At 65.5% G+C, this 56,073-nt stretch carries 50 protein-coding genes, 1 tRNA gene and 1 pseudogene (1 of these 52 only partly in view); 20 read left to right on the top strand and 32 right to left on the bottom strand.

The features are described from left to right. Nucleotides 1–1,284, bottom strand: the 5' portion of a protein-coding gene (locus tag DZC52_RS01030; RefSeq protein ID WP_116649275.1) for an MFS transporter. The gene continues 12 nt to the left of window position 1, outside the view; 1,284 of the gene's 1,296 nt are visible here — the first part of the coding sequence; its start codon is at nt 1,282–1,284; its stop codon lies beyond the left edge, outside the window. 127 nt (nt 1,285–1,411) lie between these two features. On the opposite strand from DZC52_RS01030, the gene DZC52_RS01025 reads away from it, so the two are divergent. Continuing rightward, entirely contained in the window at nt 1,412–1,750 is a 339-nt protein-coding gene (locus tag DZC52_RS01025; protein ID WP_116649261.1) for a TraR/DksA family transcriptional regulator, read from the top strand. A gap of 45 nt (nt 1,751–1,795) precedes the next feature. Next, complete coding sequence (locus tag DZC52_RS01020) at nt 1,796–2,596, top strand: SDR family NAD(P)-dependent oxidoreductase (RefSeq protein ID WP_116649260.1); 801 nt, start codon at nt 1,796–1,798, stop codon at nt 2,594–2,596. Between the two features lie 17 nt (nt 2,597–2,613). Here the strand turns inward: DZC52_RS01020 and DZC52_RS01015 are convergent, their stop codons facing one another. From DZC52_RS01015 to DZC52_RS01000, 4 genes are all read right to left on the bottom strand, one after another. Continuing rightward, the gene (locus tag DZC52_RS01015) at nt 2,614–3,096 is read right to left on the bottom strand and encodes a potassium channel family protein (protein ID WP_220338234.1); all 483 of its coding nucleotides are present in this window, start codon (nt 3,094–3,096) and stop codon (nt 2,614–2,616) included. A gap of 1 nt (nt 3,097) precedes the next feature. After that, entirely contained in the window at nt 3,098–4,291 is a 1,194-nt protein-coding gene (gene kbl, locus DZC52_RS01010; protein ID WP_116649259.1) for a glycine C-acetyltransferase, read from the bottom strand. A gap of 232 nt (nt 4,292–4,523) precedes the next feature. After that, nucleotides 4,524–5,570, bottom strand: coding sequence for an L-threonine 3-dehydrogenase (gene tdh / locus DZC52_RS01005; protein ID WP_181918704.1), 1,047 nt, complete (start codon nt 5,568–5,570; stop codon nt 4,524–4,526). 58 nt (nt 5,571–5,628) lie between these two features. Beyond that, nucleotides 5,629–6,411 carry an SIR2 family NAD-dependent protein deacylase gene (locus tag DZC52_RS01000; protein ID WP_116649258.1) on the bottom strand — a complete coding sequence of 261 codons (783 nt, stop codon included), beginning with the start codon at nt 6,409–6,411 and terminating at the stop codon, nt 5,629–5,631. A gap of 71 nt (nt 6,412–6,482) precedes the next feature. On the opposite strand from DZC52_RS01000, the gene DZC52_RS00995 reads away from it, so the two are divergent. Beyond that, nucleotides 6,483–7,667 carry a GGDEF domain-containing protein gene (locus DZC52_RS00995; RefSeq protein WP_116649257.1) on the top strand — a complete coding sequence of 395 codons (1,185 nt, stop codon included), beginning with the start codon at nt 6,483–6,485 and terminating at the stop codon, nt 7,665–7,667. Here the strand turns inward: DZC52_RS00995 and pspF are convergent. Further along, the gene (pspF, locus tag DZC52_RS00990) at nt 7,655–8,674 is read right to left on the bottom strand and encodes a phage shock protein operon transcriptional activator (RefSeq protein ID WP_116649256.1); all 1,020 of its coding nucleotides are present in this window, start codon (nt 8,672–8,674) and stop codon (nt 7,655–7,657) included. The genes DZC52_RS00995 and pspF overlap by 13 nt on opposite strands. A gap of 344 nt (nt 8,675–9,018) precedes the next feature. Between pspF and radA the strand changes: the two genes are divergently transcribed. The 8 genes from radA (at nt 9,019) to DZC52_RS00950 (ending at nt 17,156) form a co-directional block, all read left to right on the top strand. Then, nucleotides 9,019–10,386, top strand: coding sequence for a DNA repair protein RadA (gene radA / locus DZC52_RS00985; RefSeq protein WP_116649255.1), 1,368 nt, complete (start codon nt 9,019–9,021; stop codon nt 10,384–10,386). Nucleotides 10,387–10,475: 89 nt separating this feature from the next. After that, the gene (locus DZC52_RS00980) at nt 10,476–11,057 is read left to right on the top strand and encodes a YdbL family probable chaperone protein (protein ID WP_116649254.1); all 582 of its coding nucleotides are present in this window, start codon (nt 10,476–10,478) and stop codon (nt 11,055–11,057) included. Between the two features lie 122 nt (nt 11,058–11,179). Beyond that, a complete protein-coding gene (gene rlmD, locus DZC52_RS00975) occupies nt 11,180–12,505 on the top strand; it encodes a 23S rRNA (uracil(1939)-C(5))-methyltransferase RlmD (protein ID WP_116649253.1) in 1,326 nt (441 codons plus the stop codon). After that, on the top strand, nt 12,502–13,518 hold the full coding sequence (gene nagZ, locus DZC52_RS00970) for a beta-N-acetylhexosaminidase (protein ID WP_220338233.1): 1,017 nt from the start codon (nt 12,502–12,504) through the stop codon (nt 13,516–13,518). Before rlmD ends, nagZ begins: the two co-directional genes overlap by 4 nt. Before the next feature lie 13 nt (nt 13,519–13,531). Continuing rightward, nucleotides 13,532–14,827, top strand: a complete 1,296-nt coding sequence (locus DZC52_RS00965) for a mechanosensitive ion channel family protein (protein ID WP_116649252.1) — start codon at nt 13,532–13,534, stop codon at nt 14,825–14,827. Continuing rightward, nucleotides 14,820–15,374, top strand: a complete 555-nt coding sequence (locus tag DZC52_RS00960; protein ID WP_181918703.1) for a phosphoribosyltransferase family protein — start codon at nt 14,820–14,822, stop codon at nt 15,372–15,374. Before DZC52_RS00965 ends, DZC52_RS00960 begins: the two co-directional genes overlap by 8 nt. Beyond that, nucleotides 15,371–16,108 (top strand): S-methyl-5'-thioinosine phosphorylase, encoded by a 738-nt coding sequence (locus tag DZC52_RS00955; protein WP_116649250.1) that lies wholly within the window; start codon nt 15,371–15,373, stop codon nt 16,106–16,108. The genes DZC52_RS00960 and DZC52_RS00955 overlap by 4 nt, the downstream gene beginning before the upstream one ends. A 124-nt stretch (nt 16,109–16,232) precedes the next feature. Further along, nucleotides 16,233–17,156, top strand: coding sequence for a hypothetical protein (locus DZC52_RS00950; RefSeq protein ID WP_116649249.1), 924 nt, complete (start codon nt 16,233–16,235; stop codon nt 17,154–17,156). 61 nt (nt 17,157–17,217) lie between these two features. Here the strand turns inward: DZC52_RS00950 and dnaE are convergent, their stop codons facing one another. The 4 genes from dnaE to DZC52_RS00930 all read right to left on the bottom strand — a co-directional run bounded on the left by dnaE (nt 17,218) and on the right by DZC52_RS00930 (nt 26,519). Continuing rightward, on the bottom strand, nt 17,218–20,712 hold the full coding sequence (gene dnaE / locus DZC52_RS00945; protein ID WP_116649248.1) for a DNA polymerase III subunit alpha: 3,495 nt from the start codon (nt 20,710–20,712) through the stop codon (nt 17,218–17,220). A 200-nt stretch (nt 20,713–20,912) separates the two neighbouring features. After that, nucleotides 20,913–22,565 carry a Na+/H+ antiporter NhaC family protein gene (locus DZC52_RS00940; RefSeq protein ID WP_116649247.1) on the bottom strand — a complete coding sequence of 551 codons (1,653 nt, stop codon included), beginning with the start codon at nt 22,563–22,565 and terminating at the stop codon, nt 20,913–20,915. Next, a complete protein-coding gene (locus tag DZC52_RS00935; RefSeq protein ID WP_116649246.1) occupies nt 22,562–25,246 on the bottom strand; it encodes a DUF349 domain-containing protein in 2,685 nt (894 codons plus the stop codon). The genes DZC52_RS00940 and DZC52_RS00935 overlap by 4 nt, the downstream gene beginning before the upstream one ends. Before the next feature lie 67 nt (nt 25,247–25,313). Then, nucleotides 25,314–26,519: a TraB/GumN family protein gene (locus DZC52_RS00930; RefSeq protein WP_116649245.1), complete on the bottom strand. Its 1,206-nt coding sequence runs from the start codon at nt 26,517–26,519 to the stop codon at nt 25,314–25,316. A 131-nt stretch (nt 26,520–26,650) separates the two neighbouring features. Here DZC52_RS00930 and DZC52_RS00925 point away from each other — a divergent pair, with 131 nt between their 5' ends. The 4 genes from DZC52_RS00925 to DZC52_RS00910 are packed head-to-tail and all read left to right on the top strand — an operon-like array spanning nt 26,651 to nt 30,742. Continuing rightward, nucleotides 26,651–27,361, top strand: a complete 711-nt coding sequence (locus tag DZC52_RS00925) for a C39 family peptidase (RefSeq protein ID WP_116649244.1) — start codon at nt 26,651–26,653, stop codon at nt 27,359–27,361. Further along, the gene (locus tag DZC52_RS00920; RefSeq protein ID WP_116649243.1) at nt 27,349–28,821 is read left to right on the top strand and encodes a RimK family protein; all 1,473 of its coding nucleotides are present in this window, start codon (nt 27,349–27,351) and stop codon (nt 28,819–28,821) included. Before DZC52_RS00925 ends, DZC52_RS00920 begins: the two co-directional genes overlap by 13 nt. 5 nt (nt 28,822–28,826) lie before the next feature. Then, entirely contained in the window at nt 28,827–30,068 is a 1,242-nt protein-coding gene (locus DZC52_RS00915) for a carboxylate-amine ligase (RefSeq protein WP_116649242.1), read from the top strand. After that, nucleotides 30,035–30,742 (top strand): N-formylglutamate amidohydrolase, encoded by a 708-nt coding sequence (locus DZC52_RS00910; protein ID WP_116649241.1) that lies wholly within the window; start codon nt 30,035–30,037, stop codon nt 30,740–30,742. Before DZC52_RS00915 ends, DZC52_RS00910 begins: the two co-directional genes overlap by 34 nt. 12 nt (nt 30,743–30,754) lie before the next feature. Here the strand turns inward: DZC52_RS00910 and DZC52_RS00905 are convergent, their stop codons facing one another. Further along, nucleotides 30,755–31,978 carry a patatin-like phospholipase family protein gene (locus DZC52_RS00905; RefSeq protein ID WP_116649240.1) on the bottom strand — a complete coding sequence of 408 codons (1,224 nt, stop codon included), beginning with the start codon at nt 31,976–31,978 and terminating at the stop codon, nt 30,755–30,757. 21 nt (nt 31,979–31,999) lie between these two features. Here DZC52_RS00905 and DZC52_RS00900 point away from each other — a divergent pair, with 21 nt between their 5' ends. Together DZC52_RS00900 and DZC52_RS00895 are read left to right on the top strand one after the other, a co-directional pair. Beyond that, a complete protein-coding gene (locus DZC52_RS00900) occupies nt 32,000–32,449 on the top strand; it encodes a peroxiredoxin (protein WP_116649271.1) in 450 nt (149 codons plus the stop codon). Continuing rightward, entirely contained in the window at nt 32,446–33,180 is a 735-nt protein-coding gene (locus DZC52_RS00895; protein WP_116649239.1) for a DUF8198 family protein, read from the top strand. Before DZC52_RS00900 ends, DZC52_RS00895 begins: the two co-directional genes overlap by 4 nt. On the opposite strand, the gene DZC52_RS15425 is transcribed toward DZC52_RS00895, so the two are convergent. From DZC52_RS15425 to pilM, 21 genes and pseudogenes are all read right to left on the bottom strand, one after another. Beyond that, the gene (locus tag DZC52_RS15425) at nt 33,171–34,112 is read right to left on the bottom strand and encodes an FHA domain-containing protein (protein ID WP_181918702.1); all 942 of its coding nucleotides are present in this window, start codon (nt 34,110–34,112) and stop codon (nt 33,171–33,173) included. The genes DZC52_RS00895 and DZC52_RS15425 overlap by 10 nt on opposite strands. Before the next feature lie 30 nt (nt 34,113–34,142). Then, complete coding sequence (locus tag DZC52_RS00885; RefSeq protein WP_116649238.1) at nt 34,143–35,099, bottom strand: GGDEF domain-containing response regulator; 957 nt, start codon at nt 35,097–35,099, stop codon at nt 34,143–34,145. A gap of 88 nt (nt 35,100–35,187) precedes the next feature. Next, nucleotides 35,188–38,688 carry a DUF6701 domain-containing protein gene (locus tag DZC52_RS00880; protein ID WP_116649237.1) on the bottom strand — a complete coding sequence of 1,167 codons (3,501 nt, stop codon included), beginning with the start codon at nt 38,686–38,688 and terminating at the stop codon, nt 35,188–35,190. An 11-nt stretch (nt 38,689–38,699) separates the two neighbouring features. Continuing rightward, nucleotides 38,700–39,089 (bottom strand): hypothetical protein, encoded by a 390-nt coding sequence (locus tag DZC52_RS00875; protein ID WP_116649236.1) that lies wholly within the window; start codon nt 39,087–39,089, stop codon nt 38,700–38,702. Continuing rightward, nucleotides 39,086–40,039, bottom strand: coding sequence for a type II secretion system protein (locus tag DZC52_RS00870; protein WP_181918701.1), 954 nt, complete (start codon nt 40,037–40,039; stop codon nt 39,086–39,088). The genes DZC52_RS00875 and DZC52_RS00870 overlap by 4 nt, the downstream gene beginning before the upstream one ends. Before the next feature lie 37 nt (nt 40,040–40,076). Beyond that, a complete protein-coding gene (locus tag DZC52_RS00865) occupies nt 40,077–40,529 on the bottom strand; it encodes a pilus assembly FimT family protein (protein ID WP_181918700.1) in 453 nt (150 codons plus the stop codon). A 1-nt stretch (nt 40,530) separates the two neighbouring features. After that, on the bottom strand, nt 40,531–40,830 hold the full coding sequence (locus tag DZC52_RS00860; protein ID WP_245960729.1) for a hypothetical protein: 300 nt from the start codon (nt 40,828–40,830) through the stop codon (nt 40,531–40,533). A 45-nt stretch (nt 40,831–40,875) separates the two neighbouring features. Continuing rightward, nucleotides 40,876–41,004, bottom strand: a pseudogene (locus tag DZC52_RS15920) (type II secretion system protein); the annotation flags it as partial. A 123-nt stretch (nt 41,005–41,127) separates the two neighbouring features. Beyond that, entirely contained in the window at nt 41,128–41,502 is a 375-nt protein-coding gene (locus tag DZC52_RS15825) for a type II secretion system protein (protein ID WP_281268733.1), read from the bottom strand. Nucleotides 41,503–41,763: 261 nt separating this feature from the next. Next, nucleotides 41,764–42,306 carry a hypothetical protein gene (locus DZC52_RS00850; RefSeq protein WP_147307566.1) on the bottom strand — a complete coding sequence of 181 codons (543 nt, stop codon included), beginning with the start codon at nt 42,304–42,306 and terminating at the stop codon, nt 41,764–41,766. Next, the gene (locus tag DZC52_RS00845) at nt 42,303–43,445 is read right to left on the bottom strand and encodes a GGDEF domain-containing protein (RefSeq protein ID WP_181918698.1); all 1,143 of its coding nucleotides are present in this window, start codon (nt 43,443–43,445) and stop codon (nt 42,303–42,305) included. Before DZC52_RS00845 ends, DZC52_RS00850 begins: the two co-directional genes overlap by 4 nt. After that, a complete protein-coding gene (locus tag DZC52_RS00840; protein WP_181918697.1) occupies nt 43,442–44,032 on the bottom strand; it encodes a prepilin-type N-terminal cleavage/methylation domain-containing protein in 591 nt (196 codons plus the stop codon). Before DZC52_RS00840 ends, DZC52_RS00845 begins: the two co-directional genes overlap by 4 nt. Next, nucleotides 44,016–45,239 carry a type II secretion system F family protein gene (locus DZC52_RS00835; RefSeq protein WP_116649229.1) on the bottom strand — a complete coding sequence of 408 codons (1,224 nt, stop codon included), beginning with the start codon at nt 45,237–45,239 and terminating at the stop codon, nt 44,016–44,018. Before DZC52_RS00835 ends, DZC52_RS00840 begins: the two co-directional genes overlap by 17 nt. Next, the gene (locus tag DZC52_RS00830; RefSeq protein WP_116649228.1) at nt 45,239–47,002 is read right to left on the bottom strand and encodes a GspE/PulE family protein; all 1,764 of its coding nucleotides are present in this window, start codon (nt 47,000–47,002) and stop codon (nt 45,239–45,241) included. Before DZC52_RS00830 ends, DZC52_RS00835 begins: the two co-directional genes overlap by 1 nt. After that, on the bottom strand, nt 46,999–48,120 hold the full coding sequence (locus DZC52_RS00825; RefSeq protein ID WP_116649227.1) for a tetratricopeptide repeat protein: 1,122 nt from the start codon (nt 48,118–48,120) through the stop codon (nt 46,999–47,001). Before DZC52_RS00825 ends, DZC52_RS00830 begins: the two co-directional genes overlap by 4 nt. Continuing rightward, nucleotides 48,117–49,034 carry an ExeA family protein gene (locus tag DZC52_RS00820; protein WP_116649226.1) on the bottom strand — a complete coding sequence of 306 codons (918 nt, stop codon included), beginning with the start codon at nt 49,032–49,034 and terminating at the stop codon, nt 48,117–48,119. The genes DZC52_RS00825 and DZC52_RS00820 overlap by 4 nt, the downstream gene beginning before the upstream one ends. A 10-nt stretch (nt 49,035–49,044) precedes the next feature. Beyond that, a complete protein-coding gene (gene mshL, locus DZC52_RS00815; RefSeq protein ID WP_181918696.1) occupies nt 49,045–50,739 on the bottom strand; it encodes a pilus (MSHA type) biogenesis protein MshL in 1,695 nt (564 codons plus the stop codon). Nucleotides 50,740–50,753: 14 nt separating this feature from the next. Next, nucleotides 50,754–51,098 carry an MSHA biogenesis protein MshK gene (locus tag DZC52_RS00810; RefSeq protein ID WP_116649224.1) on the bottom strand — a complete coding sequence of 115 codons (345 nt, stop codon included), beginning with the start codon at nt 51,096–51,098 and terminating at the stop codon, nt 50,754–50,756. 1 nt (nt 51,099) lies between these two features. Beyond that, on the bottom strand, nt 51,100–51,753 hold the full coding sequence (locus DZC52_RS00805) for a coiled-coil domain-containing protein (RefSeq protein WP_147307565.1): 654 nt from the start codon (nt 51,751–51,753) through the stop codon (nt 51,100–51,102). Beyond that, nucleotides 51,750–52,355 (bottom strand): PilN domain-containing protein, encoded by a 606-nt coding sequence (locus DZC52_RS00800; RefSeq protein ID WP_116649222.1) that lies wholly within the window; start codon nt 52,353–52,355, stop codon nt 51,750–51,752. The genes DZC52_RS00805 and DZC52_RS00800 overlap by 4 nt, the downstream gene beginning before the upstream one ends. Then, the gene (gene pilM, locus DZC52_RS00795) at nt 52,352–53,275 is read right to left on the bottom strand and encodes a type IV pilus biogenesis protein PilM (RefSeq protein ID WP_116649221.1); all 924 of its coding nucleotides are present in this window, start codon (nt 53,273–53,275) and stop codon (nt 52,352–52,354) included. Before pilM ends, DZC52_RS00800 begins: the two co-directional genes overlap by 4 nt. Nucleotides 53,276–53,845: 570 nt before the next feature. Here pilM and DZC52_RS00790 point away from each other — a divergent pair. The 3 genes from DZC52_RS00790 to DZC52_RS00780 all read left to right on the top strand — a co-directional run bounded on the left by DZC52_RS00790 (nt 53,846) and on the right by DZC52_RS00780 (nt 55,750). Beyond that, nucleotides 53,846–54,697 carry a glycine/sarcosine N-methyltransferase gene (locus tag DZC52_RS00790; RefSeq protein WP_116649220.1) on the top strand — a complete coding sequence of 284 codons (852 nt, stop codon included), beginning with the start codon at nt 53,846–53,848 and terminating at the stop codon, nt 54,695–54,697. Next, nucleotides 54,698–55,543, top strand: a complete 846-nt coding sequence (locus DZC52_RS00785; protein ID WP_116649219.1) for an SAM-dependent methyltransferase — start codon at nt 54,698–54,700, stop codon at nt 55,541–55,543. A 116-nt stretch (nt 55,544–55,659) separates the two neighbouring features. Beyond that, a tRNA-Ser gene (locus DZC52_RS00780) sits at nt 55,660–55,750 on the top strand. Nucleotides 55,751–56,073 lie beyond the last annotated feature (323 nt).

Here is a 56,073-nt window from a genome sequence, read left to right as displayed (position 1 = left end):
TGGTGCCCGCTCCCGCCAGGTGTCCGCTGCACGGTGGCCTCGGGCCTCGTCGATGGGCCAGGCGCAGGCGATGGCGGCCGCGAACAGGATCAGGCAGAAGACGATGGCCGTGGCCAGGCCCAGCCACGCCTGGAGCAGGCCCAGACCGAGGATACCGAAGATGGCGGCGAGCTTGCCGGCCGTGCCCCAGAAACCGAAGAACTCCGCGGACTTTCCGCGCGGCGTGAGTGCGCCGACCAGGGCACGCCCGGCCGACTGCGACGATCCCAGGCTCAGGCCCGAAAGCAGGCCTGCGCCGAGGAAGACGTGCTGGGCTTCCCAGTTCACGCCCAGCCACTCTCTGGCCAGTTCCGCGACGGCCGGGGTCTGCCAGATGGCCGCGATGGCCAGCAACCAGAGCGTCAGGGTGGCGAGGTAGGTGCGCCGGGCGCCGATCCGTTCCTGTGCCAGGCCGAAAAACACCGCGCCGAGCGCGGCGGTGACCTGCACGGTCACGAACATGGCCACGCGGATCGACTCGTCCCAGCCGATGACCTGTGCACCGTAGATGAAGGCGAAGCTGATGACGATGTAGATACCGGCCATCTTGAAGAAGATCGAGGCGAGCAGCCAGCGCATGTCGTGAAAATGCCGGACGTGCTCGAAGGTGCTGAGCAGGCGTCGGAATCCCGCCCGGACGGGGGTGTCGCCCGGGGCCAGCGTCCGTCGCGCTCCCCGGTCCCTGACCCAGAGGAAGGTGGGCAGCGCCGTAACGAGGAAGAACACAGCGGCGAAGGGGCCGACCCAGCGCACGCTGTCGTAGTTGGCCAGGCTGACTTCGCCGAGAAACAGCAGTGCAAAGGCCGTCGAGACCAGTCCGCCGACGTAGCCCAGCGACCAGCCCAGGCCCGATATCCACCCAAGGTCCTTGCGTGGGCCCAGGCCGGGCAGGAAGCTGGCGATAAAGCCTTCGCCGATGGCATAGGCAAAGTTGGAAACGACGATCAGCGCCATCGCGGTAAAGATCCAGCCGGGCTCGACGAACCAGAGCAGGGCGGTGGCAACGACCGTCAGGAGATAACTCGCGAACAGGAAGGCCTTGCGCCGGCGGCCGTGATCCATGATCGCACCGCAGACGGGGTTGGCCACCACGACCAATGCGTAGGAGACCGCCAGGGCGATGCTCCACAGCAGGTTGCCAAGGCGGTAGTCGGGACCGTCGCCGACGATGACCCGGGTGAACAGGTCGCCGAAAACCACCGTGATGATCAACAGCGTGTAGGCCTGGTTGGCGAAGTCGAACATCGCCCAGCCGAAGATCTCCTTCGCCGGCGCGCGTTTTCGGGTGACCACGGGTGACGGGCTCCTGCTGGGTTGGGATGAGGGTAACCGAATGAAGCCTCGAAGGGTCACAACCCCTTACAATCGGGTCATGAGCGATTTTGAACACCTCATCCGTGAACGCATTGCCGAGCTCGAGGATCTGGCCGAAGCCAGCCGGGCGGCCACGGCAACGGTCGAGCTCGACCAGACGCGCCAGGGGCGACTCAGCCGTATGGATGCGTTGCAGGGGCAGGCGATGGCCAAGGATGCCGAGCGGAGGCGCGCGGTTCAGGTAAGCCGCCTCAAGGTCGCGCTGGCCCGGCTCGAACGCGGCGAATTCGGAGAGTGTCAGGAGTGCGGGGAAATGATCGCCGACGCCCGCCTGCGCGCCGATCCCGCCACCACACGCTGCCTGGCCTGTGCCAGCGAGGCCGAACGAAGACAATGACAGTGTGGCGTGGAAGCGCCGCTTGCATGAAGGGAGACCGTTGCGATGAACGACTCGAACGAACACCGAACCGTGCTGATCACCGGGGCGGCCTCCGGCCTGGGGGCTGCCATGGCCCGACGCTTTTACCGCTCGGGATGGCGCGTGTTGATTGCCGACCGCGACGAAAAGGGGGCGCAGTCACTTTCCGGAGAACTGGGGGATCGGGCCTGTGCAGTCGAAATGGACGTCACCCGCTGGGCGGACTGGGAACGGGTCCGGGAAGAGCACGGCGCGCCCGATGTCTTGGTGAACAACGCCGGCGTGGCCGTCGGCGGCTCACTCGAGGAGACCTCCCTGGAAGACTGGCGCTGGGTCATGGATATCGACTTGATGGGCGTGGTGGCCGGCTGCAAGGCCTTCGCGCCGTCGATGCGCGAGCGTGGCAGCGGCCACATCATCAATGTTGCGTCCTTCGCCGGCCTGGCCGGCGCGCCGCAAATCAACGCCTACGGCACGGCAAAGGCCGGGGTGATCGCGATGTCGGAAATGCTCAGGATTGAACTGGCCGATGCAGGCGTCCACGTCTCCGCGCTTTGCCCGGCCTTTGTCAGGACGCGCCTGACCGAGACCATGCGGGCACCCGACAACAGCTACCACAAGCGCGTGGAGCGCTGGATGGACAACTCCGGGGTGAGCGCCGAAGACGTGTCGGAAATCGTCTTCGGGGCGGTGGAGAAGCCGCGCTTCCTGCTGCTCACGCACGGCAACACGCGCTGGCTATGGCGTCTCAAACGCTTCTTCCCGAATCTCTACCACCGGATGCTGGTGCGCGGCGTACGCAAGGCCATGCAACGCAAGCGCTGAGGCTTTGTTGTGCAGCCTTAGAGCCCGCTCTTGTCCTCCTGGCCCCAGGTCCGCGCCATAATCAGGTAGACGAAGGACGCCGACCAGGTGATCAGCATGAAGCCCACCAGCGCCTCGGTGCCGGCCAGAAAGCGAATCGGCCCGGTTGCAAAAAGGTCTCCCCAGCCCACCGTGGTGTAGGTGGTGGCCGAGAAATATACGCAGTCGAGAAAATCGAGCGATTCGTAACCTTCAATCCCGCCATAGGACGGGTCTGAGAGCAGGACGCTGTAGGCCAGGCCGAACAACCAGATTTCGGCCACGTGGGCGAGTAGCAGGGCGAACATGACCAGCAGCAGCGTGGGGCGATGGTGATGATTGCGCCCCCGGCTGGCAATCCGCCGACCGGCGCCCCAGCGATTGAGTCCGAAAATGACCTCGAAGTGCAGCACCACCGCGAGCATGACCACCAGCGCGGTGGTCAGCACGATGGTCCATTCTGCGCTGCCGAGCGAGATCACATCAGTCGATCAAGCCCAGGCGCTTGCCCACGCGCGTGAAAGCGTCGACGGCCTGCTCGAGATGTTCGCGGGTGTGTGCGGCCGAGATCTGCGTGCGGATACGGGCCTGGCCTTTCGGCACGACGGGGTAGAAGAAGCCGATCACGTAGATGCCTTCTTCCAGGAGCTCGTCGGCCATCTTCTGGGCCAGCGGCGCGTCGTGCAGCATGACCGGAACGATCGGGTGCTCGCCCGGGAGCAGCTCGAAGCCGGCCTCGGTCATGGCCTGGCGGAAGAAGCGCGTGTTTTCCGCCACGCGGTCGCGCAATTCGCTCGACTCGTGCAGCATCTCGAAAACTCGCAGGCTCGCCGCCACCAGGTGCGGTGCCAGGGAGTTCGAAAACAGGTAGGGGCGCGAGCGCTGGCGCAGCATGTCGATGACCGGCTGGCTGGCCACGGTGAAGCCGCCCATGCCGCCGCCGAGGGCCTTGCCGAGGGTGGAAGTGAAGATGTCGACCTTGTCCATCACGCCGTGATGCTCGGCCGAACCCCGGCCGGTCGGTCCGAAGAAGCCGGTGGCGTGGCAGTCGTCGACCATCACCAGGGCGTCGTATTTTTCAGCGAGGGCGGTGATCTCGTCGAGCTTGGCGACGAAGCCGTCCATCGAGAACACCCCGTCGGTGGCGATCATGCGCGTGCGCTTGTCCTGGGTCTTCTTCAGGATGTCCTCGAGCGCGTCCATGTCCGAGTTGGGGTAGCGATGGCGCTCGGCCTTGCACAGGCGGATGCCGTCGATGATCGAGGCGTGATTGAGCTGGTCGGAGATGATCGCGTCTTCCGGCCCCAGCAAGGGTTCGAACAGGCCGCCGTTGGCGTCGAAGCAGGCCGCGTAGAGGATCGCGTCATCCTTTCCGAAGTACTCGGCGATGGTCTTCTCGAGCTGCTTGTGCAGGTCCTGCGTGCCGCAGATGAAGCGCACCGATGCCAGGCCGAAACCGTGATCGTCCAGCGCAGCCTTGGCCGCGGCGATGATGTCGGGGTGGTCGGCCAGGCCCAGGTAGTTGTTGGCGCAGAAGTTCAGCACCTTGCCGCCCTCGAGCGTCTCGATCTCCACGCGCTGCGGCGTGGTGATCTGCCGCTCGCGCTTGTAAAGCCCATCGGCCTTGATTTTGGCCAGCTCGTCGCGAAGTCTTTGAAGAGTCGCTTGGTCGCTCATTGCCTGATTCCTTTTAAAACCTTTGTGTCCACAGATGAACACAGATAAACACAGATGAAAAACAAAAACGGACCGAGAGTCTGGCTGGCGATGGAGTATTGCTTGGCGCTTGGTCAATCACACAATGAACCATCCTTTTCCCTTATTTCCATTTTCCTTTTTCTTTTGGGTTTTATCTGTGTGCATCTGTGTTCATCTGTGGACTAATTTTCTTCTTGAACTATCTCCGCACTTATTCGATCTTGCCGGTCCAGTCGCAGACGATCTTGCCGCACTGGCCCGAGGCCATCAACTCGAAGCCGGTCTCGAAGTCGTCGATGGCGATCTGGTGGGTGAGTACCTTGTGCAGCGGAAAGCCGGTGAGCACCATCTGGGTGATCTTGTACCAGGTCTCGTACATGCGCCGGCCATAGATGCCGTGGACCTCGAGACCCTTGAAGATCACCTGATCCCAATCGACGCCGGCGTCCTTGGGCAGCAGGCCGAGCAGAGCGACCTTGCCGCCGTTGTACATCAGCTTGAGCAGGTCGCCGAAGGCATGCGGGTTGCCCGACATCTCCATGCCCACGTCGAAGCCGTCGATGCCCAACTCCTTGCGCACGTCCAGCAGGCTTTCGTCCTTGACGTTTACGGTTCGCGTGGCGCCCATGTCGCGGGCGAGCTGCAGGCGGTAGTCGTTGACGTCGCTGATGACGATATGCCGCGCACCGACGTGCTTGGCGATGCCGGCAGCGATGATGCCGATCGGCCCGGCGCCGGTGATGAGCACGTCCTCGCCCACGAGGTCGAACTGCAGTGCGCAGTGTGCGGCATTGCCGAAGGGGTCGAAGAACGCCGCCAGCTCCGAGGGAATCTCGTCCGGGATCGGCCACAGGTTGGTGGCGGGCACTACGACATACTCGGCGAAGCCGCCGTCGCGATTGACGCCGATGCCCTCGGTGTTGGGGCACAGATGCGGCTTGCCCGCGCGGCAGTTGCGGCATACCCCGCAGACCACATGCCCTTCGGCCGAAACCCGCTGGCCTTGCTCGTAGCCCTGAACGCTCGAGCCGAGCTCCTTGATGCGGCCGACGAACTCATGACCGAGAACCAGCGGCGGGCGGATCGTTCGCTGGGACCACTCGTCCCACTGGTAGATGTGGAGATCGGTGCCGCAAATGGAGGTCTTCTCGAGTTCGATCAGGACCTCGTTCGGCCCCGGCGTCGGCACGGGTACCTCGCGCAACTCCAGGCCGGGAGCGGCTTCGGGCTTGACCAGCGCGCGCATGGTGCTCGTCATGTGGAGACTCCGCTTGAAGTGAAGTCCGCCATTATAGTCGACCGAAGCGATGCTCCGCTCAGGCTGGCCGTCCGCCCAGCGCCTTCACGAGCGCCGGCAACCAGGTGGCCGAGGGCCCGGCGAGGTGCCAGCGGGCTAAGCGGCTGAGTTCGTTGGGTTCGGGATTGACGTCGATCATCACGGCGCCGGCCCGCACGGCGGCGACGGGGATGCTCGCAGCCGGTTGCACCGCGCCGCTGGTGCCCGCCGTGATCACGACGTCGCAAGATTCGGCTGCCGAGAACGCCTTTTCGATCACTCCGGCGTCGAGCGCCTCGCCGAACCAGACGACGTCGGGGCGAGCCAGGCCTTGCTGATGATGGGGCGACGGTGGCGGCTGGTGCTCGGAATGACGTTCCAGCCACGCCGCATCGATGGGGCGGCCGGTGCGCGAACACACATTGCGCTGGATGTTGCCGTGAAGTTCGAGTACGTCGTCCGACCCCGCCAGGGCGTGAAAGCCGTCGACGTTCTGCGTGATGGTGACGAGCTCTGCAACCCGGTGCTGCAGTTGGGCCAGGGCATGGTGCCCCGGGTTCGGTCGCGCGCGGGCGATGAGTTCGCGCCGCCACTGGTACCAGGCCCAGACCGTGGCGGGATCGCGATCGAATGCCGCGGGCGAGGCCAACTCCATCGGGTCGTAGCGGGCCCACAGACCGGTGTGCGCCTCGCGGAAGGTGGGGATGCCGGATTCGGCGGAGACGCCCGCGCCGGTCAGAACCACCACCTTCGAGGCATCGGACAGGCAGGCCAGAAGTTCCTCGGGTATGCTCTCGGTATCGTGGCAGGTTTTCCGGCCCATAGGTGCTCCAGCGGATTGGGCATCATTCTTGCACATCAGTCCCCGGCATTCGGAATTCGGGGTTTAAGCCCATGACCCAATGGCTTGCTCAAATCGGTATCGGAGTGGTCGCCGGGCTGGCGATCGGCTTGTTTGTGGGGCGGTCGATTCCAGGGGCATTGCCGCGGGCTTCTGATCGCTCCGAACGCTGGCAGCGCGAGGAACGCGAGCGGCATTCCCGAGACGCCATTCTGAGCGCCCTGGCGCACGCGGCGCGCATCCTGTTCGGTGCCGAGGGCAACGACCAGGTCATGCCAAAGGCCCTGCAGGTGCTCGGTGAGGCGGTGGGCGCTGACCGGGTGTACGTGTTTGAGAACCATCGCGATCCGGAGACCGGCGAACTCCTCGCCAGCCAGCGCTACGAATGGTGTCGGCCCGGCATTCGCGCGCTGATCGACGAACCCGGCATGCAGGGTATGTCCTACGATCGATTGATCCCCAACTGGCGCGACCGATTCCTGGCCCGCGAACCGGTCGTCGGGCTGGTCGAGGAGATGCCGCCGCTGGAGCGCGAGTTGCTTGAGCCCCAGGAGGTATTGTCTATCCTGATCGTTCCTGTCTTCCTCGACGGCGAGTTCTGGGGTCTGATCGGTTTCGACGACTGCTCGAGCCGCAGGCACTGGGAGCAGGCGGAAATCAATGCGCTGCGGATCGCCGCCGGCACGATCGGCGGTGCCATCCGCAGCATGCGTGCCGACGAGGAGCTTCGCCACCTGGTGAGTACCGACTCGCTTACGGGGCTGAGCTCGCGTCGCGCGTTTCTGGAGCGCGGGCGGGCGATGTTCGAAGAAGCGAGCCGCGGCAGCAATGGGCTCGCGCTGATGATCATGGACCTTGACCAGTTCAAGGCTGTCAACGATCAATACGGTCATCCGGCCGGGGACGAAGCCCTGGTGGCCTTCGCCCGGATCTGTCGGGGCGTGTTGCGGGACGACGATCTGATCGGCCGAACAGGCGGCGAGGAATTCGGGGTGCTGTTGCCGGACACCGGGTCGGAACAAGCCGGCCGCCTGGCCGAAAAGCTTCGCGAGGCGGTTGATTCGACTCCAGTCCAGACCAGTGCCGGGGACCTGACCCTGAGCGTCAGTATCGGCGCGGCCGTGTCCACGCCCGGCATGCAGGCCCTCAACGAGCTGTTCAAGCGCGCCGACGATGCCCTCTATGCCGCCAAGCGGGGAGGGCGGAATCGGATCGAGGTCGCCGATCAGCCGGAATGAGGCGACGTCCGCACGCCCTTTGCTCCGATACCGTGCTTGCGCAGGATGCCGCGCAACTGGTCGTAGCTCAGCCCCAGTCTTTCGGCCGCCTTGCCCTGATGTCCCCCGGCGGCCGCCAGCGCGGCCTCGGTGAGGCGCTTTTCCTGCGCATCGAGCCAGGCGCGCAGATCGATCGGCTCGACGGTGGGATCCGGCATTCCCTCTGCATCGCTCGAAGGACGCACGGGGCGCCAGGGCGAAGCGAAGGGGTCGAATTCGATCGTGTCGACTGGGGTGTCCGCCTCGGGAAGTCGATAGACCGCCCGCTCGACGACGTTCTTGAGTTCGCGCACGTTGCCGGGCCAGGGGTGGGCCAGCATGGCATCCACGACGGCCGGGGCGAATCCGGCGAAAAGCTCGCGTCCGAGTTCCCGGGTCATGCGCATCGCGAAATGCTCGGCCAGCGGCAGGATGTCCTCGCGTCGTTCGCGCAAGGGGGGCAGCGTGATGACGTCGAAGGCCAGGCGATCGAGCAGGTCCGCGCGGAACCGGCCTTGGGCGGCCAGATCGGGCAGGTCGACGTTGCTGGCACCGACCAGCCGCACATCGATCTCCAGAGTTCTCGTGGACCCCAGTCGTTCGAACTGGCCGTACTCGATCACGCGCAGGATCTTCTCCTGCACGGCAAGCGAGGTGCTGGCGAGTTCGTCGAGAAAAAGCGTGCCGCCGTCGGCACGCTCGAAGCGACCGGCGCGCTGCCTGGCGGCATCGGTGAAGGCGCCGGCCTCGTGGCCGAAGAGCTCGGACTCGAGAAGCGATTCGCTGATGGCTGCGCAGTTGACCTTGACCAGCGGCTGATCCCATCGCGGCGAGAGAAAGTGGAGGCGCTCGGCGACCACCTCCTTGCCCGTGCCGCGCTCGCCCACGATCAGCACCGGCCGATTGAGCTCGGCCGCGCGCGAGACTTCCTCGAGCACGCCCAGGAAGGCCTGTGACTCACCGATGATGGGTTGCTCGACGCGGTTCATGGTCTGGCTTGAATTGGATGCTGTGCCCTGAGCGTATCTTACCGGCAGCAATCGGCGTTTGGGGGGGGCGAAGGTTTCAGGTTATGGGTTTCAGGTTTCAGGTTTCAGGTTTCAGGTTTCAGGTTTCAGGTTTCAGAGTTCGGGGTTCGGGGGCAGTCCACAGCTGCTACGGTGTGGTGGGCGGCTTTGCCGCGATTGCTTTGTGCTAGAAGAAGAGCCGGCCCTCAAGTCGGGCAAGGGAGTGTCGCGGCAAAGCCGCCCCGCAATGAATTCGGTTGCCGCCTGAAACCTGAAACCTGAATACTGAAACCTCCCACGCGGACGCTACGCCGTACAATCCCCCAATGGCCAAGGCGAAAACGACCTACACCTGCCGCGAATGCGGCGCGAGCTTTCCCAAGTGGTCCGGACAGTGCCCGGACTGCCAGGCGTGGAATTCCATGGAAGAAGGCGTCGCCGAATCGGCGGCGGCCGGCAAGGGACCCAAGGGGCGCGGCAACTGGTCCGGGACGGCATCGGCGACGGTCAGCAACCTGGCCGAAGTGCGCGCCGAGGCGGCTTCCGACCGACTGCCCTCGGGGCTGAGCGAGCTCGACCGCGTGCTCGGCGGCGGCCTGGTGCCGGGCTCGGTGGTGCTGCTTGGCGGTGACCCCGGCATCGGCAAGTCCACGCTGTTGCTGCAGGCCCAGGACGCCCTGGCGGCCGGTCACGGCAGCCTGTACGTGACGGGCGAGGAGTCCGCGGCGCAGGTCGCCATGCGGGCACGCCGGCTGGGGCTGGATCCCGGGCGCCTGGACTGCCTGACCGAAACCAGCCTGGAAGTCATCCTGGCCACGGCGGCCGAGCGCCGGCCGGCCTTCATGGTGGTCGACTCCATCCAGACGCTCTGGACCGAAGCGCTGCAGTCCGCGCCGGGCGCGGTGGCCCAGGTGCGCGAATGCGCGGCCCGGCTGGTGCAGTTCGCCAAGCAGACCGGTTGCGCCGTGGTCCTGGTCGGCCACGTCACCAAGGAGGGCGCCCTGGCGGGCCCGCGCGTGCTCGAGCACATGGTCGATGCCGTGCTCTACTTCGAGTCGGATTCCGGCAGCCGCTATCGACTGGTCCGCGCCGTGAAGAATCGCTTCGGCGCGGCCAACGAACTGGGCGTGTTCGCCATGACCGACAAGGGGCTCAAGGCCGTGGCCAACCCTTCGGCGATCTTTCTCTCCGGCCAGGAAGAGCCTGCAGCGGGCAGCTGCGTGCTGGTCACGCGCGAAGGCACGCGTCCGATGATGGTCGAAGTCCAGGCTCTGGTGGCGCCGTCGAACCTGTCCAATCCCCGCCGTGTGGCCGTGGGCGTCGATCCCAACCGGCTGGCCATGCTGCTGGCGGTGATGAACCGCCACGCCGGCATCGTCGTCGGCGACCAGGACGTGTTCGTCAACGTGGCCGGCGGCATGCGGATCTCCGAGACCGCCAGCGACCTGGCCATCGCGCTGGCGCTGAAATCCTCGCTGCGCGAGAAGCCCCTGCCCAAGGGGCTGGTGGCGTTCGGGGAGGTCGGCCTGGCCGGCGAGCTCAGGCCGGTCTACAACGGGGAGGAGCGTCTGCGAGAGGCGGCAGGCCAGGGCTTTGACCAGGCGCTGGTGCCCGACGCCAACCTCAAGGGCGTGAAGGCCCGTATCACGGCCCGGGGCTGCCGAACGCTCGCGCAGGCCCTGGACGCGATCTGAAAGCGCGCGATCCCTTACACTATTCAGATCGAATTCAGGCTTGGCGTGACAATCTGCCAGCGTCGAGATTCCAGCCAGGAGAAGGCACCATGCACCGATTCATTTCCATGACCGCCGTCGCCAGCGTGATGATGCTGGCCGCCTGCGTGACGATCAACGTCTATTTCCCGGAAGCGGCCGCCGAGCGCGCCGCCGACCGGTTCATCAGGGACGTGCTGGGCGAGGATGTGCCTGCCGCGCCCTCCGGCGAGCCGCAGGCGGCGCGCAGCTCCTGGTGGCATGCGCTGTCCCCGGTGGGAACGGCGCATGCCCAGAGCCCGGACATCGACATCAACACCCCGCAGATTCAGGCGATCAAGGAGCGCATGGCGCAGCGTCAGCGCGAGCACCTGGCCGCCTGGTTCGACGCCGGGGCCATCGGCTTCGCCCGCGACGGCCTGGTCGAGATTCGCGACCGTTCGGCGGTCAGCCTGGCCGAGCGGCGCAATCTAGAGCGCGTGGTCAACGAGGAGAACGCCGACCGCAATGCGGTCTATCGCGAGATCGCGATCGCCAACGGCCACCCCGAGTGGGAAGACGACATCCGCGAGACCTTCGCCCGGCAGTGGATCGCCAATGCCCGTTCGGGCTGGTATTACCAGCAAGCCGACGGCGGCTGGACGCAGAAATAGTGTTTTGGTGCTTTGGTGTTTTAGTGTTTTGGTGAGCGCAGGCGCCTTCGCCTCCTGTCCAATCCCGTAAGCACGGCCAGCCCGAGCAACCAAAAAACCAAAAAACGAAAGAACCAATCCTCATGGGTAGAAGACGTCGTCGGTTGCCGACCGAACCGATCACGATCGAAATCAGCGACCTCTCGCACGACGGGCGGGGCGTGGGACGGCACGGCGACAAGGCCGTTTTCGTGCACGGCGCGTTGCCCGGTGAGACCGTCTCGGCGAAGCTGATCGGGCGCAATCGCCGCTTCGACGAGGCGCTCTGCGAGGAAGTCATCGAGCCCTCGCCCCAGCGCGTCGATCCGGCTTGCCCCTGGTTCGATCGCTGCGGGGGTTGTGCGCTGCAGCACCTCGATCATGCCGCGCAGGTCGAATGGAAGCACAAGCGCCTGGTCGACAACCTGGAGCGGATCGGCGAAGTCCGACCGGAATCCTGGTGGACGCCCATTTCGGCCGAACCCTGGCACTACCGGCGCCGCAGCCGGCTGAGTGCGCGCCTGGTGAAGGGCAAGGGGCGCGTACTGGTGGGTTTCAGGGAGCCGCAGGGGCGCTTCGTCGCCGATGTCGGCGACTGCCGCGTCCTGCACCCGGATTTCAGCGATCGCCTGCAGAGCCTGTCCGAATTACTCGGGCAGCTTTCGGTCGACGACGCGGTGCCGCAGATCGAGACCGCCAGCGGCGACGATGCTTCGGCCATCGTCATTCGTCACCTGCGTGAACTCACGGCCGAAGACGTGATGTCGCTCAAGCGCTGGTCCGAAGAAAACGGCATCGCCGTCTACCTGCAGCCGAAGGGGCCGGACACGGTGCACCGGCTCTGGCCCGAGGAACACCAGTTGACGTATCGCCTGGATGATTTCGGACTGGAACTGGCTTTCCACCCGCAGCATTTCATCCAGGTCAATGGGGCCATCAATCGCGCCCTGGTCGCCCGCGCGATGGAATTGCTCGACCCCGGTCCGGACGATCGTGTGCTGGACCTTTTCTGCGGACTGGGCAATTTCACGCTGCCCCTGGCCACGCGCGCCGGTCATGTCACCGGTGTCGAAGGCGCGGCCGAACTCATCGAAGCCGCCGAGGCCAACGCGCGGCGCAACGGCCTGGACAACGTGACGCTCGAGGTCGCCGACCTCACCGAGGACGTCTCGCAGCGGCCCTGGTACCGGGCGGGTTTCGACGGGGTGCTCATCGACCCGCCGCGCAGCGGTGCACTGGAAATCCTGCCGATGATCGCAGGCTCCGGGGCCAAACGCGTCGTTTATGTGTCGTGCAACCCCGGCACTTTGGCGAGGGACGCCGGTGAACTGGTCTCGAACCACGGCTTCCGGCTGGTCGGGGCCGGGATTGCGGACATGTTCCCGCACACCGCGCACGTGGAATCCATCGCCCTGTTCGAGCGCGCATGAGCCTGCAGCAGCCCCTGGGCCCCCTCATCGTCGGCATCGACGGAACGTCGCTGGACGACTCGAGCGCGGACCTGCTCTGCCATCCGGCCGTCGGCGGCGTGATCCTGTTTACCCGGAATTACGAATCGCCGCGGCAGCTCCGCGAGCTCAGCGACGAGATTCGCGGGTTGCGCACGCCGCGATTGCTTCTGGCGGTGGACCAGGAAGGCGGTCGGGTGCAGCGCTTCCGCGAGGGGTTCACGCCCTTGCCGCCCCTTGGATTGCTGGGGCGATGGTATGCCTCGCATCCCGATCGGGCCCGGGACCTGGCCTATCGCCATGGCCGCGTCATGGCCGCGGAAGTGCTGGGCCACGGCGTCGACCTGAGCTTCGCCCCGGTTCTCGACCTCGACCGTGGCAGCCGGGTCATCGCTGATCGGGGCATGAGTGCCGACCCGAAGGCAGTGGCCGACCTGGGCGCCCACTACATCGCCGGCATGAAGGACGCCGGCATGCGTTGTTGCGGCAAGCACTTTCCCGGACACGGTTCGGTCGAAGCCGACTCGCACGACGAGGTCGTCGTCGACTGTCGCGATCTCGAGGCGCTCGAAGACGACCTCGTGCCGTTCGCGGAGCTTGCTCGCCGGCTCGACAGCGTTATGATGGCGCACGTTTGCTATCCAGCCCGTGATCCGGAACCCGCCGGCTATTCGCGCGCCTGGGTGGTCGATACCCTGAGGCAGCGGCTGGGGTTCGACGGCGTGGTGATCTCCGATGATCTGGACATGGCGGGCGCCGGGCCGGCCGGCTCGCTTTCCGAGCGTGTTTCGAGATCGCTGGATGCCGGCTGCGATGCCGTGCTGGTGTGCCGGCCCGAATCGGCGCGCTCCCTGCTCGCTCAAGAGCGGGCCTGGCGCCTGCCGTCGGCCGGAACACTCGAAGGCCTGTACGGCCGCGCGATGGCCGCTCTGGAGGAACAACTGCTGGTGCCCGAGTTTCGCGCCTGGCGCGATTCCTTGCGGGCCCTGACCTGACAAGAGGACCGACATGCAGGAACTGATCGAATCGCTGGACGGCTTCGCTGGAATTCCCGCCTGGGCGTTCAAGGCTTTCGCGGTGATTCTCGGCGCGCTGCTGCTCGAGCTGATCTATCGCATCTTCATCAGTCGCCTGGATCGCCTGGCCGGCAAGAGCGGCCACATGTGGGACGACGCGGTGGTCTACGCGGGCAAGCGCCCGGTGTCGCTGCTGATCTGGTGGCAGGGCGTGATTATCGCCGCCCGCATCATCGCGCCCAATACCGACATGTTTGCCTTCGACCCGACATGGCTCGATATGGGTCAGCAGCTGGGTCTGGTCGTGGCCGCAACCTGGTTCTTCTTCCGCCTGACTTCCGGTTTCGAAAAGGCCTTCGTGGAAGAGCGTCGCAAGCGCGACCAGCATGTCGACATCACCACGGTGACCGTGCTGGGTCGTATCGTGCGCATTGCCTTCGTGCTCACCGGCGTGCTCACCGGTCTGAGCATCCTCGAGATTCCGATCTCCGGCTTTCTGGCCGCCGGCGGTGTCGGTGGTATCGCTGTCGGCCTGGCTGCGCGCGACCTGCTTGCCAATTTCTTCGGCGGTTTCACCGTATTCATGGACCGACCGTTCTCGGTCGGTGACTGGGTCCGTTCGCCCGACCGCGAGATCGAGGGCGTGGTCGAGAAGATCGATTGGCGCATTACCACCATCCGCAAGTTCGACAAGCGCCCCATGTACGTGCCCAATGCGACTTTCACCACGGTCACGCTGGAAAACCCCTCGCGCATGAGCCACCGGCGAATCGCCGAGCACATCGGTGTGCGCTACGACGACTTCGGCGTGCTGCGCAAGGTCGTCGAGGATATCCGCCATTACGTGATGAATCACGATGCGCTCGATACCACCCAGACCACCATGGTGCACTTCGATCGCTTCGGGGCGAGTTCTCTCGACATCATGATCTACTGCTTTACCAAGACGGTGGTCTGGACCGAATACCACGAGGTGCGCGAGGACGTGCTGATGGGTGTGGGAGAGATCATCGAATCGCACGGTGCAGAAATCGCCTTCCCGACGCGCACGCTCAAGGTCGACATGGCCGAGGAGTTGGCCGACGAGGTTCGCGAAAGCATCCTGACCGATCGGCGCTCGCGCGGCGGCCGCGACGACGGCGGGGATCATTCGGGCGAGGAGACTTCGTCCTCCGGTCCGGCGGACCGGAGCGGCAAGGTAGGCAAGCGGGTGAAGACGGACGAAGGACGGGACACGCGTGAGCCCCGTGGAGGCGATGTCGGTGGAGACAGTGAAGACGATGCCTGATTCGATGACGGACAACCCGCACTGGCCTCAGGGCGCCGAGTGCCTGTTCTCGGCGGAAGAGGTGGGTGACGCGCTCGACGCCCAGGCCGAGCGCCTGGGCCGCATCGCGGGCCGCGACGAGGTGCTCTCGATCGTTGCCTTGATGAAGGGCGGCATGTACCCGGCCATCGAGTTGGCCCGCCGCCTGGACAACGCCCTGCGACTGGACTACGTCCACGCCACCCGCTACCGGGAGGCCACCAGCGGCGGTGAGATTCACTGGGCGCACTGGCCTGAGGATTTTTCCCCGGGTGACCATGTCGTTCTGGTCGACGACATCTTCGACGAAGGCTACACCATGGCCGCCGTCGCCGACCGATTGCGGCAGCAGGGCGTTCACCGGGTCACGACCGTTGTCCTCGTACGCAAGCATCATGATCGCGGCCTTGATCGAGACTGGGTGGACGATCATGCGCTCGAGGTGCCGGATCGCTACGTATTCGGCTGCGGCATGGACTATCAGGGGCTGTGGCGCCAGCTCGACGGCATCTGGGCCTTGCCGCGATGAGCCTGGCGATCATCGGTGGCACCGGGGCGCTCGACCTGTTCGACGTGCGCGAGGAAAGGCGGGTGGATACGCCCTATGGTCGTCCTTCCGCGGCGCTGGCTGGCATCCGCGTCGGCGGCCTGGACGGCTGGTTTCTTGCCCGCCACGGCCGGCCTCACCGCTTGCCCCCGCACCGGGTCAACTACCGCGCCAACATCGATGCCTTGCATCGCGTCGGCGTCGAGCGCATCATCGCCATCAACGCCGTGGGCAGCATGGACTCGAATGCGGGTCCCGGCGCCCTGGTCGTCCCCGACCAGCTCATCGACTACACCTGGGGACGCGCTCACAGCTTCAGCGACGACGACATCAGCCCCCTCAGGCACATCGAGTTCGCCGAACCCTTTGCCGGACCCACCCGTGCGGCCCTGCTGGCCGCCGCCGAGCGCGCCGGAGTGTCCTGTGCCGACGGCGGCTGCGTGGCCGTCACCCAGGGTCCCCGTCTCGAAACGGCGGCCGAAGTGCGCCGAATGGCGCGCGACGGCGCCAGCCTGGTGGGCATGACCACCATGCCGGAAGCGTCGCTCGCGCGCGAAGCCGGCATGGACTACGCCAGCCTCTGTGTGGTGGCCAACGCCGCCGCCGGCCTGGACGAGGAGCCCATTTCCGAAGAGGCGATCCACGAGGTGCTTGCCGGCGCGATGGGTCGGGTGCGCTCGATTCTGGCGGCCTTCGAGCGCCCGAAAGAAGGCTGATCGCCGGCCGCCGCTGGGTTGCCGCGGCCAAACTGTGATCGGTTTCTCCCTGATTCTTCTTGGGTTTCTGGCCGCGCCGTCTTATCCTTTAAGCATTGCCGAACCAGCCAGCGAGGATCACGGCATGCCCGAAACCCCAACCCTTTCAGTACTCGAAACCGGCCAGAAGGAGCGCACCGTGATGCGGTCGCTGCTGAACCTGGCGGGTGTGCGCAATGGTGGGGGGACCTGGCAGGTGATGGAAGAGCCCGGTGGCGACGTCACGATCATCGATGTCGACTCGGAAGAGGGCGAGTCGCGCTGGCTCGAATTGCGAGAGGCCGGCCACAACCCGATCGCCCTGACGCGGCGTCGCGAATTCGCCGCCACACACGTGCTTCACAAGCCGCTTCGTTCGCGCGAATTCCTTGACCTGCTAGAGCGGGTCAGCGCCGAGGACGTGCCGGCGCCCGGCTCGCAACGCATCGAGGAACCCGATCGCGGCGGCACCCCGGAGTGGCTGGGGCTGGAGCAGTCGGACGATCCCGAATACGCCACGCTGGCCGAACATCTCCGCCGGCAGACCTGGAACAGCCCGGTCGTGCTGGAACTGTCCGACTGGCCGCGCCTGGTCATCGATCCGGGTTCCGGAAGCTGGTTCTACGACGGTTCCATCGGCGACATGAAGCCCCAGACCTTCGCTCGTCCGCTGCCGGCCTCCGCCGGCAAGCCCGTCTCCAGCGCTGATCTCGTCGACGAGGTCGAGAACGTGGTGCGCCGGCCGCTGAGCGAACTGAAGTGGTTTGCCGGGCTGGCGCAGTCCCGCGGCCGGCTGCACCCGGACCTGCTCGGCGATGTTCAGTTCATGCTGACCCAGGCCCCGAGCGAGGCGATGAAGAACGAACGCTACGCCCAACTGGCGCGCATCCTCATCCGGGCGCCGTTGGGCATCGACGAGCTGCATCGCCAGTCTGGCGAGTCACCGGAGAACATCGCCGCTTTCCTCAACGCCTGCTACACGACCGGACGTCTCCTGGTCAATCGAGCACAGCAAGCGGCAGGATTCTGAGCGGGTTTCGGCTCGGGCGAGCCGGAGTCGCCGGGACAGGCGGCCTCTGGATTGAGGTTCTCTAGTACTTCAGCCTCACTTCCCCGATCCCCGTCACGCCACCCAGCGCGGCGAGTAATTCGGTAGACGGCGTCACGCGCCAACTCGATCCCAGGTGGAGAACGGCCCGGGCCGACTGGTTGCGGTACTGGATGACCACCGGCGTTCGCCCCGGCCGGTAGGGCTGCAGGGCCGCGGCCAGGTCGTGTTCCAGCGTTTCCGGCGGCTTGCTGATCTCGACCTCCACGCGCCGGGCGAACTGCGAGCGCGCCTCGTCGACGCTCATGACCTCCTCGGCCACCATCCGGAAACCGCCCCGGAAGCGGTCGATCTCGACCCGTCCCTTGACCACGACGATCTCGTCGGCGACCAGGCGATCCGAGACCTGCTGGAACAGGCGGTCGAAGACGGCCACTTCCAGGCGCGCCGTGCCGTCGTCGAGCGCGATGAAAGCGCCCTTGCCGGGCCGCCGGCGAATGGCGGCGATCAGGCCGGCCAGGGTCATGGGCTTGCCCTGGCCGCGGCGTCCGCCGTCGCCGCCGCCCTTGCCCAGCAGGGCCTCGATCCTGTCGAGCGTGGTCGTCGTGGTGTCGGCGAGTTCGTCGCGCAGCTCGTCCATCGGGTGGCCGGAAAGATACAGCCCCAGGGTTTCCTTTTCCGCGCGCAGCCGCTGCCGAAGCGTCCAGTCGCGAACGTCGGGAAGCGGGCGCTCCTCGGGAGTGCTTGCGCCGGCGGAAGAGCCGCCACCGAACAGGCTCGACTGACCGGCCTCCCGGTCAGCCTGGAAGCGCTCGGCCTCGGTCAGAATGTCGGGCAGGCCTTGCATCAGGGCGGCGCGGTTGTGATTCAGGCTGTCGGCGGCGCCCGAACGGACCAGGGTTTCGAGCGTTCGTCGATTGAGGCGCGAGAGATCGACTTCGCGGCACATGTGCGCCAGCGAGGTGAATTCCCCGCATCGCTCGCGCACAGCCACCAGGTTCTCCACGGCACCGCGTCCCACGCCCTTGAGCGCACCGAGCCCGTAGCGGATGGCACCGTCCTCGACCTCGAAACGGTAGGCGGAGCGGTTGACGTCGGGCGGGAGGATCTCGAGGCCCATCAGCCGGCAGTCCTCGATCAGGTTGGCGATCTTGTCGGTCTTGTCGAGATCGGCCGAAAGAACGGCGGCCATGAATTCCGCCGGGTAGTGGGCCTTCAGCCAGGCGGTGTGATAAGCCACCAGAGCATAGGCGACCGAGTGCGACTTGTTGAAGCCGTAGCGGGCGAAGGTCTCCATCAGGTTGAAGATGGATTGCGCCTGGTCCTCGTCGATGCCCTTGTCGGCCGCGCCGGAGACGAACAGCTCGCGCTGGCGCTCCATTTCCTCGACCTTCTTCTTGCCCATGGCGCGGCGCAGCAGGTCGGCGCCGCCGAGGCTGTAGCCGGCCAGTTCCTGGGCGATCTGCATGACCTGCTCCTGGTAGAGGATCACGCCGTAGGTCGGCTTGAGAATGGGCTCGGACCTCGGGTGCGGGTAGCGCACCGGCGCCTTGCCGTGTTTGCGGTCGATGTATTCGTCGACCATGCCGGCATCCAGCGGCCCGGGACGGTAGAGCGCCACGGCGGCGACGATGTCGTCGAAGCTGTCGGGCTTGAGCTTGCGCAGCATTTCCTTCATGCCCGGGGACTCGAGCTGGAAGACGGCGGTCGTGTGCGCGGCCCTCAGCAGCTCGAAGGACTTGCCGTCGTCTAGTGGCACGTCGTCGAGATCGACCGGTGCCTCGCCGGCCTTGCGGCGCGATTCGTTCACGGCCCTGAGCGCCCAGTCGATGATCGTGAGGTTGCGCAGACCCAGGAAGTCGAACTTGACCAGCCCGACCTCCTCGACGTCGTTCTTGTCGAACTGGGTCAGCACCGAGTGCCCGTCCGGCTCGGTGTATAGCGGGGTGTAGTCCGTCAGTGGACCGGGCGCGATGACCAGGCCGCCGGCATGCTTGCCTGCGTTGCGCGCCAGGCCCTCGAGCGAGCGGGCCAGGTCGAGGATCGAGCGGGTGTCGTCCTCCTTTTCGTAGCGCGCCTTGAGTTCGGGCTCATCTTCCAGCGCCTTGCCGAGCGTCATGTCGAGCTGGTTCGGAATCAGCTTGGCGATGGAATCGACGAAGCCGTAGTTGTACCCGAGCACGCGGCCGCAGTCGCGCACCACGGCCTTGGCCGCCATGGTGCCGTAAGTGATGATCTGGGAGACCTGGTCGCGGCCGTAGCGCTGTGCCACGTACTCGATCACCCGGTCGCGGCCCTCGACGCAGAAGTCGACGTCGAAGTCGGGCATGGAGACGCGTTCTGGGTTGAGAAAACGCTCGAACAGAAGCTCGTAACGTATTGGATCCACGTCGGTAATTCCCAGGCACCAAGCCACGACCGAGCCCGCGCCGGACCCGCGGCCCGGACCGACCGGGACACCGTTGTTGCGCGCCCAGGCGATGAAGTCGGCCACGATCAGGAAGTAGCCCGAGAACCCCATCGAGACGATGACTTCCAGTTCGCGCTCGAGACGCTGATCGTAGTCGGCACGCTCCACGCCTTCGGCCAGGCCGTGGCGCTCCAGGCGCTTGTCGAGTCCCTCGGCGGCCTTGCGCCGGACGAAGTCGTCCTCGGTTTCGCCTTCCGGCACCGGAAAAGCCGGCAGGAAGTACTCTCCAAGCCGCAGCTCGAGATTGCAGCGGCGGGCCAGGTGGAGCGTATTCTCGATCGCCACCGGCAGGTCGGCGAATCGTTCGGCCATTTCCTCGCCGCTCTTGAGGTATTGCTCGTCGACGTATTCGCGCGGGCGGCGCTTGTCGTCGAGCAGCCGGCTCTGGTGGATGCACACGCGCGCCTCGTGCGCGAAGAAATCGTCCCGGGTCAGGAAGCGCACGTCGTTGCTGGCCACGACGGGGCACTGGCGCTGGACGGCCAGGTCGAGCAGCCCGGACTCGATCACGCGCTCGTCTTCTCGACCCATGCGCTCCAGGGTCAGGTAGAGACGGTCGGGGAAGTGAGCCTCCCAGTCCTCCAGGCGGTTTCGCGCCAGGTTGCGGCGACCGTTGGACAAGGCCTCGCCGACGTTGGATTGGCGGCCCAGCAGGGCGATCAGGCCGTCGGTGTGGCCGCGCAGCCAGGCCGGGTGAACCCTCGGCTGGCCCCTGAAACGACCTTCCAGGAAGCTTCGCGAAAGGATGCGGCAGAGGTTGAGATAGCCGCCGCGGTCCTGCACCAGCAGGGTGACGACGCCGAACTGCTCGGCGTCGGCCGGATCCTGGACGCGCACGTCGGCCCCGACGATCGGCTTGATGCCTTTGGCCATCGCCTTGCGGTAGAACTTGACCAGGCCGAACAGGTTGTGCCAGTCGGTCATCGCCACCGCGGGCATGCCCAGCTCGACCGCCCGGTCAATCAGCTCGCCGATGCGCACCATGCCGTCCTCGAGGGAGTACTCGGTGTGCAGTCGCAGGTGGACGAAGGGAGACTGGGGTGGGGTCTTGGCGACTTCGTCGGGCATGGGGGGATTATAAGCGGGGGAGCCCGGGGCTAGGTTTCGGGTTTCAGGTTTCAGGGTTTCCGGGTTTCCGGGTTCCGGGTTCCGGGTTCCGGGTTCCGGGTTCCGGGTTCCGGGATGCCGTCGACCCATCGCGGCCTAGCCGCCCCGCATTCCGCCGCGGTTGCCGCCTGAAACCTGAAACCCTGAACCCTGAAACCCTCCTAGATCTTCCGCCCCATCATACGAACCCCCAGGACCAGCGCGATGGCCCCCACGGGCAGGCACATCCACCAGGGCACGCCGAAGCCGGCGGGCAGGGTGCCCAGCACGATGGCGATGATTCCGGCGAACAGGGCGTAGGGCAGCTGGGTGCGGACGTGCTCGATGTGGTCGCACTGGCTGGCCATGGACGACAGGATGGTCGTGTCGGAGATGGGGGAGCAGTGGTCGCCCCAGACCGCGCCGCCGAGTACGGCGGCGACCGTGCCGTAGAGAATCGGCATGTGCTCGGCGCCGGCCATTCCGTTGGCGGTCATCAGCACCCAGGAAAGCGGCAGCATGAGGGGCAGGAGAATGCCCATGGTGCCCCAGCTCGAGCCGGTGGCGAAGGCGGTGCCGGCGGCGAGCACGAAGACCAGAGACGGCAGCAGGCCGGGGTGGAGGCGTTCGCCCAGGAGTTCGGCCAGGAATCCCGCGGTGCCCAGCTCGCCGGTCATGCCCGACAGGGCCCAGGCCAGCACCAGGATGACGACGGCCAGCAGCATGCTGCGCACGCCGGTGAACCAGGCCGACATGATCTCCGCCATGGAAAGGCTGCGGTGCAGAACCGACATCAGGGCGGCTGCGAGAACCCCCAGCAGCGACCCCCACAGGAGCGACTTGTAGGCATCCGCGCTGCCGATGATTTCCTGCAGCGTGTCGCCCTCGCCGCTGGCGAACAGCCCGGCGATCACCGACACGATCAGCACTGCGACGGGGATGACGGCGTTGCGCGCCAGGCAGCGCGTTCCCTCGGCCGGCTGCACTTGTTGCATGTCGTCGTCGACGAGTGCCGTGCTGACGGCCTCCGGCGCGACGCGACCCTCCTGCCGAGCGCGACGCTCGGCCGCGTGCATCGGTCCGAAGTCGCGACCGGACAGGACGATAGCGAACACCAGCACCAGCGCGAACAGCGGGTAGAAACTGTAGGCGATCGAGTTGAGGAAGACGAAATACGCGTTGGCGTCCAGGCCGGCGATGTTCTCGATCGAACTGCGGATCAGGCCGACTTCGTAGCCGATCCAGGTGGTCACGAGCGCGAGGCAGGCGATGGGCGCGGCCGTGGAGTCGACCAGGTAGGCGAGTTTCTCTCTCGAGATCTGCATGCGGTCGGTGACCGGTCGCATGGTGTTGCCGACGACCAGTGTGTTGGCGTAGTCGTCGAAGAAGATGGCCAGGCCCATCGCCACGGTGGCAAGGCTGGCTCGCCGGGCCGAATCGGCGAAACCGACGATTCGCTCGACCACTCCGAGCAGGCCGCCGTTCTTGGAGATGATCCCGACCAGGCCGCCGACCATCATGGAAAACAGGATCACCGCGGCGTGGTCGCGGTTGGCCAGGGCATCGACGATATGGACTTCGAAGGTCTCGAGCAGACCGGTCCAGAGCCCGATCAGGGAGAAGTCGTTGAGCGCCCAGGCACCGATCCAGATGCCCACGAACAGGGCGGGTACGACCTGTCGCAGGAGCAGTGCCAGCGCAATGGCCAGCAGCGGCGGCAGCACCGAAACCCAGCCGTAGTGGCTGGCGTCTTCGGCGGCGAACAGGGCGGGACTGGCAAGCAGGGCTGCGCACAGCGCGATGCCGCGCAGTGCGGGGATGATCTTGTTATTCATTCTGTACCCGACATCGACTCGAGCACATTCTGGCACTTCCGAAAGCGCTTTGCCATGTCCTCGTGCTGGTCGAGCGGCTGCGGGAAACTGGCGTACCAGCGCTTGCGCAGGCTCGCCAGCTCGTCGGCAAGCCCGGGCGACTCGCCGCGTTCGGACATGCGTTGCGCCAGTCGTTCGACCTGGAAATTCATGCGTGCCTGGCGGTCTTCGGCTGGAGAGTCGAGGCCGGCGAGAAACTCCATTTCGACGACCACCTGCCGTGCACGGTCGCCATTGTCGGCCACCTGCCGGGCGAGCGTATCCTTGTCGACGTCATCGTCGGCGACGGTTCGGGCCGCAGCCAGCAGTGACGCCATGATGGGATCGTCGCTTCCACCATCGGGTGCGGAGATTTCCAGCTCGGGCTTGCTGCCCCCCAGGCGGGTCTGCCAGGCGGACTGCACGCTCGCGGCCAGTTCGTCGAGCTGTTCCAGGGCCTTTCGGCGTTCCTTGATGCGCCGGTTCTTGAGGCGTTCCTGCAGTGTGCGTTCTGCCTTCTCGAAGCGCTCCGCCAGCTTCACGGGGCGCCGGCCTGCCGACTGCCACTCAGCGCGAAGCGCCTTCATGCGACCGTCGGCCTGATCCAGCTCGGCGTCTTCACACTTGGCCAGTTCTTCGGCCTGCTCGGCCAACTCGCGCAGGGCGGCGACTTCGGCTTCCTGTTCCTCGCGTCGCTGGTCGTGCTCACCGCGCAGCTTTTCGAACAGCGGGTCGATGGGCGCCCGGAATTCCTTCCAGAGTTGCTGGTCGATGCGCCGCCGGCCCGTACCCGTCTCCTTCCACCGGGCCTGAAGCGCCTTGGCCTTCTCGATCGCCGACTTCAGGTCGGGTTCGTGTTCGAGCGCTTGCGCCTCTCGAATCAGGCGCCGCTTGGCGTTCTCGACGGATTCGAAGGACGCATCAATTCGTTTGGAAAGCGAATCCAGCAGCTCGCGCAAGCGTGCGGCCGACTTGCCGCGGGCTTTCGGCGGCAGATCGTCGAGACGGCGGATGGCCAGGCGCGCGCTTTTCGAGAACTGCTTGAGTGTCTCGATATCGCTGTCCTGGTCGGCGGCAAGAGCCTGTCCGCGCTCCAGGAATGCGTCCAGTTGCTCGAGGTTCTCCGCCTGGACTTCGTGACGTTTCTCGAAGAAGGGCTGGGCCTGTTCGAAGGCACTCTTGCAGGCTGCCTGGAAGCGACGCCACTGGCCGGCGGGTGCGGCGTGTTGCCGCTTGTCGCCCGGCAGGACTTCCAGGTTCTCGAGATGCTGCCATTCCCGCCGGGCTTCCTTCAGTGCCGCCGAGATGGCGTCCGGGTGCTGCTCGGAGCCGGCCAGTTGCTCCACGCGTTCGATCAGTTCGTCTCGGTGTTTGTTGTTCGACCAATGCTCCCAGTTTCGCATCTCGCGCAGGCGGCCTTCCAGGCGCCCCAGGCGTCCGCTCGCGTCGCGGGGACGCTGGCGGGGTTTGAGCCGGTCGAGGCGGCTGCGCAGTTCGCGCAATCCCTCCTGGGCCTTCACGATTTCGCCCGCCTCGAGGCGCCGTGCCACGGCATCGAGCTCCGCCTGCCAGTCGGTCGTGTCGGAGGGCTCACGGGGGGGTGCTGCCGGCTTGTTGCTGCCGCTCGCTTGCTGACGGCGCTTCTGCAGTTCCTTGAGAACGGGCAGGGCCCGTTCGCGGAGGGCCTCGTCGGAAGCCCGGGGTTCTTCGAGCCCCTGCCAGGCCCGGTCGAACTCGCCCAGCAGCTCGCCGGCGCGCTCCGGGGCCAGTGAGTCGATGGACTTGATCGCTTCGATCCGCTCCACCGCCCTGGCCAGGGGGGCATCCGCGGGCGCAGCCTCGGCGGTCGTCTCTGCGTCCGCGTCGGGCGCTGCCGGCCGGGTCCGGGGTTCGAGCGACCGGCGCACGATCTCCAGGGCGCCGCCAAACCTGCGGTCGAGCGACTCGGGCGGCGACTCGACGTCGCGCCACAGGCTCTCGAGCTCGGCCAGTTCCCGGCGGCGGTCGCCATCGAACTGTCCCCGGGCCAGGCGCTCGGCGCGTTCGACCAGGCGGGAGGCGGATTCCGCCGCCGCATCGTAAGCGCCGCTGGCGGCCTGGATTTCATGGAGGCGCGTTACGACGGCGCGTGCGCGCCGCTTGCTCTTGCGCTTCAGGGCGCCGGCAATCCGTTCGAGCGTCGATGCCTGGTCAATTCGGCCGATCAGTGTCAGCGCAATATCCTCGTCTGGCTCCTCGATCGCGCGATCGCCCAGGAAGCCCGGGGATTCGATCCGCGTCAGGGCCTCGGCGCGCAAGGCGCGATCGGGGGCGCGGCTGGCGGCGCGGCGGACGAATTGCTCGTCGTGGAAGCGGCGGAACCACTCCAGGCGTTCCTTGAGAAGCTGTTCGTCGGGGCGCTGCATGACGGCTTTGACCAGAAAGGCGTCGGCCGCTTGTAGGATGGCGCTGTCGGTTTCGCGGAGGCGGGCGTCGAGCCAGAAGGGCTCGGTGTTGATGCGCTGCAGGGCGGCGAGTCGAACCGTCGCGGAGTCGTCGTGCTCGGCGATCCGCGCCAATTCCTGCCGCAGCTGCTGATCGTCGCTTTTGGCGACGGCGCGTGCCCGGGTTGCCGGATCCTTCTGCTGCCAGGGCTTGCCGAAAAGTCTCGCCTTGATGCTCATGTCTGCTCTTGCCGCTGCTTGCTCGTTTCTATTATAGGGACCGTGCGCGATGCCCGAGACCGGGGACCTAGAACAGCTGCTGGACCATTCTGAAGCCGGCCACCCAGGTGCCGATCGCCGAACCGAGGTTGGACAGGAAGAAAACCAGCAGGACGCGTGAAACGCGATTCTTCCACCAACCCGAGAGTTTGACGACATCGTCGCGGAGGGTTTCGAAGTCACCCACTCTCGGTTTCCTCAGGGCCGCTTCGACTGCGCCTGTGACCATGCCGGCACCGATCGTCGGATTGAGCGAGGTCAGTGGTGCGGCGACCAGCGCGGTGCCCACCGTCAGGGGATGGCCGCCTGCGATGAGTGCGCCCAGGGCCGAGAGCGTGCCGTTGATCACCACCCAGGTCGTTACCAGGGCCCAGCCCAGTTCCGGCGACCGCGTGAAGCCGATGATGAAGCCCGTCGCCACCAGGCCGAGAATCAGCCAGGGCAGGTATTTCAGGAATCGCGATCGCGGCGGCATGGTATTCAGGTGCTCGACCGATTCGACCGGGTCGGCGTCGCTTTCCAGGGCCTTTGCGGTGCCCTCGAGGTGCCCGGCACCGAGGACGGCGAGTACCTTGCGCGGCGCGCGGCCCTCGTTTTCCTGGCGCAGGCGCGCGGCCATGAAGCGGTCGCGTTCGGCGATGAGCGACTCGAACAGCTCGGGAGCGGTTTCGGAAAACTCGCTGAAGGTCTCGGTCAGCAGGTCGCCCTGCTTGAGGCGCTCGATGTCTTCCTCGCTGACTTCCTGGCGCGAGAACATCGACATGACCAGGCCGTTGAGCATCAGCCAGCGCTTCCACCACGAAAGCCGACGGGAGGCGCGACGCAGGGTGATGCCGATGTCGCGATCGACGAGCTGTACCGGCACTTCGGCTCGCCGGGCGGCCTCGATGGCCATTTTCATTTCGGCGCCCGGCTCGATACCGAACTGTTCGGCGATGCGCCGCTGGTACGCGGCCAGGGCGAGCGAGGCCATCATCATGCCGGCCTTGCCCTGGCGAATGACCTGGAACAGGTCCATGTTCCGCCAGGCATCGCGCTGGGTGAGGGTCTGGTAGCGCGGTGCGCAAAGCTCGATGGCAACGGCATCGTAGTGACCGCTGTCGATCAGGCGTTCGACGGCCTCGGCGCTGGTGCGCGAGACGTGAGCGGTGCCGAGCAGGGCGTAGTCGACGCCGTCGCGCGTGACGTGGCGTACGGGCTCGTCTCCGAAGAGTTCCTGTTGATCGGGGGTCATCGAGGCCAGTCGAAAATGGCAATGGGGCAGTTTAGCTGATTGAACAATATTTTTTGCCGACGGGAACCGCCGTTTGGAGCGATAATCTAAGCTGCGTTGCGCTAAGCGCCGTCGCCCGCGGGTGGCTTCTCATGAGTTTTTCCGTTTCCCCTCCCGTGGTGATCGAGGCCCAGCCCGATACCACGACTTGCGGGCCCACCTGCCTGCATGCCGTCTATCGGCATTTCGGCGACGACATCGAGCTGACGCGGGTCATCGACGAGATTCACCGGCTGGATCATGGCGGCACACTCGACGTGTTCCTGGCCAATCATGCCCTGGCGCGCGGGTATCGGGCCGTTATCCACACCTGGAACCTCGAGGTCTTCGATCCGACCTGGTTCGCCGGACCCAAGATCGACCTCTGCGAGCGTTTGCGGCGTCAGGCCGCCTTCAAGCGGCGTGAGAAGCTCTCCATCGCCACCGACGGCTATCTTCAGTATCTCGAGTCGGGCGGTCGAATCCGTTTCGAGGACCTCAACCGGGCGTTGCTGCGCCGATTGCTGTCGGACGGACATCCGGTCCTCACGGGCTTGAGCGCGACCTATCTCTACCGCGGTGCGCGCGAGTGGGGGCCGGAAGATGCCGACGACGATATCCGCGGCGAACCGGTCGGGCATTTCGTGGTGCTGGCGGGCTACCGGCGCGAAACGCGAGAGGTGATCGTGGCCGACCCGACCAGCCCCAATCCGCAGGGTCGCCAGGTTTACAGTGTGCACATCGATCGCGTCATCGGCGCAATCCTTCTGGGCGCCCTGACCTACGATGCCAACCTGTTGGTGATTCGACCATGCAGCAACTGATCGTCGTCAGTCGAGCCGAGGACTGGCCGCTGGAAATCGAGGGCGTCGAGCGCGTTCTGGCGCGTGACTACCTCACTGATCCGGGCTGGTCCGAGCGCCGTTCGACCCGCGTCTACAACCTGTGCCGCAGCTACGGCTACCAGTCCAACGGCTACTACGTATCGCTGTTGGCGGCCGCTCGCGGGCACAAGCCCCTGCCGTCGGTGGCCACGCTCCAGGACTTCAAGGCGCCCAACATCGTTCGCATGACCGGTGTGGAACTGGCGCGGCTGATCGAGACCGGGCTCAAGCCGCTGCAGTCGGACGAGTTCACGCTTTCGATCTATTTCGGCCGCAACCTGGCGCGACGCTACGATCGACTCTCCCGGGCGCTGTTCAATCTGTTTCCGGCGCCGCTCTTGCGCGCCCGCTTCCAGCGCCTGACGGAAGGTTGGGCGCTCAAGCGGATTGCCCCGATTTCTTTCAGCGACATCCCCGACACGCATCTCGATTTCGTCCGGGAAGCGGCCGGGCGGTATTTTTCGGGCAAGCGACCGCGAGCAGGGCGTTCCAGGGTCTCGCGCTTCGATCTGGCGATGCTCGTCAACGCTGAAGAAGCGCACCCGCCCTCGGATGAAAAGGCGCTTTCGCGTTTCGAGCGTGCCGGGGAAGCGGTCGGTTTTCACGTCGAACGGGTGGGCCCCGACGAGATCGGGCGCCTGGCCGAGTTCGATGCGCTGTTCATCCGCGAGACCACGGCGGTCAACCACCACACCTTCCGCTTCGCGCGCAAGGCGGCGGCCGAAGGCCTGGTGGTGATCGACGACCCGGATTCGATTCTCAAGTGCACCAACAAGGTCTACCTCGCCGAATTGCTGCAGCGTCACGGGATCGCCGCGCCCCGAACACTGCTCGTTCACCGCGACAATGCCGCCGAAATCGAGTCGAGGCTGGGTCTGCCCGTGGTGCTCAAGCAGCCCGACAGTGCCTTTTCGCTTGGCGTGGTGAAGATCGAGGACCGCGAGACGCTCGAATGCACGGTGCGGCAGATGCTGCGCCGCAGTGAATTGATCGTGGCGCAGGAGTACCTGCCGACGGCCTTCGATTGGCGCGTCGGCGTAATCGACGGGCGCGCACTGTACGTGTGCCGCTATCACATGGCACGGGGTCACTGGCAGATCATCAACCACGAAATGGGCGGCGGTGACGAGGGCATGGCCGACACGCTTACAGTGGGGGAGGCCCCCGAGTCCGTGGTTCACACCGCGGTCAAGGCTGCCGGCCTGATCGGCAACGGCCTCTACGGCGTGGATCTCAAGGAAGTCGACGGCCGCGTGCTGGTCATCGAGATCAACGATAACCCTTCCATCGACGCCGGCTGCGAAGACGCGGTCCTCAAGGACGCGCTCTATCGCGACATCATGGGCGTCATGTTCAAACGCGTCACCGAGCGCAAGCTCGGGCGTGCCTCTTTGCAGTAGCCGTCATGCCGACTATCGAACCCGTCACACCGCAGCCCCACCTGCACGCCTTTGCCGGCTTCGGCATCGAACTGGAATACATGATCGTCGACCGGGAAACGTTGGCGGTCGCGCCGATGGCAGATCGACTCCTTGCCTTGCAGGCCGGCGAGATCGTCAACGAGGTCGTCAAGGACAAGCTCGCCTGGTCGAACGAACTGGTGCTCCACGTCGTCGAGTTGAAGACCAATGGTCCGGCGGATTCGCTGCGCGGTCTCGACGGGGCATTTGCCGAGGATGTGCGCGAAATCAATGCACAGCTCTCGCCGATGGGTGCCATGCTGCTGCCCACGGCCATGCATCCATTCTTCGATCCGGCCGCGGAAACACGACTCTGGCCGCATGGTCAGAACGAGATTTACGCCGCCTACGACCGGATCTTCGCATGCCAGGGCCACGGCTGGTCGAACCTGCAGTCGATGCATATCAACCTGCCGTTCTTCGACGACGAGGAATTCCGGCGCCTGCACGCCGCCATCCGACTCGTCCTGCCGCTGATTCCGGCGCTTTCGTCCGCTTCCCCGCTGGTCGAGGGCGAGTGGTCGGGGTGGATGGACTCGCGATTGGAGTTCTACCGCGACAACCAGCGCCGAATTCCCGAAATAGCCGGCCTGGTGGTACCCGAGCCGGTTGCTTCGATCCGCGACTACTCGGAACGCATTCTTCAGCCGATCTACCGCGCGATCGGCCCGTACGATCCAGAGGGCATCCTGGCCGACGACTGGCTCAACTCCCGCGGTGCGATCGCGCGCTTCGAACGACAGACGATCGAGATTCGCATCATCGACATCCAGGAGTGCCCAACGGCCGACCTGGCGGTCGCCGAGGCGGTGCTGGCCCTGGTCCGAAGGCTCTACGAGTCCGACGAAACGCTGGAAGCCGGGCAGGCGCTGTCGACCGAGGCCTTGTCGAGCCAGTTGTTCTCAGCCGCCCGCGAGGGCAGTCGAGCGGCGTTCGACTACGAGGCGTGGCGGTCGCTGTTGACGTCGAAAGCCGTTGAGGACGGACGTGCCCTGTGGCTCGAGTTGCTTGCCGACCTGGACGTCTCCGCGCCGGCTGCTGAGACCCTGTCGACCATGCTGGAAAGGCGGACGCTTGCCGAGGCTCTGCGCCAGCGCCTCGGGGAGCAGCCCGCGCGAGCGGCCGTCGTCGACTGCTACCGGGAGCTGGCCGAATGCCTGGATCAAAACCGCCTGTTCGGGTCCTGATCACCTGCGAGCACGCCTCGCGGCGCATTCCGGGACGGTTCGCGCAGTTCTTTGCGGGGAGTGAATCGAAACTGACCGGGCACCGGGGCTGGGATCCCGGAACGGCGGAGCTGGGCCGCGCCCTGGCCCGGCGACTCGACGCGCCGCTGCTTGCCGGGCGGGCGAGCCGGCTGTTGATCGACCTCAACCGGTCGGCGAGTCATCCGCATCGGTTTTCCGAGTTCACGCGCGGCTTGCCGCCCGGTGAGCGGGAACGGATCGAGCGCGACTGGTGGCTGCCGCACTGGCGGGCCTACCGGGAGTTCGTGGAAGGGGCGGCGGGCCGGGTGGTTCACATTGCCTGCCACAGTTTCACGCCCGTTCTGGAAGGGCGGGAGCGCCGGGTGGACATCGGCCTCCTCTATGACCCCTCGAGGGCGCCGGAGAAGCGCTTGTGCCGGCGCCTGGCCGCGCAAATCAGTTCACGCCTGCCGGACCTGCGCGTGCGGATGAACGTCCCCTACCGCGGTACCGCCAACGGCCTCGGGCAGCAGCATCGCCGGGTATTCGGCCCCGATCGCCTGGTAACCATCGAGCTCGAGGTCAACCAGGCCCTCGTCGACGCCGAGGACTGGCCTGGAACCAAGGCCGGCCTGGTCGAAGCGGTGGCCGCGGCCCTGGCGGACAGCGACTGACGGGCGGAGCGGCTATTTGAGCAGTCGTTCCAGGCTGTCGAGTGTGCGATCCAGCGTATTGCCCACCGGGGCGTAGTGCGGTTTCTCGCGCTTGAGGCTGTCGGCGAAGCTGCGCCGGGCCGCGAGGATTTCGCGGTTGATGGAAAGCCCGAACGGATCCAGAAACGTGTCCAGGTCGTCGGCGCGCGCCAACAGCTCGGCTCGCGTCACCTGGAAGGCGTGCTCGGCCAGCTCGTTGCGCGAGGAATAGCTGAAGACATTGGTGTAGAACATCTTCTCGTCGTTGCGATTGGGCTCGACGAGCATGATGGCCGCCTCCGGGTAGCTGGTCTCGTACTTGCGCATCCCGATCTGCATTCTCGACTGGATGAGCGAGCGGAAGGTCTGCGAAAGCACGACCGGCAGGCCGCCCTTGATCATTCGCTCGCGGGCGCGCGCCAGGTTGGTCGCGTCGCTGTCGGCATCGTAGGGCACCAGGGGGTTGATGGCGAACAGTAGATCGGCGCCTTCCTTCAGCGCCGCCGACGCGTGCAGGGTGCGCCGCAGCGCACCGTCGACATAGTAACTGCCGCCGATCTCGACGGGCGGGTAGAGGCCGGGCAGGGCGGCCGAGGCCTGCACGGCCTGGGAAATGGGGACATCGTCGTAGCCCGGTTCCCCGAAGCGAACGGCTTGCCCCGATTCCAGTTCGACCGCCACCACGCGCAACTTGGCGGTGAGTTCGCGGAAGTCGTTTGTGCGACCCGGCTTGTCGAGCACCTGGGCCAGGAAGCGGTGGATGCTCTGGTTGTCGAAAATCCCGTTGGGAACCAGCCGGCTGAGGCTCTCGATGCTCTCGAGACTGGTCAGGCGCTGGGGGTGACGGATGATCTCGGTCACCAGGTCGAGAATCACGGAGGGAACGCTGGCCGCGCGGTTGAAATACTCCCTGAGCGCCGGGCGCAGGAATTTCTCCGGGTGGAAGGCGAACTCCGCGTCGGGCGTGCTCATGAACACGCGCGCCATCTGGCTGATGGTGATGCGGTTGGCCAGGTTGGCCGAAAGCACCGCGCCCGAGCTGACCCCGACGTAGACGTCCAGGTCGTGCATGTGCACGCCGTCGAGCGCCTCGTCGAGCGCCTGGAGAGCGCCCAGTTCGTAAATGGCGCCGAGCGGACCGCCACCGGCGATGGCCAGGGCGATGGTCGGGTGGCGGCTGTTTTCGCGGGGCGAACGTGCGGGAGTCAGCTTGAGCATGCGGACATTATAATGCAGCGCATGACGATTCGAATCGGCGACACCGCCCCCGACTTTTCGCTGCCCGACCAGGACGGTCGGGAATTCACCCTCTCCGCGCACGCCGGAAGGCGCGTGCTGCTGGTTTTCTACCCCGGCGACGACACCCCGGTCTGCACGCGGCAGATGTGCGATTACCGCGACGGGATCGAGCAGTTCTCCGATCTCGGGGTCGAGGTGGTCGGTATCAGCCGGGACGACGCGGGTTCGCACCGCCAGTTCCGCGAAAAGCACGGTCTCCCGTTCACCTTGCTGAGCGATCCGGACATGACCGTGGCCGCGGAATACGGCTGCAAGGGCCTGCTCGGCATGAAGCGCGGCGTCTTCCTGCTCGACGAAGAGCGTGTCGTTCGCTACGCGCACGTCGAATCGGTGGCGGTGTTCCGGCGCAGCCGGGACGAACTCATCGAGGTCATCCAGCACCTCGAATGAGCCGCTCCCGGGCCGATCGCCATCTCGAGGAGCAGGTCGACCGGAACCTGCGGATCGCGCATCGAATTCCCGATGAGGGTCCGCTGCGCGACGCGCTCGATCGCCTTCAGCGCTGGCAGCGGGCGCGACTGGACGAAACCTATGCCGACCTGGCGGCACAGCCGCGTTTTCGCCCGGCGTGCGAGTTTTTCCTGGATGAGCTCTACGGCGGGCGGGACGTGCACGCCCGCGATCGCCAGCTCAAGCGCGTCCTGCCGGTCATGCGGCGATTCCTGCCCGATCATCTGCTTCACGCCACCGGCGAGGCGATGCGGCTGCAGGCCGTCAGCCTTGAGTTCGACTTCGAGCTGGCCGGCCTGTTGGTCGACGTGCCCGAGATTGGCCAGCCCGATTACGCGCGGGCCTATCGCCGGCACGGCGAGTGGGCGGCGCGGCGCGAACAGATCGCCCTGATCCACAGCCTGGGCGAGTTACTGGATGAAACGGTGCGGCGCACGATGGTCCGTCGCCTGGTCCGCATCATGCGGCGCCCGGCCGAGGTGGGCGGCGTCGGGCTGCTCCAGAATTTCCTCGAGCGTGGGCTGGGTTCCTTCGCGAGGATGAAGGGCGCGGAGGCGTTCCTGGCGACCATCAAGCAGCGTGAGACCCAGGCCCTGGAAGCGATGCAGGCCGGCGAGGACTGGCCATTCGAGCCGTGGATCGGGCGCGGGCCCGAGTCCGTTCAGAAGTAGTCTTCGAGCGGCTTGGCCGCAACCTCGTTGGCCATTTCGAGCACGGCGATGCCGGCCGCGCGGCAGTTCTGCTCGGCTTCGCGGCTTTCCGGGCGGTCGGCCAGGGTAATGCCGGTCTTCTCCAGGCTCTTGCGCAGCTGCTTGAGCGTGGTGACGTCGAGTTCGGCGGTATCGACGCGGCAGCCCAGCCGCAGGCGGCGGAACCGGCGGGAGAGTTCGGCGAGTTCGTTGAGAAGCACGGCGGCGTCCTCCACTTCGAAGGCATCGACCGGCAGGATGACCAGGCGGTTGTCCAGGTCCGCTCGGTCGGCCGCCACCACCGCCAGTTCGCGCAGGATGCCGTTGTAGCGGGCTTCCTCGCCGAGCTGGCGCGCCATGCGGGCGAGGCGGTCGTGGCCGGCCGTCAGGGTCGCGTGCGTGCTGCGGCCGAACACCAGCAAGGCATCGGACGGACCGCCTTCGAGGCGCACTTCGACGGCCATGGGCTCGAGCATCGAATCATTGAGTAGCTCGTAGAGCTGCGGTGCCTGCACGGGAAAACCGGTGGGGTCTTCGGTGAAACCGGCGATCGTCTGTCCTGCCAGGGTGTCAGGCCGACCGGCCCGGCTGCTCGTCTGCTGCTCGATTTCCGCGAAACTCTCGACGCGAAATGCGTAGTCGGCGATGTGCAGGCGATCGCCGGGCCGCAGTTCGGACGGGCCGGTAATGCGTTCCTCGTTCACGAAGGTGCCGTTGGTGCTGCCCAGGTCCTCGATCAGAACATGATCGCCGTCGAGCTCGAGTTTGAAGTGGCGGCGAGAGATCCGGTGGAGGTTGAGCCGTGGTTCGCATTCATGGCTCCGGCCGATGATACAGGGGAAGCGGCTCAGCCGGATGGCGCCGGTTTCCTTCCTCGTTTCGTCGATCGGCTGAAGGACAAGTGATCGGATCATGTCTGTCGCCCGTTCGCTGCCGATTCCTTGTCAGCCGTCCACCGGTTTGAGGGGGGCAGCGTTGTCGTGGGAGGTTCGCCAGTGTACAAGGCGCAGGGCCTCGTCGAGAAGGATCTCGGGGTCGTCCTCCTGGTTGAGATCGGGGAACTGCACGGCGAATCGCACGTCGATGGGGACTTCCATGCTGGAAAAACGCATCCGCGTTCCGACCAGGCGCTGTCGCAGGCGCCGGGTGAGAATTCTCGCTCCTTCGCGGCCCGTCGCCATGAGGATGACGCTGAACAGGTCGTCGGCGGTGCGATGCACACTGTCTTCGTCGCGCAGCACGTCGACCAGGATGCGATCGAGGTTGCGCATTACGGCATCGGCCCAGTGGCGGCCGAAGCGGTTGTTGAGCTGCCAGTAACCCTGGAACTGGACGTGGAGCAAGGAGAGATCGAGCTGCTGTCGCTGGTGGAAGCTGATCGTCTGCTGGAGCCGGCGGCAGTAGTTGGCCGGTTCCTCGGGCTGCTGGAACGGATTGGGTGTTGCCGGGCGCGGTGCGAGCTGCGAGGGCAGGCCGTGGATTCGCGGAACCCGCTCGGCCTTTGCCCGGTTGCCCGCCGCCAGGGCATGTCGAAGATCATCGGGGCTGAACGGCTTGGCGATGAAGTCGCTGGCCCCTTCGCTGATCGCGAGTTCGCGTGCACTGGACTCGTCATCGCCGGTCACGACGAGTACCGGCAGTTGCCGGATGCGCTGATCCGAAGACTGACGAATGCGGCGAATCAGTTCGTGGCCGTCCATGATCGGCATCATCAGGTCGGTGAAGACGAGATCGATCTGGTCGTCGTGCGTGAGTATGCGCCAGGCGTCGCGCCCGTTTTCGGCGAGAACGACTTCGCAATGCCCGTGCAGGAACTTGCTGCCCGCGTAGCGCATCAGCCTGGAGTCGTCGACAAACAGCACACGCCGATGCCGGTTGGAATTATCGATCGCCTGTAGCATGGGGTTCCCTGCCAGCCCACTTTGACGGCGAAGCCGTCTCCCTCGGTCGAACCATTCTGCGCCAACGCGCGCTGCCGTGCAACTTGCTCTATTGCGGCGCTATTTCCCGGATATAGATGCGCTGGCTGTTGCCGTCGAACAGTCCGAAGGACGCGCGGGCCTGCGGGTCGTCACCGTAGTCGCCATCGTCGTCGAGGTCGTCGCGCAGGAACGACCAGTCGGGATCCAGTCCCAGGAAGACATCCACCCAGCCGGGTGAGCCCGGTGTGGTGAAGTGGATCGAACCGATTCCCGACGCCAGAGTGAGATCGCTTTCGGCCACATCGATCGAAGTCGTGCCGCCGCCCAGCGAGACCGAGGTCGTGCCGTCCCCCACATCGCCTCCGGAACTGGCGAGCGACACGTCGGCGGTCAGGTCGAGCGCGGTGCAGTTGTCGTCTCCGTTGACCAGCCAGGTCGAGCCGTCCCAGTACTCGGTGCGCCAGGGGAGCTCGAGCGGACCCAGTTCGGAACCGATCGCATTGTCGATGACGACGCGACCGAATCGCAGTTCGGTCGAATCGATCAGCCCGCTGCCGGCAAGCGATACGCCGTCGCTGTCGACGGGTGCGGTTGTGACCTCGTAGTCTGGATAAGGGCCTTCAGGGCTCGATCGCGGCAGCGAGAGTTGGGCGCTTGCATCGCCAACACCCATCACCCAGCCGACGGTCTCGCCGTTGATGTCGGGTGTCGGCGTGGCGGAAAGGTTCAGGTCGCCTCCGCCGAGGAATGCGAAGGCGCCTTCGTAGTTGCCGGTCGTGTTGCCGCCGGCGTTGCGGGCATACAGCGTGAACGTGGTATCGAAGCGCTCACCGATATAGGTGAAGTCGCTGCTGCATCCACTGAGGCCGGCACGGTCGATGATATCGCCGCTGCCCAGCTCGAAATGATCGGGAATGAAGCGCCCGACGTGATCGACCTGGGTGCCGACGACATCTGCGGTTCCCAGGTAGGCACCGCTGGCCAGGCGAGGATTGAGCGAGACGATGCCCACTTCGGGCCACGAGAACTCGCCGCAGGCCGTGCCGGCGGTCGCGCTGTTGCCGTTGCAGTCGGTTGCGAAGTTACCGAAGCCGCCGACCAGGCCGGGCTCGACACCGCCCGAAGGAGCAAACAGGTCGAGCTCCAGGTCCACGCCTTCCGGAGTCGATTCCTGCCCGAAGTTGGGCGTGATGCCGCCGCTGGCGTTGCGCGCGGCGACCGTGATCTCGAAGTCTCTGCCGGCCGCGATGAAGACGTCTCCGGTCTCGTCGGTAGCCGCCGGGTTGTCCGGGATGTCCAGCGTGAAACGGGCAGGGCGCGCCACGAACTGACCCTGGCCGGTCATGACCAGCCCGGCCTCGTCACCGCTGCCGACGTACTCCGCGTTCATCGCCACGTTGCCGACATCGGGGTAGCGGAGTTGGAACTGGCCCACGCCGTTGCCGTCGAAAGCGATCGGGATGGTGGTTCCCGGTGATGCCGTGGCGATGAGGCTGCCGTCGATTTCCACCTGCAGGCTGCCGCTGCCCGGATTGAAGTACTGCGACCAGAAGTCCAAGTCCTTGGTCTCGTTGTCGAAGCCGGGCACGCATTGTTCGGGATTGTTGGGGTCGCTGCGTACGGCCGCAATAGTGCCGTTGACCAGCGAATCCGCCACGTGGTCGGCAATGTCGATCACGAATCCGGAGTCGAAGAACTCCATCTCGCAGTTCGTCTCCACGCCGCCGGCCGTGAAGCAGCGAGTCGGATTGGCTGCCGCCGGATCGACCGCGGCGGCTCCCAGCGTTACGACGCCGCCCGGGGTGTACTGCAACGAGACCTGGGTGCTGCCCGTAAACGTCACGGGATCGGGGATCCAGTTGGCTGCAGGCGACGTGAGATCGATTTCGACAGGGTCGGGGTACAGCGACGTGCAATCGACGTCGGCACAGGCCTGCACCGTGATCGTGCTTTCCGAGCAGGTCAGCCCAGTCGCCGGATGAATCAGCCGGATGTGGTCGTAGCCCGTATCGCAGGGCCGGGTGTTCTGGTAGAGATCGCTGACTTCTCCGGCATCCAGAACATTGCCGAACATGTAGACCTCGTCGATGAAGCCTTCGGCGTTGTACTGGCCACCTGGATGAGCCATCAGGCTCAAACCTCCCGACGCGTCTTCGAGCGCGTTCGGGCCGGAAAAGCCGGTATCGTCCGCGAATGAGCCATTGATGTAGAGCTGCGCGTCATCCGTGCCCGAATCGTAGGTGGCTACGAAGTGCACCCACTCTCCGCTCAGGGGATTATTGGACGCATCGGGTGCAACGGGCACGCGAAGCGACTGCAAATTGCCGTTCGACTTCCTGATGATGAAGACCCAGGCGTCGATGAATCCATAGGGCCAGCTCCAGGTGTAGTTGCGATCCATGTAGACTTCATAGCGTTCTGGCCATTGGCCGCCCACGGTATTGCCGTAGGCCATGATGGAAGGCGTGCTGTTGGTTTGCCATTGATCCGGCATCCTGACCCAACCGGCCAGGGAGAACGTATCGGCGTTGTTGACCAGGGAAGAGCTCGGTGCGACCACGCGCTGGCCGGAGTTGCTCATGTCGGCGTAACCACAAGTCCCTGGGCTACCCGCAATGGCGGGTTCATTGTCGTCGGTATCGGCGCCGCCGACTGAAGTCGCGTCGAGGGCGTTACCACTGGAGTCTGTCACCTCTCCGCTAGCACCGGTCCATTGGGATTCTTCCATGAAATAGGAAAAGATCGCGCCGCTTCCACCGCCATTGCAGGTCCTGGTGGCGCCCCAATGTGCGGCGACGTCGGATGAAGATCGGACATCGGCGTAGAGGCGGAACTCGTCGAGAGTGCCGTCGAAGAAACCGACCGGACTCGAGCCGTAGCTCACAGCACCGAAATACAGGTCGCCCGATGTGTTCTTGTTGGTGTAGTCGAGCGAAACGACGTCTTGCGAAACTCCGCCGATCTGACCACTTTCATCGAACAGATAACCTTGCACCCGGACATTGTCCGAGTTGCCTAGTCGTTCCAACGTGGCCGTGAAGAAATACCACGTGTCAATCTGCAGTGATTGATTGGAAAGGGTTACGGAAGTGTCGCCGCCCCAGCGATTCCAGAGCTCCATCCTCAGGCGATTTCCGGAGACGTGAACGCGATACTCCTGGGACGCGTTGCCGTCGCCCTTGTGAATGAGTGTGCCGCCGCTCGAGGACATCCGGAACCATCCACCGACGCTCATTGATTCAACACTATTCAGCGGTGACAGGGAGCCGTCATCCGGTACGCGGACGTAGTGTTCCGCGTTGACATACCAGGGCCATTCGTCCAGGTTGAAGCCCTGGCCGCGAAACCGGCCGCCCCGGCAAACCTGGGCCGGCTCGGTATCAGGCAGCGAATTGTCGTTCGCGGCCGTGCGCGCGGTGCCGTTGTTGCCCCCGGCGCTGTCGACGACTTCGCCGTAAGATCCGCTCCAGGAGGATTCGTCCATCCGCCACTCGGAGATGAGCTGTGCTTGGCCGAGAGTGCTCCAGCCGAGCGCCAGCAGGAAGAGCGGAATTGCTGAAATGCGCATGCTGATCCCTCCTAGTCGACCACCTGGGCACGTACCGAGCGTCTCACGAATACCGGATCACTCAGGCTTCCCCGAGACGCCGTCACTTCGAGCGCATAGATTTCGTAGCTGTTTCCGCCCTCGTCCACGGTCGTCTCGGAACAGGCAAGAAAGGTCTCGTAGCCCAGGACGTTAGCGGAGCCTCCGGCGGGACACGCGTGGTTCAGTGTAATCGACTGAATAGCCGTTTCTATTCGAGCAACCGCCGCATACCAGGCCTGTTCCGCCAGGCCGGCGCGCGCCTGGCTGAGATGCTGGGTGCTGGAAGTCAGCGCCACGACCGCGGCGAACAGCACGACGACCGTGATCAGGAAGATCCCGACGAACAGGGCGGCGCCGCGTTGTTGTCTGATCTTGATCATGGCGTGTTCAGTACCTGTGCCTGTCCCAGCAGGAAGATCGACTCGCCTTCGTCGGCCAGGTCGAGCCTGACGGTCAGCAGGCCGCGGCGGGCCGAAGTGCCGGGGTTGTAGGCGAACTGGCAACTGGTCACATTGTCGGCGACCAGGTTTCCGGCGCCCGAGAGGGGGTTACCCAGCTGGCTCAGAGCGTACCCCGACCACCGGCGCAATTGGCCGCCGCCACAGGAATAGCGCACCGTGCGGCTTATCACGTGGAAGCGTTGCTGCGGCGAATGCGTGGCGAAGGGCGGTCCGCTGCCGCCGCTGTCATAGCTGATCGAGCTGCCGCTCACAGCCGTGATGGCCGCGATGTTGCCACCAGTCCAGGCATCGTAACCGGGCTGGCCCGTGTTGTAGACCGACAGGCAGTGGCCTGCGTTCGTGCCGCAGTCTGTGCCTGCGCTTCGGGTTTGCACGGCGCCCGCATCCAGCAGTCCGCCGAGCACGTCGAAGGAACCCGATGACTGTGCCGGCACGAAGATATCGCTTCCGCCGCCGGGCGCGGGTAGCCTGCGGTATCGTCCGCTGGTCACCGTCGAGATGAACTCGATCCGGTTGCCAGAAACCACCAGGCTGTTCGGCAGGGCGTTGCGCACTTCGCGGGTGATGCGGTTGACGGCCAGGTCGGCGGCGTCGACCAGCATGGCGCGGCGTTCGATGTCCGCGGCGGCCTGGAAGGGTGGCAGGATGAAGACCGTGGCGACGACGGCAAGAATGCCGACCAGCACGATCACCAGGATCAGCTCGATGAGGGTGAAGCCGCGCGACCTGGCCCGTATATTGCCCCCGCGTGCGTAGCGAACCGGTTCAAGGGTGCGTCCTGGTGGGCTTTCGCGACCGAGGTGCGCGCAAGCGTATTGGCCGATACGTTGAGCACGCCGACCGAGCGAAAGGCCGCCAGGGCGTGCCATTGGGCCGGTGCAGTAGCTCGTGGGGGCAATATGCGGGCTAGTCGTGAACATAGCCAGTCCCCGGTTCCACGATGATGACCTCGCCGCTGGCCAGCGTGATGTTCAGTCCGGCGGCCGTTCGCCCCATGGCGTCGAAGATAACTGCGCCGCCGGCGTCGATCTCCCCATTGCCCGTAAACGCGCCGCCGCGGGTGGGATGGGGCAGGGGCGTCGATCCGCTCCCGCAAACGCCGCCACTGCCGCCCGCACCGTTGTATGCCAGGCTGTAGCTGTCGGCCGCAGCGTTGATGGTCGCCTGCACGTGGCAGCCCGAACCGATGGCGGTCTTCTGGGCGTAGCGCAGGGCGTTGATCAACTCCGAGGCAAAGGCCTGCCGCTCGAAGCCCTGGATATCGATGCGAGGTGCCACGAAGGCCGCCAGCACACCCACGAGCACGAGAATGATCACGAGTTCGGTCAGGGTGAAGCCTTGTTGGCCGTGGCCGGGCATCTCAATAGGCTCCTCGCTGGCTTTGAAGCGAGTAGTTGACGCTGCCGGAGGCGTGGGAAACGTTGACGGTGATGCCGGCCGGTGCATTGCCGCTTACGCTCACGGCAACCTGATAGTCGTTCAGCGCGGCAATGGCGTTGCCGAACTGGTCGGTGGGGGATTCGTTCAAGCCGTCATAGCAGCGGATCGAGGCCCAGTTGCCGCGGCCGCCGGTGCAGTCACCGGCATCCTGGTCGTGCTTGCGCAGCAGGATTTCGTCCATGTAGCCCGTGGCAATGGCGCGGGCCTGGGCCTGGATCATGGGGTCGGAACTCTTGGCAGTGGGAGTAACAAATGTCGTAAGGATGGCGGCACCAAATCCTATTAGCACCAGAGCCACTATGAACTCAATAAGAGTAAAACCCCGGCTGTACGCAATTCCTGGCTCTGAGGTTTGCCTGATGGCGCTTCTTGGATAAAGCCTAGAAATGCTCATTGCGCTAGTCCATCGACTTGTTTCGCGTCTGACTGTCGCACAAGATCTGGTTCTTGGATGGTCCAAGACAAGCAGGCTCCCGGAAAAACGGGAGCCTGCTTCGTGTGTTCACCTATCCGAGTATTACGGAGTGGAACACAGGCCGGATGCGCTGAAGTCGACCGTCGTGCAACTGAAGCCATCGGAAAGAGTGACATCGATCGTGCAAGAGGCATCGGTGGCGCTAGCAGATGCATTGCCCAGATCGGTGTTGTTCAGGATTTCAGTGGCCGTTCCGGGCACCCCGCGGTTCGTAACAGTGTCTTCGGCAATCAGGATAGCCGCGGAACTGTAGAGCGCGCCTTCGATGCCTTCGCAGGTAGCCGTCTGGGCCTCGGAAGTCAGGTCAACATAGCGCGGCACGGCCACGGCGGCCAGGATGCCGAGGATCACGATCACGATCACGAGTTCGATCAGGGTAAAGCCGCCCTGGGTCTTCTGAATATTGATGTTTTGCATTGGTCAGATCTCCTTTCGGTTGATTGTTCCGACTGGGGCCGCGGCCCTGGTCGAATTTCCGGGTTGTCCCAGCAGTTGTCGAACCGGCCGCAGCCGTCTCGGTACTGCGTCGGGGGTGACAACCCACAGTCAATGTAATGCATTATCCATGCCAATTTCTTCTTCAGGTCAAAAATCGGCGAAAAACGGGGGGTTTCGGAAAGGTTTCGGGGACTCGGCAAAGACCGGGGTGACGGGATTTGTCAGATTCTGCGCCGGGATTCAGCCGAAAACCGGTGCAATCTGCTGCATGAGCAGTGTGGTCGAGGCGAGCAGGACCACCAGTCCGACCAGCGCGAGCAAGATTGCGGCCCAGCGCCCCTTGGACGGACGGTCCTGGCCCGAGACGTCCAGATCGTGCCAGCGGTTGCTGATGGCCTCCAGGGGCTTCAGCAGGCTCGGACGGAGGAGGACGACCAGTCCGACCAGAAGGGTGAAAGCCTGGCCGAGCAACAGGGCCCATAGCAGGATCGAGGCGGAAGAACCGCCGTCGAGAACCGCTGACATTTCCGCGCGGGTCAATTGCCAAAGACAGAAGGACCCGGCCGCAATCATAAGAAGGCCGAATATGCGGTGGTGGCGATAGACCAGCCGTTCGATTCGCCACTGTCGGTCGAGCAGGCGGAGGGCCGCCGTCAGTCCGCCCCGACGCTCGTTGGGGTCTTCGACGCCGGCGAGAAGCGCCAGCGCGCCGGTCAACAGGCCGATGGCCAGCACGAGCAGGACGACGAGCACGGTGGAGACGAGAATGGTAGACGCGCTCATGCCGTCTTGACCCGGTTGCGGCCGCCGCTCTTGGCCGCGTAGAGCGCTTCGTCGGCGCGGGCGATGGTGCGATGGATTCCTTCGCCGGGCTGGTGCTCGGCCAGGCCGATCGAGACCGTGCATTCGATGGGGCCGTCGCAGGTGGTGAAGGGCTGGTCGGCCATTGCCTTGCGCAGTCTCTCGGCGGCCAGCCCGGCCCCGGACAGGTCGGTGTCCGGCAGGATCGCGAGGAATTCCTCGCCGCCGAAACGCCCGATGTCGGCCACCGTGTCGTCCACGCGAACGAGCCAGTCCGCGCCCCGCAGCACGGTGGTGGCACGCCGGGCGAACTCCGAGAGGACGTCGTCGCCGGCCTGGTGGCCGTGGCGGTCGTTGACCAGCTTGAAGTGATCGAGGTCAAGCACCGCGATGCAGAATCCCGAACCGTCCCGGGAGGATTTCTGAGCCGCCGCTTCCAGCCGTGCGATCAGCCGCCGGCGATTGGGCAGCCCGGTCAGTTCGTCGTGCTCGGCCAGGTGGCGTAGCCGTTCGGTGGCTTCGTGCAGTTCGCGGTTGCGACGGCTCAGCGCGCGGCGCAGGTTGGCCATGTAGCTGCCGAACCAGGCCAGCCAGACCATCAGGGTGGCGAAGCCGGCCAGTTCGAGCACCACCACCTGGGTCGAGGTCGTGATCTGTTGCGTGGCGATGTCGTGCACCACGATGGCCGTGTAACCGGTCACGGCGACCAGCGCCACCAGCATGAATTCCCGCTGCCTGAGCTGGAACGCACCGAAGAACGCAGCCATGATGAAAAGCGTCAAGAGGATGGTGCGGCCTTCGCCGGCCTTGGCGATGATCCACAGACCGATGAAGATGGCAAAGAGGATATGGACCAGCGTCATGCTGGGGTCGCGGAACCGGCGCGACCAGCCGCTGCGCAAGGCCAGGTGGAAGAACAGCAGACTGATCAGCACGATCAGCACCAGCAGGCCCATTTCGAGAAAGCCCACTTCGAGGATGCCCAGTGCCCAGGCGGCGCCGGTCAGCAGGATCGACACGAACCAGGCCAGGGTGGCCAGCTGCAGGCGCCGGAGACGAACCCGGCGACGCTCCGCCTCGCGGTTCGCAGCGTCGTGGCGCGGTCCGGCCGCCTGCTTCATGGGGTCTCCAGCACTTCGGGAATGTTGTCCTCGGGGTCGGGCCATTGCGGATTGTCCATCGCCTCCAGGGCGATGCCGCGCAGTGAATCGGCCTGCGCGTTATACCGTTCGTCGCCGTCATTATCAAGATAACGCAAGCGAACCTGCCAGGACAGTTCGACGGGATCGCCCTGCGGTTGGTGAGCCAGATACTGCGGAAATCGGACGCGGTAACGTAACTGCCGGGTGCTTTGGTCGTAGTACCAGCTCCCGGCGGGAATGTCAGCGTCCCCGGCGGACGGGACTTCGCCAATATATCCTGCCGGCACCTGGGCCAGCAGGTCCATCGGGTTGCCCCGGTCCAGTTCAGCGGCGCTTTCGAGACTGTCTTCGACGATCCGCTCGGTCACTTCCAGGCCGAGTGCGGAACGCAGGGCGCCGACAGTGTTTGCGACGTGGGCGGCTTCGGCGTCGCCGCGCAACGGCAGCAGGCGCCAGGAGGCGATCAGGAACAGCAGGCCTACCAGGACGATGACGATGATCAGTTCGAACAGGGTAAAGCCGGACTGCTCGCTGGAAGGCGTCGAGACCTCAGCCCAGCGCGGCACGGCCAAGGTCCCACATCGGGAGGAAGACGCCCAGCGCCAGCACCAACACCAGGATGGCCAGGAAGATCAGCAGGATCGGTTCGATGTAGGCGCTGAGGTTGTTCAGGTCGTAGTCGACCTCGCGTTCGTAGTACTCGGCGGTTTCGGTCAGCATGCTGTCGACGTCGCCGGTCTCTTCGCCGATGCCGAGCATCTGCAGAACCAGCGGCGAGAACAGGCCGGTCGCGGCCGCCGTTCGCGAAAGCGACTCGCCGCGCTCGATGCCGGTGCGCATGTCGTTGACCGCCTGGCCGATGTACTCGTTCTCGACCGCACGGGCGGTCAGGGTCAGGCCCTGGATGAGCGGCACGCCGGAGCGGTAGGTCATCGAGAAAGTGCGGGCAAAGCGCGCCATCGTGCCCTGGAACAGGATCTTGCCGACCACGGGGAAGCGGAGTTTGAGCCGGTCCCAGCGATAGCGCCCGTTCTCGGTGCGGATCCAGGCCCTGAAGCCCAGGAGCGCCGCGCCGATCGCCAGCAGGATCACCCACCACCAGTCGGCCGTGAAGTTCGACGCGCCGATGATGATGCGCGTCGGCAGGGGCAGCTCGGCGTCGAAGCGGTCGAAGAACTCGGCGAAGGTGGGGATGACGAAGGTCATCAGGATGGCCACGGCGATGAACATGGCCGTGATCACCATGATGGGGTAGCGCAGGGCCTGTTTGAGCTTGGCGCGGAAGTCGCGTTCGAGCTCCAGGTAGTCGGTCAGCTGCGAGAAGGCCTGCTCGAGATTGCCCGAGCTCTCGCCGACGCGCACGATGCTGACGAACATGGTCGGGAAGACCTTGGGGTTCTGCGCCATGCCGCTGGCCAGGTCGCGGCCGGACTCCAGGGCGTCGACGACATCCTCGATGGCGTGGCGAAGCTGGGGGTTGCGGGTCGACTCGCCGACGTTGCGCAGGCCGTGAATGATCGGCACCCCGGCCTTGCTCAAGGTGTACATCTGGCGCGTGAACAGGATCAGGTCGTTGATGCCGGGCTTGTCCATGCCCAGGCGCTGACTCAGGGAAACGCTCTCGGTTTCGACACTGGGCGCCGACTCGATCTCGATCGGCGTGATATCGAGACGCATCAACTGCTGGGCGACCGCATCGGTCGAGTCGGCCTCGACTCGGCCGTCGACCAGTTGCCCGCGGGCATTGCGTCCTCGCCACTGGAAAGCGCTCATCAGGACACCTCATCACCGATGGTGGTGTCCATCCGGCTGTCGAGCAACTCGTCCAGCCCCCCGGCCAGGCGGATGACTTCCTCCAGCGAGGTGATGCCTTCCCGCGCATAGTCCAGGGCGCAGTCGAGCAGGGGGCGGTAGCCCTTGCGGTTGCGCGCCAGCGAGGAGAAGGCCGAGGTATCCATGCGCCGCAGCGCGTCGGTGAGCTCGTCGTCCATTTCCAGCAGCTCGTAGACGCCGATGCGCCCGCGGTAGCCGGTGTTGGAGCAGTAGGCACAGCCGCGGCCGGCGCGGAAGCGGATGCCATCGGCCGCCTGGTCGCCCAGGCGCGCGCGAACCCAGGCCAGCTGCCCGTGGTCGGGCTCGGTTTCCTCGCCGCAGGAATCGCAGACTCGACGCACCAGGCGCTGGGCGATGACGCCGTCGAGCGCGGCGGCCACCATGAAGCCCTGGGCGCCCATGTCGACCAGGCGCATGACGGTCGCCGGCGCGGAGTTGGTGTGCAGGGTCGAAAGCACCAGGTGCCCGGTCATGGCGGCGCGCAGGCCGATCTCGGCCGTTTCGCGATCGCGCATCTCGCCGACCATGATGATGTCCGGGTCCTGGCGCAGCGCGGTGCGCAACACGCGGGCGAAATCCAGGCCGATCTTGCGATTGACCTGCACCTGGTTGATGCGCGGCAGCCGGTACTCGACCGGGTCCTCGACGGTGATGACCTTGCGACGCGACTGGTTGATGTGATTGAGCGCCGCGTAAAGGGTGGTGGTCTTGCCCGAACCCGTCGGCCCGGTGACCAGCACCATGCCGGAGGGCCGGCTGATCAGCCGGCGGATGCGCGACTCCATCTCGGGCGGGATGCCGAGCCGGTCGAGCTCGAGCAGGCCGGCGGACTGGTCGAGCAGGCGCATCACCATCGATTCGCCGTACTGGATGGGCATGGTCGACAGGCGCACGTCGATGTTGTGGTCCTTCACGCGCACCGAGAAGCGACCGTCCTGGGGCAGGCGCTTTTCGCTGATGTTGAGCGAGGCCATCAGTTTCAGGCGCGTGACCAGCGCGGAGGCGACGCGGCGGCCCTCGATGACCTGTTCCTGGAGTTCGCCGTCGACGCGCTGGCGGATGCGCAGGACGGATTCGTCGGGCTCGATGTGGATGTCGGAGGCGCCGATCTGCACCGCATCCTCGAACATCGACTGCAGCAGCTTGATGACCGGGGCGTCGACCTGGCCCTCGTCGTCCTCGAGCTGGGAGATGTCGTAGTCGCTCTCCGAGAGCTCTTCACCGAGCTCCTCGGCCAGCGAGGAAATCTCCTCGGTGCGACGGTAGACGATGTCGATGGTGCGGAGCAGGTCGGACTCGCGCACCAGGACGATGTTGATGGGCTTCTTGAGGATGCTCCTGAGCGCGTCGAAGCCGAAGATGTCGGTCGGGTCGGCCATGCCGACGGTCAGTTCATCGTCCTTTTCGGCCAGTACGATGGCGCGGTAGCGGCGGGCGTGGGTTTCCGGCAGGAGCCGCACGGTCTGCGGCTTGAAGTTGTAGTGCTTGAGGTCGATCACCGGGATGTCGAGCTGCCGGCCGAGGAAATCGAGCAGGTCGTCCTCGGTGACGTGCCCCATCTGCACCAGTACCCGGCCGAGCTTGTGGCCGGAGCGCTTCTGTTCGCCCAGGGCGTCCTCGAGCTGGCGCTCGGAGATCATCTTGTGCTTGACCAGCAGGTCGCCCAGGCGGATCTTCTGTCGCGGCTTGCGCACGTTGCTCATTGCGGCTCTCCGGTGATGGGGGCGAGCGCGGCCAGGCGCTGGCGCGCGAAGCGGGCCGCCCGGTCGTCGTCGCCTTCGAGGGCCCGATTGTAGGCCTTCGCGGCTTCGGCCGGATGCTCCAGCGACTCGAGGGAGGCGCCCAGACCGATCCAGGCCGCGCCGCTTCGCGGAAGTATGCCGGTCAACGCGCGGTAGTGCTCGGCTGCGGCGGCGTGATCGCCGGCCTGGCGGTGCGTGGCGGCCAGCAGCAGGTGGTATTCCGGCGCCTCGGCCATCGCCGGCGCGTGGTGGCGCAGGATGTCGCGGGCGCGGGCGATTTCGCCGCGCTCGAGCAGTTGCCGGCCGAGCAGGGCGGCCAACGGCGCGGGCTCGCTTGCCCGGCCGAGTCCGTCGTCGAGAACCCGCATGGCCGAATCGTGACGGCCCCGGCGCATCAGCGCTCCCGCCAGCAGCTCGTAGGGTTCGGTGAGCTCCGGGCGGTCTTCGGTCAGTTGCCGAAGCCGCGACTCGGCGCGCTGGTACTGGCCGCGCGAGAGCATGCGCTTGGCCGTTGCCAGGAGATCCTCCTGCCCGGCCTCGCCGTCGGCGCGGCGAATCGAGATATTCGGTTCCGGCTTCGGCGCCGGTTCGGTCTCCCGGGCCGGCGTGCTCTCGAGGGGCTCGGGGGGTTCGGGCTGTACGGGCTCCTGCCGTGAAGGACCGCCCCTTGGACGCTCCGGGTCGACCCGGCGCTGCGCAGTGGCGTCGGTGCTTTCCGCGTCGCTCGTCGAGCGCGACGGCGTTTCTTCGGACCCGAGTTCGGCCGGCTTGCGTTGTGACGGGGCGTCGCTTTGCGTCTCGGGCTTTCCGGCATCCAATACGGCGTCGGGTGCCGGGGTCGTGCCGGCGCGGGCGGTCAGCGTTTGCGGTTTGCGGCCGTCGCCGATCGGCGAGGTGTCTTCCAGGCTCAGGTGCAGGACGGCGCCCACGGCAATGGCGGCCAGTAGCCAGAGCGTCCAGCGGGGAGAGCGGCGTCGAGCGCGCCGCGCCCGGGGCTGTTCGGTCGAGCGGGGCGCATGCGCCCCCTCTGTCGCCTTGCGCCGTTCCAGGTCCTTGAGCACGTCGTTGATCAGGCTCATCCCCCACCTCCCGCGAGCATTTCCAGGGCCAGGAAGGCGCCGAAGGCGACCAGGCTGAACGCCGCCACCCGGGCGGCGGGTGCGAGTCGGGGCCACCAGAGCTGTCCGGCGGTGTCTTCGGTGTCGGCAACGGCACGCCGCACGTCGAGCGGCGTCACTTCGGCCCTGCCGCGGCCCCAGGCGGAGAGCAGGGCCTTGTCGGCGAGCACGTTGACCAGCCGGGGCACCCCGCCGCTGGCGCGGGCGATCCGCGCGACCGAGCGGGGCGAAAACAGGCGCTCGCTGCCGCCGGCGCGCTCGAGTCGGTGAGCGATGTAGTCGGCCACGCCGTCGTGATCGAGCGCTTCGAGCCGGCAGGAGTAGGTGATGCGCTGCCTCAGTTGCCGGAACTGCGGCATCGCCAGCCGGCGATCGAGTTCGGGCTGTCCGAAAAGCACCACCTGAAGGAGCTTGCGCTGCTCGGTCTCGAGGTTGGTCAGCAGGCGCACGGTTTCCAGGGTGCTGGCCGGGAGCGCCTGGGCCTCGTCGATCAGGAGCACCGGCCGGAGGCCGCGCGCGGCCATGGCGGCGAGCTCCTCCTGGAGCCGCTCGTGAACGACCTGCTGGGTCGGGCGAGCGGGCAGTTCGATACCCAAGTCGCGCGCCAGGGCGGTGCGCAGCGTGCCGGGCGACAAGTGCGGGTCCGGAAGCCAGGCCGTCACGAACGGGGATTCGAGCTGGTCGAGCAGGGTCCGGCAGAGCAGGGTCTTGCCCAGTCCCACTTCGCCGACGACCTTGATGAAGCCCTCGCCCTGTTCCAGGGCCACCCGCAGCGTGGTCAGCGCGTCGACCTGGCTGGGTTCGGGGTAGCGGAAGGCCAGGTGCGGCGTAAGCCGGAACGGTCGCTGGTCGAGTCCGAAATGCTCCAGGTACATAGCGTAGCGATCAGCGCGGCCAGGTGTCGTCGCCCATCTCGCCGAGCCGGTCGAGCGCCCCTTCGGCCTCACGGGCCCAGGTGCGCGGCGAGTCGATGACGATCGGTCGCAGCAGGATGACCAGTTCGGTCTTGACGGTCTGTTCCTGCCGGCTGCCAAAGGCCTGGCCCAGCAGGGGAATCCGGCTCAGGCCCGGCGTGCCGAAGCGCTTTTGTTCCGAGGACTCGCGCATGAGTCCGCCGATGACGACCACCTGGCCGTTGCGCGCCCGGATGATGCTGTCGGACTGGCGAACGCTCGAAAAGGCGAGGGGCAGGGATTCCTGTTCACCGCCGACGGTGAAGGTCTTGGTCTGGTCCTGCACTTCCGAGACGGTCGGGTGGACGTGCAGGATGATGTCGCCCTGGCGGCTGATCTGCGGCGTGACGTCGAGGGCGATGCCCGAGAAGAAGGGCGTCAGTTCGACCGAACTGGCGGCGGTGGTGCTGGCCCCGCCCGTGGCCGTGCGGCCGGTCACCCCGGTGACGAAGAACTCGTCGGTGCCGACTTTGATGACCGCCTTCTGGTTGTTGATGGTGGCTACCCGCGGGCTCGACAGCACCCGCGTGACGCCTTGGGTCTCGAGCAGCTCGATGAAAGCGTTGAAGCTGCCGGTATCGGCTGTCAGGACAGTGCTGCCGCCGAAGGCCTGGGTCTCGAAGCCCTGGACGACTTCCCCGGGACTGACGGCATAAGGCTGCTCACTGATGGCCGATCGCCCGTCGCCGAACACATTGGGGCCGGCGACCTGGCCGAAGCCGAGCAGGCGGCCGTCGACGTCCTCGAGCGCCTGCCAGTTGATGCCCGAGCGATACGCATCGCGCAACTCCACCTCGACGATCTTGGCCTCGAGGATGACCTGGCGCTGCACGCTGCCCTGGATGGCCTCGAGCAGTTCGGCCACGGCCCGCTGTTCGTGCGGCATGGCGCGAACGGCGACCACGCCGGAGATCGGGTTGAGCATCACGTTGCGGCCCTCGGGGCTGTCGAAGATGCCTTCGATGGCCGTCTCGAGCTGCGCCCAGAAGTCCGACTCGCTCTCGGTCTCGATGCGCGTGCCGGTGGAAATGTCGTCGCCGTTCTGTCCGGGCAGGTGCTGCGTCGACCCCTGGCCGCCGAACTCGTCCTGCAGGGCGTCGGGGTTGTCCGTGGACTGCCCGGAACTGACGCGCGTTCGAGAGGAACCCTTGCGGTTGACGTCGAGGTAGCTGACCTCGTAGATGCGGTTCTGCAGTCGGGGCGGGCGCACGATGTAGCCGGTTTCCGTGCGCTTGTACTCGAGTCCGTAGACTTCCCGCACGATGCGCATGACCTCACCGATGGTCACGTCCCGCAGCTCCAGGGAAATGGTCTGCTCCACGTCGGGGTGGACCACCATGTTCAGGTCGGCATCGGCCACCAGGCTCATCAGGAACTGACGCGCCGGCGCGTTTTCCACCGTGACGTGGAAACGCTCTTCCGGCGGCGGCTCGAAGGCGGGCGCGGCTTCGGGCATCAGGATGTCTTTCGTTTCCTCGACGTCCGGCGCCTCGCGCGTGGCCGCGGCTTCGAGCTCGCTGCGTATGTTGCGGTCGATTTCCGCGGCCCGGTCGCTGGTCGCGGCGCAGGCCGCCAGGCCCGCGACGAGCGCTGCAGCGGTCAGGAATCGTGTTGGCGTGTTGTCCATGGGCAGCATCGGTCTCAGAATCCGTCGTTGTCGTTTGTCAGGTGCGTGTCGATGTTCAACTCGATCGTTTCGCCGGCGCGAACGAGCACCACGCGGCCGGGCTCGATGACGCGGATTTCGGCGTCGCCGAGGCGCTCTCCCTCGCGCAGGCGCTGGCCATCGATGATGGCGATGCGGCGCTCCGGCGCCAGCAGGATCGACTGCAGCCGGAAGGGTGCGCGTTGCTCTTCGCCCGACCCGTTGCCGAACCAGGCGGCGATTTCCGCGTCTGTCGGCGGGCGGGTGGGGTCGCGCGTTTCGCCTTGCGCGAACGCGGTACTCGCCAGGGCAAGCGTGAACATCAGCGGGATCATTCGCATGTCAGACTCCCAGCCAGCGATCGTCGAGGGTGACGCTGTAGAGCATGAGCTCCACACGATTGGTCGGCCATTCATCGACCGTCAGTCGCAGCGATTCCCAGAAAACGCCGCGGGGCAGCTCCGCGGTTCGGTCGAGGTAGTTCCGGATTCCGTTGAAATCGCTCTCGATGACCACACGGACGCGGTGAACGAACAGCCCGGGTACGGGGTTGCCGGAGGCGCTCTCCAGCCGGCCCGGTGGCAGGTTTTCCAGTGCCACGATGTCGACTCCGGCGCGCCGCGCGAGGAGCCCGGCCAGAACCGAAACCGACTCCCTCGGCGTGGCGATGCCGCCGTGACGCTCGGCCAGGCGGACTTCCAGCGCGTCGATTTCTTCCCGCAGGGCATCGCGCTCGGCTTCGAGCTCGCGATTCGGATCGCGCCCTCGTTCGCTCGCCAGTTGCTGAAGGTTCTGGGTGAGGGTCGCGACGCGCTCGCGAACGTTCTCGAGTTCGGTCCGAACCGTCTCCTGGCGCTGCCCCAGCGCTTGCATGGTGGAGAAATCCCAGATGAGGAAGATGACCGCGAATACGGCCAGCATCAGGAGCGCCCGTTCACGCAGGCTCAGGCCGTTGATGCGTTCGGCGATCTTTCCCACTCGCGCACGCATGCTCATTCGGCTTCCCTCGCGGTCGTGGAGATGGTGAAGTCGATGCCGGGCTGTCCATCGCCGCGCTCCGACAGGCGAACCTGTCGGAAGCCGAGCCCGGAGAACTGCTCGAGCTCCGAGAGCTGCGACAGCCAGGCGGGAATCAATCGCGCTTCGAGGGCGTTGCCCTCGGCCGTGAGCGTCTCTCCCTGGTCGGCCATGTAGAGCTCGGTCAGCCAGAGCCCGGCGGGAACTTCTCCGGCCAGCGCGTCCAGCCTGGCGAGCAGGTCGAGCTCCGCGGCCGGCATTCGGCGATCGAGGGCCGCCAGGCTTTCGCGAAGCCCTTCGCGCCGCTCGCGAAGATTCTCGACTTGTGCCACGAGCGCGGCGTCGGGTTCCTCGGGCGGCATGTTCGCCTGCAGTTCGGCAACCTGCTCGACTGCGCGCTGCTCGGCCTCCTGCTGGCGCTGCAGTTCTTGCTCGAGACTGGAAACACGCTGACCGACGAGAACGGACCACAGCACGAGCAGCACCACGAGCCCCAGTGAGAGCCAGGCGATCGTCTGCGCAGAGAAAACGATCCTTTCCTTGCGGAAGATCGGCTGGTAGAGGTTGATCTGCTGATTCACAGGCTGACCTCCTCATGCCGCAGCGCGCCGCCGAGGGCGATCAGGAACTCGGAGAGAAATGCGTCCGGCAGCTCGAGATCGCTGGACACGACTTCTTCGCTGCGGTAGCCGTCGACCGGAATGCTCAGTGCATCGCCGAGGGACTCGACCAGGCCTTCGTGGGCTGCAAAGCCGGGCAACACGCGGAGGGCAGCGACCGGCGGCTGGCCGAAATGGCTGTCGTAGTAGTCGAGAGAGCGCTGGACCTCCAGGGCGATCTGGTCATACGAAGCGTCGGGATCATCGAGTAGCTGTTCGGTGCCGGTGGCCAGGCTGCGGCTCAGGTACAGGCTGCCCTGACGCGTGATGGATATGATGCCGTGGTCGTCGCTGAAGTAGAGCATGGCGACGCCGCGCACGTCCTCTTCTAGCTGTGCCGCCAGGTTGCGCAGCGCCATCTCGGTGATATCGATGACGCGCAGGTCCAGGTCGGCGTTCTCGACCAGGTCGATGTATTCCCGAACCTCGCGCGCCCGTGCGGCGACGGCATACATCATGGCCTGCCCCTGCGGACGGTTGTTCTGGCCGGGGATCTCGAAAACGTCGATGACGGCGTCATCGATATGAAAGTCGATCAGGTTGCGAACCTTCCATCGAACCGCGGCCCGCAGCTCCGATGGATCGACGCGTGGCGCCTCCACGAGAAGCAGCTCATACTGGCCTTCCGCCATCACCAGGTTGACCAGCGAACCACGGTCGGGGACGGCCTGTTGTACGACGCGTTCGAGCTCCCTGTCTCCGCCCAGTTCCAGGCATTGCGCAGACACCAGGCGCGGCTTGCGGCCCCGCTGGTGATCCACCGCTGCCGTGGCGAGGACACGCGGAGTCAGGTACAGGCCGGTAATGGCCTGGTTTCGCGCACGCTTCCGAAACAGTTTCAATTGTCTGTCCCCTTTATTGTCGTTATCGGGCCGTGTGGCGCATCGCGTACCGATTCGAGCCCGCCAGGAGCTGCTGGTTCGGCAGGGATCGGCTGCAAAGACTCTTGTGATAAAGGTTTTGCAACTGATTGATCAGGCTGTGAAATGTATCGCAACCCCGGGCATCGGTCAATTGCTCTGTTCGACATGCAGTGCAGTTTGAAGCATTGAAACTGTCACTATTTCTACAAGACATGTGCCTTGAGCGCAAAAGTCTTGCGGCAGTTGGCTCGTGGGGTCCGGGTGTGTGTGTTGCGTCACATGTTTGTCCGGGAGGAGGTCGTCAGTGTCCTGGAGCAATTGACGGGCACCGACAAATTCTGCGGGCAATCACGGATGTCAACGAATCCGCCGCCACGGCCTGCAACTTCCGGGGCCCCTTGTTAGTATCGCTGCCGTTCCGCTGGCTTCGGCGCCCGACCTCGTCGCGACCGACGTATCGAGCGACAGACCGATCGCGCCTCGGCATCACGAATGCCGCACCGTTGGCGGTGGATTCGCAGAGCAATCATTCAGGAGAAAGCCAGATTCATGTCGCATCAGGCATTTTCACCCGAAAAGCAGGATTTCGGACGCGATCCCGTCGATGTCCGGGATACCGACCACTACCAGAAGGAATACGTCCATCGTTTCGTCGACAAGTGGGACGAATTGATCGACTGGGACGCGCGCTATCGCAGCGAAGGGGACTTTTTCGTCCAGTTGCTGAAGGAGCGCGGGGCCAAGCGGGTACTCGACGTCGCCGCGGGTACCGGCTTCCATTCGGTCCGGTTGATCGAGGAAGGCTTCGAAGTCTGTAGCGTCGACGGCTCGGCGGAAATGCTGGCCAAGGCCTTTGAAAATGGCCGACGAAGAGGGCATATCCTGCGCACGATCCAGGCGGACTGGCGCTGGCTCAATCGTGATGTGCACGCGACCTACGACGCCGTGATCTGCCTGGGTAATTCGTTCACGCACCTCCACACCGAGCACGATCGGCGCAAGACCCTGGCCGAGTTCTACGCCACGCTCAAGCACGACGGTTGCCTGATTCTCGACCAGCGCAACTACGACGCAATTCTCGATCACGGTGCCTCCAGCTCCCACAAGTACTACTACTGCGGGCGCCAGGTCAGCGCGGAACCGGAGTACGTCGACGAGGGCCTGGCGCGTTTTCGCTACTCCTTTCCCGACGATTCGGTGTTTCACCTCAACATGTTCCCGCTCAGGCGCGATTACACGCGCAGCCTCATGAAGGAAGTGGGCTTTCAGGACGTTACGACCTATGCCGATTTCGAAGAGGACTCGGGGACGGACGGCGAAGAGCCGGACTTCTTCATCCACGTCGCCGAGAAGCGTTACCGCAACCCGGAAGCTTCTGAAGCTACGGACCAGGAGGACTGAATGAGCAGCCAGGCTTACTCACGGGTCGTCCAGACGGCCCGGGACTACTACAACAGTGACGACGCCGACAATTTCTACTTTCACGTCTGGGGCGGCGAGGATATCCACGTCGGTCTCTACGACTCCGACGAGGAACCCATTGCCGCCGCCAGCCGACGGACCGTTCAGCGGATGAGCGAGGTGCTCGGCCCCCTGGACGAGAGCGCTCGCGTCCTGGACCTGGGCGCCGGATACGGCGGTTCGATGCGCTACCTGGCGCGCGAGTTCGGCTGCCGCTGCGTTGCGCTCAACCTGAGCGAGGTCGAGAACGCCCGGGATCGAGAGAAGAATGCCGAACAGGGCCTCGACAAGCTCATCGAAGTCGTGGACGGCGACTTTACCAACCTGCCGTACGAGGACGGCAGCTTCGATGTCGTGTGGTCGCAGGACGCCATCCTGCATTCCGGCGACCGGGCCCGCGTCTGCGCCGAGGCCGCCCGCGTGCTCAAACCGGGCGGGCGCCTGATCTTCACCGATCCGATGCAGTCCGACGACGCCGATCCCGAGCGGCTCCAACCGATCTACGACCGGATTCACCTCGATTCCCTTGGCTCGCCCGGCTTCTACCGGCGGACCCTGGAGGCGCTGGGGCTCGAAGAGGTCACCTGGGAGGACCACGGTGACCAGTTGCCACGTCATTACGCTCGAGTCAGGCGGGAACTCGAAGCCAACGAAGAGGCCCTCCGTGAACGCGGCGTCAGCGACGACTACATCCGGAAAATGAAGGCCGGCCTGCAACACTGGGTTGACGGCGGCAAGCGCGGCGACCTGGAGTGGGGCATCTTCCTTTTCCGGAAGCCGGACTGAACCGGTCCGTTGGGCCGGCCGGGCTTGGCTTATCCTGCAGCGATTGGGTACAATGCCCGGCTTGATCCAGGATCGCCTTCACAAGAGACCCTGGGTCGATCTGGAAAACGTGTTTTGGAGAGGTGCCGGAGCGGTCGAACGGGCTCGCCTGGAAAGTGAGTGTACGGTAACCCCGTACCGAGGGTTCGAATCCCTCCCTCTCCGCCATCATTAAAAAACCCCGCCCCGAGCGGGGTTTTTTAATGATCGGGGAGGGGGACTACGGATTTGAGCCCCGGTTCGACCCGAGCGAAGCGAGGACGATGCGCAGCTACCCGTAGCGAAGCGAAGGGCAAGCGCCGTCAGGCGCGCAGTCAATCCCTCCCTCTCCGCCATCATTGAAAAACCCCGCCCCGAGCGGGGTTTTTTGTGAAATCGAAACGGCCTTCGCAGAATTGGATGCGAGCGTTTACAATTCAGCCTCCAAGACGGAGAGGTGGCAGAGCGGTTGATTGCACCGGTCTTGAAAACCGGCAAGGGTTAGCGCCCTT

The organism is Wenzhouxiangella sediminis, assembly GCF_003410055.1.
GTDB classification, from domain to species: Bacteria; Pseudomonadota; Gammaproteobacteria; order Xanthomonadales; family Wenzhouxiangellaceae; genus Wenzhouxiangella; species Wenzhouxiangella sediminis.
This window is presented reverse-complemented; position numbering and strand designations above follow the sequence as displayed.

Excerpts from the sequence above, each read along its gene's own strand:
- DZC52_RS01025 (WP_116649261.1), top strand. The coding sequence starts at position 1,412 with ATGAGCGATTTTGAACACCTCATCCGTGAACGCATTGCCGAGCTCGAG.
- DZC52_RS01020 (WP_116649260.1), top strand. The coding sequence starts at position 1,796 with ATGAACGACTCGAACGAACACCGAACCGTGCTGATCACCGGGGCGGCC.
- kbl (WP_116649259.1), bottom strand. The coding sequence starts at position 4,291 with ATGAGCGACCAAGCGACTCTTCAAAGACTTCGCGACGAGCTGGCCAAA.
- tdh (WP_181918704.1), bottom strand. The coding sequence starts at position 5,570 with ATGACGAGCACCATGCGCGCGCTGGTCAAGCCCGAAGCCGCTCCCGGC.
- DZC52_RS01000 (WP_116649258.1), bottom strand. The coding sequence starts at position 6,411 with ATGGGCCGGAAAACCTGCCACGATACCGAGAGCATACCCGAGGAACTT.
- DZC52_RS00995 (WP_116649257.1), top strand. The coding sequence starts at position 6,483 with ATGACCCAATGGCTTGCTCAAATCGGTATCGGAGTGGTCGCCGGGCTG.
- pspF (WP_116649256.1), bottom strand. The coding sequence starts at position 8,674 with ATGAACCGCGTCGAGCAACCCATCATCGGTGAGTCACAGGCCTTCCTG.
- radA (WP_116649255.1), top strand. The coding sequence starts at position 9,019 with ATGGCCAAGGCGAAAACGACCTACACCTGCCGCGAATGCGGCGCGAGC.
- DZC52_RS00980 (WP_116649254.1), top strand. The coding sequence starts at position 10,476 with ATGCACCGATTCATTTCCATGACCGCCGTCGCCAGCGTGATGATGCTG.
- rlmD (WP_116649253.1), top strand. The coding sequence starts at position 11,180 with ATGGGTAGAAGACGTCGTCGGTTGCCGACCGAACCGATCACGATCGAA.
- nagZ (WP_220338233.1), top strand. The coding sequence starts at position 12,502 with ATGAGCCTGCAGCAGCCCCTGGGCCCCCTCATCGTCGGCATCGACGGA.
- DZC52_RS00965 (WP_116649252.1), top strand. The coding sequence starts at position 13,532 with ATGCAGGAACTGATCGAATCGCTGGACGGCTTCGCTGGAATTCCCGCC.
- DZC52_RS00960 (WP_181918703.1), top strand. The coding sequence starts at position 14,820 with ATGCCTGATTCGATGACGGACAACCCGCACTGGCCTCAGGGCGCCGAG.
- DZC52_RS00955 (WP_116649250.1), top strand. The coding sequence starts at position 15,371 with ATGAGCCTGGCGATCATCGGTGGCACCGGGGCGCTCGACCTGTTCGAC.
- DZC52_RS00950 (WP_116649249.1), top strand. The coding sequence starts at position 16,233 with ATGCCCGAAACCCCAACCCTTTCAGTACTCGAAACCGGCCAGAAGGAG.
- dnaE (WP_116649248.1), bottom strand. The coding sequence starts at position 20,712 with ATGCCCGACGAAGTCGCCAAGACCCCACCCCAGTCTCCCTTCGTCCAC.
- DZC52_RS00940 (WP_116649247.1), bottom strand. The coding sequence starts at position 22,565 with ATGAATAACAAGATCATCCCCGCACTGCGCGGCATCGCGCTGTGCGCA.
- DZC52_RS00935 (WP_116649246.1), bottom strand. The coding sequence starts at position 25,246 with ATGAGCATCAAGGCGAGACTTTTCGGCAAGCCCTGGCAGCAGAAGGAT.
- DZC52_RS00930 (WP_116649245.1), bottom strand. The coding sequence starts at position 26,519 with ATGACCCCCGATCAACAGGAACTCTTCGGAGACGAGCCCGTACGCCAC.
- DZC52_RS00925 (WP_116649244.1), top strand. The coding sequence starts at position 26,651 with ATGAGTTTTTCCGTTTCCCCTCCCGTGGTGATCGAGGCCCAGCCCGAT.
- DZC52_RS00920 (WP_116649243.1), top strand. The coding sequence starts at position 27,349 with ATGCAGCAACTGATCGTCGTCAGTCGAGCCGAGGACTGGCCGCTGGAA.
- DZC52_RS00915 (WP_116649242.1), top strand. The coding sequence starts at position 28,827 with ATGCCGACTATCGAACCCGTCACACCGCAGCCCCACCTGCACGCCTTT.
- DZC52_RS00910 (WP_116649241.1), top strand. The coding sequence starts at position 30,035 with ATGCCTGGATCAAAACCGCCTGTTCGGGTCCTGATCACCTGCGAGCAC.
- DZC52_RS00905 (WP_116649240.1), bottom strand. The coding sequence starts at position 31,978 with ATGCTCAAGCTGACTCCCGCACGTTCGCCCCGCGAAAACAGCCGCCAC.
- DZC52_RS00900 (WP_116649271.1), top strand. The coding sequence starts at position 32,000 with ATGACGATTCGAATCGGCGACACCGCCCCCGACTTTTCGCTGCCCGAC.
- DZC52_RS00895 (WP_116649239.1), top strand. The coding sequence starts at position 32,446 with ATGAGCCGCTCCCGGGCCGATCGCCATCTCGAGGAGCAGGTCGACCGG.
- DZC52_RS15425 (WP_181918702.1), bottom strand. The coding sequence starts at position 34,112 with ATGATCCGATCACTTGTCCTTCAGCCGATCGACGAAACGAGGAAGGAA.
- DZC52_RS00885 (WP_116649238.1), bottom strand. The coding sequence starts at position 35,099 with ATGCTACAGGCGATCGATAATTCCAACCGGCATCGGCGTGTGCTGTTT.
- DZC52_RS00880 (WP_116649237.1), bottom strand. The coding sequence starts at position 38,688 with ATGCGCATTTCAGCAATTCCGCTCTTCCTGCTGGCGCTCGGCTGGAGC.
- DZC52_RS00875 (WP_116649236.1), bottom strand. The coding sequence starts at position 39,089 with ATGATCAAGATCAGACAACAACGCGGCGCCGCCCTGTTCGTCGGGATC.
- DZC52_RS00870 (WP_181918701.1), bottom strand. The coding sequence starts at position 40,039 with ATGGCACGCCCTGGCGGCCTTTCGCTCGGTCGGCGTGCTCAACGTATC.
- DZC52_RS00865 (WP_181918700.1), bottom strand. The coding sequence starts at position 40,529 with ATGCCCGGCCACGGCCAACAAGGCTTCACCCTGACCGAACTCGTGATC.
- DZC52_RS00860 (WP_245960729.1), bottom strand. The coding sequence starts at position 40,830 with ATGATCCAGGCCCAGGCCCGCGCCATTGCCACGGGCTACATGGACGAA.
- DZC52_RS15825 (WP_281268733.1), bottom strand. The coding sequence starts at position 41,502 with ATGCAAAACATCAATATTCAGAAGACCCAGGGCGGCTTTACCCTGATC.
- DZC52_RS00850 (WP_147307566.1), bottom strand. The coding sequence starts at position 42,306 with ATGAGCGCGTCTACCATTCTCGTCTCCACCGTGCTCGTCGTCCTGCTC.
- DZC52_RS00845 (WP_181918698.1), bottom strand. The coding sequence starts at position 43,445 with ATGAAGCAGGCGGCCGGACCGCGCCACGACGCTGCGAACCGCGAGGCG.
- DZC52_RS00835 (WP_116649229.1), bottom strand. The coding sequence starts at position 45,239 with ATGAGCGCTTTCCAGTGGCGAGGACGCAATGCCCGCGGGCAACTGGTC.
- DZC52_RS00830 (WP_116649228.1), bottom strand. The coding sequence starts at position 47,002 with ATGAGCAACGTGCGCAAGCCGCGACAGAAGATCCGCCTGGGCGACCTG.
- DZC52_RS00825 (WP_116649227.1), bottom strand. The coding sequence starts at position 48,120 with ATGAGCCTGATCAACGACGTGCTCAAGGACCTGGAACGGCGCAAGGCG.
- DZC52_RS00820 (WP_116649226.1), bottom strand. The coding sequence starts at position 49,034 with ATGTACCTGGAGCATTTCGGACTCGACCAGCGACCGTTCCGGCTTACG.
- mshL (WP_181918696.1), bottom strand. The coding sequence starts at position 50,739 with ATGGACAACACGCCAACACGATTCCTGACCGCTGCAGCGCTCGTCGCG.
- DZC52_RS00810 (WP_116649224.1), bottom strand. The coding sequence starts at position 51,098 with ATGCGAATGATCCCGCTGATGTTCACGCTTGCCCTGGCGAGTACCGCG.
- DZC52_RS00805 (WP_147307565.1), bottom strand. The coding sequence starts at position 51,753 with ATGAGCATGCGTGCGCGAGTGGGAAAGATCGCCGAACGCATCAACGGC.
- DZC52_RS00790 (WP_116649220.1), top strand. The coding sequence starts at position 53,846 with ATGTCGCATCAGGCATTTTCACCCGAAAAGCAGGATTTCGGACGCGAT.
- DZC52_RS00785 (WP_116649219.1), top strand. The coding sequence starts at position 54,698 with ATGAGCAGCCAGGCTTACTCACGGGTCGTCCAGACGGCCCGGGACTAC.